Genomic DNA, 47,657 nt, shown 5'->3' on the forward strand with positions numbered 1-47,657 from the left:
ACACGAATGAGCGCGGGCACGTCGAGGTCCGCGAGGGTTGTCAAGACAGGGAATCGACCCACAAATTCCGGAATGAGCCCGAATTTCAGGAGGTCTTCAGATTGCACGCATCGGAGCACTTCGCTGTGTCCATTGAGTTCCCCGGCGGGAATGAGCGCGCCGAACCCCAACCGTTTGGGTGTCGTCCGCTGAGCGATCAGGGCATCTAATCCGACGAATGCCCCGCCGGCAATGAACAGAATGTTCGTCGTATCCACCCGAATATAATCTTGCTCCGGATGCTTGCGTCCGCCTTTGGGCGGCACATTACAGACCGTTCCTTCGACCAACTTCAAGAGCGCCTGCTGCACGCCTTCGCCGGAAACATCCCTGGTCAGCGATGGATTCTCGGACTTGCGGCTGATCTTATCGATCTCGTCGATATAGATGATGCCGGTTTCGGCGCGGGCCACGTCGTACTCGCAACTCTGGAGCAGCTTGAGCACAACGTTCTCAACATCTTCCCCCACATATCCGGCCTCGGTCAGCGCCGTCGCATCGGCAATGGTAAACGGCACGTGAAGGATACGCGCCAGCGTCTGAGACAGCAGCGTCTTTCCCGTCCCGGTCGATCCGATCATGAGGATGTTGCCCTTTTCGAGATCGACGTGTTTGAGCCGTTCCCGGTTCACAATCCGCTTGTAATGATTGTGGACGGCGACGGAGAGGACCTTCTTGGCGCGATCCTGCCCGATCACATACTCATCGAGCTGCGCTTTAATGTCCGTGGGCTTGGGGATGACCAGCGGGAGGGGCGAAGGCGCTTCCTGCGATCCATGCGGCTTGTTTTTGGCGAGGGACAGGGAGCAGCGCTGAATACATTCTTCGCAAATAGAGACTGCGGCCGGGTTTCGGCAAGAAGAACAGGTGAACGGCTCAGAGTTGGTGACAAGCGTCCGGCCCGCATCCTGAGGCTTGCCGCAAAACGAACAGCGCCGGTCTGGTTTCTGCGTAGAATGCCGCGTGTCCCAGAACACAGCTTTTCCTCCAGGTCAGGAGATGCGCGCGTTTGAGATACCTCATCTTATGCCTCTGTGATGCCGACCTGCAAGCAAGGATGGGCCACTATCTCAGCTCCTAAGCGCCGCGAACAGCTAGCCTGAGGAAGGCCGGTTGTAACAGTCCGCTAAAACGTCACGCCAAGACCGCCGGCGATGAGATGGGTGCGATAGTTCAACGTGAAGGATGGCCCACGGGACCCATTGGGAACTTCGCTCTCCCATTGGTAGTTCGCCACGAAATATTTGTACTCCGTGAAGAGAAAGACGCGGTCCGTGACATTGGCCCGGACTCCGCCCAGAAACTGATAGGCAAACGCGCCGTCAGCGGCATTTTCATGCACGGCGCCGATCGTGCTGTGCTGAAGATTCAAATCCCGGGCAAATCCTCCCGACAACCCGGCTCCGATGCCAACATATGGCTGAATCATTTCGCCGGGATACCGCAGCAAGAGGTTCGCCATCGCGTTAATCGATTGCAAACGGAAATTCGCCGATCTCGTCACGCCTCCACTCGTCGCCGCGGGCGCGTTTGCCTTTCCGTCAAGACCGGACAATTCGGCTTCCAGCCCCAGATACCGCCCGGCAAATGCCGGGAACAATCCGACTTTTAATCCGCCGCCCAACCCGCCCTGAACATCCGTATTCGTGAACGGGTCTTCCTGCAAACGGACCGGCCGATTCAAGGGCCGACTCCCCTGCATGTAGAGGCTGATGTACATTTCCGTCTTCGCTTCTTCCGGTTTGACCCCGGCCGATGCGGCCGGAGACTGTGCGGCATTCGATGCAGAATCGGCTGCCAGCGACAGAGCGGGATAGGCCTGCGCCACTACACCGATGACAAAGACGGCTGCCAGAGAGCAAGAGACTGCTTTCATGATTCACCCCTGTGAGTGTGTGTCAAGACGGGACCGGAACGGCCTACGATAGGCCACTCATATCATGAGGGGGGTGCAGGGCAAACTGATTCGACAGTTTTCGCAAGGCGGGACACTGCCGGCAAGCAGGATTCCCGGACGAGACGTGCAAGGATGATCGTTCTCTGCGCGCGTATCGAGGGCGGTGGTTACCCGCCGGTGAGAAAATGGGTGAGGGTTTCAGATGGAACCAGACCGACCAGCACCTGTTTGTCCGACCGTTGAAGCAGCGGCACGCCCTGATGTTCCGTCTCCTCCCACAGGTCGCTCCATCTGCTGAGCACCTGATCTACCGCCGGCGCGGCCGATCCGACAAGTTCTGTTCCGGCAAACCCATGGCGTTTCGCTTCCAGTTGCAACAATCCTTCATCGGAAAGGTCCAGCCCCTTCACCCAGAACAACCGATACAACGAGCGGATGAACTCACCGGCTCGCAGAGGATCCGTGCGCAGGGCGCGGGCCGCCGCAGTAATGGCCAATTTGGTATTCGGCTTTCCCGTCGGCACTGAGATCGCTAGTTCAGGCGCGAGCCGGCGGACCATCTCCACTTCCTGCTTCAATTCCGCGCTCAAATGTCCGGCCCATGCGGCCATGGGTTTGGGCAAATGCGGGGCGTGCTGCACCCCATGCCAGGAGATCCGTTCCATACAACCGAGCGCATACAGCCGTTCATGCATGGCATAACAGAACGGGCAGTTGAAGTCGCTATACAATCGGCACCGGGCGGTATCGTTCATCATTGACCATCCCGAGGCGGAAGGAGAGCGATAATGCGCACGGGTGCGCCTGTGCCCCCCGCGATTTTCATGGGTAACGCCACCAGGGTAGCGCCCGACGAGGGAACCTCCGCAAGGCCCGCGACGTTCTCAAGCCCGTAGAGTCCGGCAGCATTGACGATCCGATGCACAACAAAATCCTGGGACGGGCCGTAATCGATACTGGGCGTATCAATCCCAATTCCGGAAATGTGTCGCTCGGCGACGAGAAGCTCGGCGACTTCTTTTGAGAAGCCGGGAAAATGAAGCGTTGCGGGAGCCTCCGGCGTCGCGCTGCCGAAATATCGTTCGCGATCGTTCCAATATGCGCCCCAGCCGGTCAGCATCATGACGATGGCGCCTGTCGGGATGGTTCCATGGCTGGCCTCCCAACGCTGGATGTCCGTCATGGAAAGGCGATAGTCCCGATCATCAGCCGCCGCCGCGCGCACATCGATGACGACCGCAGGCCCTATCAAATGCCCGACCGGAATTCCGTCGATCCCCGCCTGGCCCTGCGCAAAATGAACGGGAGCATCCATGTGTGTTCCCGCATGTTCCGACAGCGCCACCTGCCCGGTGGCATACCAGGCTTCGTTGGCCGTGCCGCCCCGTTGCGTGGAATCGCGACGAAACGGAGGGTTGCTCGGCCACACGTGGGTCGTTTCATCGAACGGGTATGTCAGGTCAAGCACTCGTGGTCCCGGCTCGGCGGCATGCGACCAGCTCGCAACCGCCAGCTGCATCAACACACAGGCGCTCAGAGCCGTCCGCCTGAGCCGGCCAGGATGCCTTGCCCGTGGAACCAAGTCCCCCCCGCAACGTAAGTGATTGTATGCCGGCGCTTCCGTGCCGGGCGCGATTACGGTACTCTCTCACGCCCCGGAGTGCAACGGGCAAGGAACCGACATGTCTGATCACCACCTTCAATTTTCCGGAGAACGTTTCTCCGTGGACTATCACATTCACGGGTCGAGAGAAGAGGCGCGCCGGCGGGCCGACCTACTGTGCATCGAGCAGACCGTTGAAGCCGCGGACCATGTGATTCCGTCAGGCCTGATTCGCGATCAGCTTCTAGGCCGATTGGTTCGCGTTGAGGCGCTGAGAACCGGAGTCCAACGCGTGGTGCTGACATTTCCGGTTGAACTCCTCGATGGGACCATGAGCACCCTCCTGCATATGACGTTTGGCATGGCAGGATTACACGGCCGGATCCGCCTTGCGGATGTGTCGCTTCCGGATGAGGCTATCGCCCGTCTGGCCGGTCCGCGCCTCGGAGCACCGGGACTTCGCGCACTCCTGGAAGTGCCTGCGCGTCCCTTAGTCTGCGCCGTGCTGAAACCACTCGGCCTGTCTTCGCACGCGCTGGCTGAACTGGCTTACGAATTTGCACTCGGCGAAGTGGATCTCATCAAGGATGATCAAGGTCTGGGCGATCATTCCTTCTGTCCGTTCGGGGAGCGTGTACCCCGATGCGCCGAGGCGATTGCGAAAGCGTCCCGACAAACCGGCAAACGCTGTCTCTATGCCCCTCACGTGTCCGGTCCCTGGCCAACGCTCCTCGCTCGGGCTTCTCTGGCGCAGAACGTCGGCGCGGGCGCGCTTCTGCTGTGCCCTGGGCTGATAGGCTTTGACGCGTTAAGCTCTTTGGCCCGCCTTCCGTCCCTGTCACTCCCCCTGATCGCGCACCCGGACTTCCTCGGCAGTCACTTCGTCAATCCAGCCAGCGGCATCGCCCCTGCGGTTCTCTTCGGTCTTTTTCCCCGGTTGGCCGGCGCCGATGTGACGATCTATCCCACCTTCGGATTGGATTACCCGGTCTCGCAAGAAGATTGTCGCAACATTGCGGCCTCCTGCCGAAGCAGGCTCGGCGCCTGTGCCCCCATCTTTCCGACGGCCGCCGGGAGGATGGACGCATCACGAATCCGCGAGATGAGCGGACTGTACGGAAGGGATGTGGTCTTTGTCCTCGGCAGCGACCTCCGTCGTGACCCCACTCGCATTCGAGCGGCCTGCCGGGAGTTTATCCGACTTCTCAAGGAGCACGTCCTCCCATAATGGGTGACTTCAACAAACAGTCAATGTATTGATTATATGCAATTGCAATATAACGATAAATTAATAATCCGTACGCCCTGATAACCTTCGACACCTCCTTACGGCCCTCGTCGGCTGCGAGAGATCTCCGTGCGGTAAACCGACGATATTCCATCGTTTTGTCAAGTTTCCTCTGCCACCCGCCGATACAGGCCATAACCGAAAGTACGTAGGTACGTTTCGAATCTGTTTACGCCAACCCCATTATGGCTCCAGCCAACACCTCACACGATTCCAGGAAGCTCGATACGTCCGACTCGCTTGCGCTCAGCCCGGAGTACCTTCGTGTGGGGATGTATGTCGACCTGAATTGCTCCTGGTTCAAACACCCGTTTCCGAGACGATCGTTCAAACTGACGTCCGCAAGCCAGATCGTGACGATTAAGGGACTCGGTCTGAGCACCGTCCTGGTCTACCCGCGAGAGTCCGACCCGGACCCCAATGAAGGTGGAAGTCCCGCCGAAGCTGCTCCGACTTTGACAGCCGTTCCGGACCCGGAACCGGCGCCTCCGCTGGAAGCGTCCGGCACTGATGCGGAGGCTTCCCCCGTGGATCTCGAGCTTCCCACACATGGCGACTATCATCAGGCCGTAGAATTGGCATCCGAAGCCTACCGTCAGATGCTCGGAACCAGCACGCAAATGATGGACGATCTCACGAACGGATCCGAGGAGGGAATGCGCACGGCGGCAGCCATGATCGGCGGCATCAGCGCGCTCTTGACCAACACCGAGGCCGCCGGCACCGTGGCCAGCGCTTTCGACCCCGAAGATATCGGCAATACGAGCGTCCTCCATTCCCTCAACGTGGCGACCCTGTCCATGATGGTCGCCCAACAATTTGACATTGATCCGGAAGCGTTGCAGATGATCGGCATGGCGGGCCTCTTACTCGACATCGGCGAACGGCGCATCCCGCGCCATATTCTAGAGACGCGCGCGCGCCGCTCCGAGACGGAACATGTCAAGTACCAGCTCCACCCCTACCTCGGGGTGGAAATGCTGCGAAGATTTCCCGGAGTTCCCGAGGAGGTGTTGGACGTCATCCGAAGCCACCACGAACGCCTGGATGGTTCCGGATACCCGGAGAAACTTAAGGAAGACCAGATTTCATTGCCCACGAGAATCGTCAGCGCCGTCGATCATTACGATACCCTGGTCAACAGCCTCTATGCGGAAGAAGCGCTTTCTCCGGCCGAGGCGCTGGCCACCATGTACATACATCGGAAACAGCTGTTTTCAACCGAGGTCGTGGTGGCCTTGATCCAGACACTGGGCGTGTACCCTCCTGGAACCGTCGTCTCTCTGTCTGACGGCTCATTCGGCCTCGTGCTGAACATCAACTTCAAGAATCGCTTGAAGCCGCTGGTGTTGATTTACCAGATGGTGGCAGCCGAACAACCGCACACTGTCGATCTCCTGGCCGAGCCGGAGCTCACCATCCTCCGCGCCATGCCACGCGAAGAACTGCCTCGCCCGATCGTGGACTATTTCCGCCTGAAACGGTGGACAGGATATTTCATCCAATCCACCATGCGCACCGCCTGACGCCATGTCTCGCATGGCTGCCCGGTCACTGGCAGCGCTGCCCTGCAGTATGGTATCTCCCAGGGATGGCCCTGCCCCGTGTGCTCCTCATCATTCCCCCGCTCACGCAATTAAACACGCCCTATCCTGCGACGGCCTATCTCACAGGTTTCCTTCGATCCAGAGGGTATGAGACGGAACAGGCGGATCTCGGCCTCGACATGATTCTGCGTCTCTTCTCACGAGCCGGACTGCAGGAGGCGTTTCGCCGGATCAAAGCAACGGGGAGGCCCTGGCGCGGAGAAGTCCAGCAATTCCTGGCGCTCGAAGGCAGCTACCTGGCGACCATCGAACCGGTCATCGCCTTCCTTCAGGGGAAGGACCCCATGCTGGCCCCCCATCTCGCCCGCCCGGGATTTCTTCCGGAAGGCCCCCGCTTTGCCGCCGACGGGCGACCGGGACCAGGACCGTTCCCCACGTCCGCGACCGACAGCGCCCGTCACCGCGCCACGCTGTATATCGAAGATTTGACGGACCTCCTCCACGAAACCATTGCGCCCCACTTGTCCCTGAATCGGTATGCCGAACAGATCCTGCAGGCCGCCTCCTCCTTTGACCGGATTGAAAAGGCGTTGGCTAAGCCCCTCAGCTTCACCGACGAACTTCTCATCGAGGCGCTCGACCCTCTCCTCGCCAGCAGTGCGCCCGATGTCGTGGGTCTCACCGTGCCGTTTCCCGGTAATCTCTTTGGCGCCTTGCGCATTGCTCAAGCAGTCAAGGCACGACGCCCTGCTGCTGCCGTCGTTCTGGGCGGGGGGTATGTGAACACAGAACTTCGGCGTCTGAAGGATCCGCGCCTCTTCCGATATGTGGACTACGTCACGCTCGATGACGGCGAACGCCCCATTCTATGCCTGCTGGACGTCCTGGCCGGAAGCAGGCCGCAAGCCCAGCTCTCCCGGACGTTTCTGCTGGAGGATGAGCAGGTTGTCTATCGAGACGGCAGCACCGAGCAGGACTTCCCCATGCACGAACTCGGTACCCCGACTTACAGGGGCCTCCCGCTGGGCCGTTACCTCTCGATCCTCGACAGCTTCAACCCGATGCACCGGCTCTGGTCGGAGGGCCACTGGAACAAACTGACCGTGGCACACGGCTGCTATTGGAAACAATGCACCTTCTGCGATGTCGGGCTGAGCTACATTGCGCGATATGAGATGACGCCAACGGATGTCTTACTCGGTCAGATCGAGGCCCTCATCCATGAGACCGGCCAACGGGGGTTCCACTTCGTCGATGAAGCTGCCCCGCCCGCCGCGTTAAAAGCTCTGGCGCTTCGATTGCTGGAAACGGAACAGACCATTTCCTGGTGGGGAAATATCCGTTTCGAAGAGGCTTTTTCACCGGATCTGGCAAGGCTCCTGGCGGCATCAGGCTGCATTGCCCTCACGGCCGGACTTGAAGCGGCATCTGACCGGTTACTCAGGCAGATGAAGAAGGGAATTACCGTTAACCAAACCGCCAGAGTGGCCGCGGCGTTCCGCCATGCCGGCATTCTGGTCCATGCCTACCTCATGTACGGATTGCCGGGCGAGACCATCGCCGACACGGTGGATTCTCTGGAACGCGTGCGCCAATTGTTTGCGAGCAATCTGCTCCAGTCGGCATTCTGGCATCGCTTCACCGCCACCGCTCACAGTCCCGTGGGACTCAATCCCGCCGCGGAAGGCATTGCCATTCTCGGCCCTGGATTCGAGGGGTTTGCCGAAAACGACCTCCGTCATGTCGATCTCAACGCCACCTGCCCGCCCTGGCTTGGCGAAGGGCTCCGCACGGCAATCCTCAATTACATTGAACAGGCAGGACTCACGGTGCCGGTCCACCAATGGTTTTCGCAGCCGGTGCAACCCGCTCGCGTGGCAAAAACCTGGCTGACACGGGCTCTGGCCGACGCCGTCTCCGACCCGCTTACCGCCGAACGGCGGTGCGTGTGGATCGGTGGACGCCCGGTCGTGGCGGCCGAGAGCGCGATGCGCGCCAGGATCATCCTGCCGACCCGCATGGAGGATTTCTCGATCAACGTCTCTTCGACTCAAGCCGAATGGCTGATCGACCTGCTGCAGAACTCAACGCCCTCACCGCACCGGGCCGGTCGCGACTATCCACGCTTCGCCGAAGCTCGCGAGCGTTTTCCCCGCACCGGCACGCGCGGATTCGATCGATTTGCCAAAACCGCTGCCTGGCACAACGCCCGCCAAGCGGGGTTGCTGCTCGTCTGAGCGTTTCGCCTGCATGCCCCCGTACTCCCTCACGCCCGTAGCTGCCGCGCAGTCGGTTCGCGTCGGCCAGCCCCCAGACGACAAGAGGAGTCGACCCACCGGCCGACTCCTCTTGCTGTGCGTGAGCAGTGGCAGCTGCCGCTACTTATTGGGTTGCGGTGTCAGGCGCAGGTACGGCTTCACTGACTTAAACCCCTTCGGGAACAAGGTTTTGGCTTCGGCATCGTTCACCGCCGGGGTGATGATGCAATCCTGACCATCCTTCCAATTCACCGGGGTCGCTACTTTATACTTGGCGGTCAATTGCAGAGAATCCACCACCCGCAGCAGTTCGTCGAAATTTCTCCCGCAAGACGCCGGATAGGTGAGCATCAACTTGATCTTTTTGTCAGGTCCGATCACAAACACCGATCGCACTGTCATGCTGTCCAGCGAGTTCGGATGGATCATATCGTACAAGTTGGCGACCTTCTTCTCGGGGTCCGCGATGATCGGGTAGGTCACCGTGCAGTTCTGCGTCTCATTGATGTCCTTCATCCAGCCACGATGAGAATCCAGCGGATCTACACTGATGGCCAGAATTTTCACGCCGCGCTTGTCGAATTCGCCCTTGATTCTGGCCATGTAGCCCAATTCCGTCGTGCACACCGGGGTGTAGTCCTTAGGGTGTGAAAATAAAATCCCCCACCCGTTCCCCAGCCACTCATGGAAATGAATCGTCCCGTCGGTCGTGTCCGCTGTAAAGTTGGGGGCATCGTCGCCCAATCGTAATCCCATGATTTCCCTCCTTGAATATCCGGTGGAACGTGATGACATCTCTGGCACATGAGAGCCGACAATCGGGTAAGAGTACCGTGTCTGAGCAGCGGGGCGCAAGCAGGAAGGGGCCTTGGGCAAGCATGGGAAGAACAACCACCCTTCACTCAAGTTTTCATTCCTACATCCGATAAGATACACAGGCGCCAAAGGAGCTCGCATGGACAACCAGCGACAAACCGCAACCGGACTCAAGATCGCCAACGATCCCATGTACCGTTTACTCCGCGAGGGGTGCATCAAGGAATTTAATGTCAAACGTGCGGCAGGCGAACCGGTCAACCTCACGCGTTGCGATCTGCGCGGCTTGGATTTGCGCGGGTTGGAAGCCGATGGCTTAGATTTCAGCGACTGTTATTTCCGGCAGGCGGATCTTCGAGGCATCGATTTTCGCAAAGCCAAACTGGACGGCGCCAGCATCAATGCCGCAAAGATTTCCGGTGCGTACTTCCCGATCGAGTTAACCCCCAGTGAAATCGAACTGTCTCTTCTGCACGGCACACGAATGCGGTACCAGCCTACGCCCTAGCCTCCAAGAGGCTGGTTAGCTCCCGGTCAAATTCAAGCGGACTCGAATCTGCGGCTTGTCCGATGCCGCCAATTCGGCCTCGACCAGAAATACCCGCTCATCCGACAAGTGGCCCTGCTCGATCAAATGTTCACGAATAGTTTTCGCGCGCTCTTGCGCCAGTGACCGCAGTTCCGAGTCTTCCACGGTCATGGCCGGAAACAGTTGCTGCCGCAGCTCCTCGGCCGTCAAGACCCGCTCAACGGATTTCCCTCCGGGAAGGTCTTCCCGCTTCATCGGCTGCTTGCCCAACTTCTCCGCGTACAGGTCGCTCAGCAACTCGAATTCACGTGAAGGAGAGGGCGCGGCTTCCAGGTTTTTGGTCCCCCCCTGGGTAAACCGCCGCTGCACTTCGGCCGCAATTTTTCGCAGGGCGAGGGCCTGGCGATCCCGCGCCGGATCGGCAATTCCCGCCACCTCCACTCGTAGCGCCGGCCGCTCTTGTAATGCCTTGGCAATCGACTCCAGCTTGTGTTGCTCCGCCGGCTCAAGCCCCTCGCTTCCAGCCTGAAATTCCACGAACTGCAGTTCCTCCCCACCACCGCCAACGAGCCCCCCCAGGGCGGAGAATGGAGACGTGGCCACTTTGGTGAGCAGGTTCACCAGGGCATTCAGAACCACCCGGCCGTAGCGAAAATCCGGGTCGGCCAAATCTCCCCGTACCGGCATATCGATATCAATTCGACCGCGTCGGTCTTTCAGAAGGCCCACTGCCAGGCGAACCGGCAGAGTCGTGGCATCCGGACTGTCGGTCTTCTCTCCGAACATCAACTGATCGACCAGCACTTTGTTCTCCCCGACCAATCGATTTTTGGAGAGCTGATACGTGAGATCAAGCGATAGTTTTCCCTTGGTGATCGGATAGCCGACAAACTTGCCCGCATAGGGCGACACCGACGTCAAATCCACCCCCTGGAACAAAAACGTCAAGTGCGTAAAGGCCTCTTCACTCAACGGATTGATCTGGCCTTGAATCTTTAACGGCGCAACCTCATCCACCTTTCCGGTCAAGGCCACATCAGCCTTCGCCACTTGCCGGGAGGACAGTCCCTTGATGGTGCCGGTCAGATTGGTAATCCCGGTGCTGACGCTGGGTACGATCGATTCATCGACGAACGTCGCGGACAAATTCGTCAACTGGACGACCGCAACCTCAACGGGCGTGGGAGTTGTGGCCTTCCTGGACGCATCCTGCTCGACCCGCTTCGACGCAGGAGCCGACGCGGTATCAGGTGGATGCAGCACGCGCGAGAGATTCGTGATCCCGTCTTTGCCGGTCACCAGATGCACCGCCGGATCTCGCAATGCGATTTCGCCAATCTTCACTGTCGTGGGGGTCACATCCAGCGCCATCTTGTTCAGGCTTAGGGCTGTCCAGCCAAGAAACTCCTTGTTCGAACCTCGCTCGGCCAAGTGAAGATTATTGAGCCCTGCCTGGCCCCGATACTGCAACATCGGCTCCGATTCTGTGCGGCTTCGATAGGTGACCTCTCCATCCAGCGCCAGTTCGCCGTCCTTGATCGTGAGCTGAACCATGTGGTCGAGATAGGGCTGGAAGGGTCGGAGCCCGATATGATTCAGCTTGAGCGCGAGCTCAGTTTGGAGCGGATCGAGACGCAGCGTTCCCTTGGTCTCCAATGTGCCCTGCTGATTTAGATGGAACCTGGCCGTCACTGGGACGGGCCCCTTGAACGGCACGTTCACGTCGTTCAATGTCATATGCAGATCATCGAACGCCAGTTCGACCGGCGACCCGAGACGTCGGTCCTCAAATTCCACCTGAGTTTTGGCCACCTCAATCGCCTGGACGTCCACCTTCCAGGGCTCCTCCGGTTCTGAATCGGAAGGCTTCGGCCGTGTCGCGGTTTCCGGCGTTGCAGCAACCGGGGCAAAGAGCGGTGTAAAGTTGAGCACCCCGTCCTGCCCCAGCCAGGCGCGAATCTTTGCATCGGTTAAAGACACAGTGCCGATTCCAAGCTCACGCTTCGACAGGTGCATGCTGATTCCATCCATCCCGAAAGATGGCACCGTCAGCACCGGATCACGACTTCCCGCTTCCGACAGTCGGAAATCCGCCAACTGAACCTTCCCCTCTGTCACCCGCAGATTGAGCGGAGCACGATGCGTGTCGAAGTGATAGTGGGCCTCGGCCGACACCCTCCCGCTCAGGATGTCGAATCGGAACTGATCGCGGACGCTGGGCCAGAAGGTATTCAAACCGACATGCGACAATGACACATGGCCGTCGGATTCCAGGGGATCGAGGTCAAATGTGCCTTTCCATGACAAGACTTCTTTCTCCCCGAACTCCGCCGTGAACGCATAGGCGCTTTCGCCCCCTCCCCGGCTGCTGAAGTTGCGGACCGAAATTTCAATGGGGACCACATCGATCGTTACCGGTTTGTGCTTGGTATCGTCCCGATATTCGAGTACGCCGCGTTGGATGCTCAGAAGACGAATGTCCACAGCAGGCATCGATCTCTTGTCCGTTTTTTCTTCTGGCGGCGGCGCAGGCCGGTCCGCCTCGTCGGGAGCCCGAGGCATCAGGCCGAGTAGATTCAGCGTCCCGTCCGCCTGCAGATGCACGACTCCAAAGGGGAGAGTCAGACGGATCTCCTCGAAGAGGTATGCGGACCGCACCAGCGAGGTTGCGTCAAAATCTAGAAACAGCTCCTGGAACCCCAGCATAGGCGTGTGGTCAAGCTCTTGAATCTCAAACCGGGTGAGCTCCACGGAAAAGGTAAACGGATTCACCCGGATCTCTTCAAGCAGGACCGGATGCCCCAACCGGTCGGACAAGGCAGGAATGCCATAAGTCTTCACTGCGTAGGGAACGCCGACAAAACCTGAGAGCGCATACAACGCCACCAGGCCACCGAGCACTAAGAGGAGAATTCGATACCGGGAAAGAAACGTCATGTCAGGAACACATTGGGGAGGTGGTGCGCCAGGCTGGCATCGAACCAGCGACCTCAGCTTAGAAGACCCATCGGACAGCCTCGTGATGAAGAACCATCGAGTGCGAAGAATAGCTACTACCATCACCTAGAACAAGGAGAAAATGTCTCGCGGGTTACATCTCCCGGTGGATGACGTTCACTGGCCATCGATATCAGAAGTGGAAGTCAACCCGGAGTGAAATCGGGAGTTAAATAGGATTGCTTCATGGGAATGACCAGCTATGAGTGGAGCACCTGGTGCGGCTTGGAGCAGACGGCTTTAATGCGAGAAGGCTACTGTTCGGGAGAAGCACACTCATTGTTCCGCATGGCGTGCACCCTACCGATTTCAGGGCGGGGCAACGACTGATCGGTGATGGTTGGAGAGTAGAATAAATGAGAACTCGTAGGCGATTCTAGGTTTTTGTGTTCCCGGAGCCCATCAGTTGATACGAAGCCGACGCCACGGAGGCGGCGCGGGTTCCGCAAAGACGGTTCCCGATTCATCCGTTGTCGCGGCACAGACGGCATCGCGGGAATATCGCTCCGGCAAGAAAGGAGATGTGCTGCCGGCCGAGTTTCATGTGATGGGAATTCCCTGCCTCGAACTCAATGGTTGACAAGCCTTCCGAGCATAACCAGGCATTCTCATTACACTCGAGCGATTCCGCACAAGATGAACGTGCGAAATCGCTCTCTAACTTCCTGCCCACCAATTCGCTCCTAATAATTCCGGTCTTTTCTTCTCTGTCGCCTGGCAATTAATTTGCAGTCCTTTTTCGTCTCGTCAGAACAGTATTTGCCTGCATCAACTGGTGTCCCGATTCAATACAGGTGGGGTGTCTCGAGAGAACCCACTGGTTCACAGAACCGAATGGGCAAACTATGCGGACCTATTCGTTAGGTTGCCAACAGCGCACCCCCTCTGAATACCCGCTCGCACAACTGAGAAATAGATAGTTATCCGGCACAACCTCGTATTGTGCATTCGGGAACCTTGGGGAAGGATAGGCATGGAACGAACGATGACCTCGCTGAGCTATTGCCGGTCTTGCTTTGAACGTCTACTGGTCGCCGGATCATCATCGGATACGTTGCGCTTAAAGGAGCTGATAGGTTTGTGGAGCCCCGCGGGACCTGTCGGCTTTAAAAATGGCTTGTGCGCACGCTGTGGGCGCGAGGGCGAAGTCCTGCAATATGAAATCATCCCCTGACGGTCCGGTGCGCCAGGATAGTCATAGCCACGTAGTCTCCACACACGGAAGAGTTGAGTTATCGGCGGGCTCGTTGTGAACGGAGCGATCAGAGACTTCCGCGGCGGGAGTTGTTGCTGCTACCTTTACTTAGGCACAAAGCCTTCGTGCCGGCTGAGATCACCTGCGCGATGGCCGGCAAAGGTTGGCGAGTGTGCGAAATAGTCGCGGTACCATCGAACCGTCCGTTCGAGTCCCTGACTGAACCCCCGCGCAGGTTTCCAATCCAACCGCATACGTGCCTTCTCGGAACAGAGCTGCATATGGGGAATTTCAGGAGTGGAATTCTCATTCACGAGCGGGGAAAACGGCGAGTCCAACAGTCGAGAAATCCGATGCACAATATCCAAGACCTCTATCCGTTCACCATAGGAAAAGTTGAACGCTTCGCCATACAGTGTCGGATCCTCCGAGAGCCGCTGTGCCAAGAGGAGTTGTACGTCGACGGCGTCGTCAATATGTAGAAAGTCGCGGCTGAATCGTCCGTTGGAACGAAGAGTGGGCGCCTTACCCTGCATAATGCTGCGAACCACACCGGGTATGAGGCGCGTAAAATTAAAGTCGTAGCCGCCAAAATAATTCCCGCAACGTGTGACCGCGACAGGACACTTAAAAACTTTGCCATAGGTCTGTGCGGCAAAGTCCTGCGAGGCCTTCGCGGTTTCATACGGGTGCAATGGCTGGAGAGGCTTGTCTTCCCGATACGGGATCGGCTGTCGGCCATACACTTTATCGGTCGAACTAATGACCGAAATGCACTGTGGCCATGTTTTTCTGAGGTATTCAAGAATCTGCCAGGTGCTGAGGGCGGACGACCGGAAGCAATCCAATGGTTCTTCGAGAACCCGGTTGACATCAGCCCCATACGCAACGTGAAAAAAGACTTCAATGGGATGCCGTTGGAAGATGCGTTCAATCGCACCCTGATCGGCAATGTCCCCCCATTCAACGGTCGTACGCTTGTCCAATGATGTGAGGAAGTACTGGGATTCTGGCCTTGGGGAACGCACAAGCGTCACAACATGTGCGCCGTATTCGACAAGTCGGCGTACCAACCACCCGCCTAAGAAGCCTGTAGCTCCCGCGACAAAAACTGTTTTTTGAAACCAAAATGTTGTAGCCATACGTCAACCTAGGCTAACGTGCGGTTTAATTGCAACCATTTATTTCCTGAACCTTTCATGAGCAGAAATGATGTGTGAATCGGCGCTTCGGCCGTCGAGGACAGATTTACAACCAGTTGCGATGTCGTAAGGAGCCACAAGAGTGATGGAGTTGCACGCAAATCAACCTGACGCAAAAAGGGTCGCGGTGGTTGTGCCGGGATACCAGCGGGCGCAGTTTACTTCGGATGAAGAAATTTCATTCCGACATCTGGAACATTTTCTCGGTCGATATGACAAGTTTCTTGTCGTGCCGCAAAGTTTAGAGATCGAGCGACCTGGATTCCACGTACAACGGTTCGCCGACACATACTTTGGAAGTGCGGCCGCCAATAATAAGCTGATGTTGTCGAGCAGTTTTTATCGGACATTTCAGAACTATGACTATCTTCTTATCTATCACCTCGACGCATTGGTGTTTTCAGATCGCTTGCTAGAATGGTGCGCTGCGGATTGGGACTATATTGGCGCCCCTTGGCTGCAGAGTCCGGACAGTCCCTGGGTCGGCACGTCGCGCGTGGGAAATGGCGGGTTGTCGCTCAGGAAGGTCGAGAGCTTCTTGCGAGTGTTATCATCTGACAAGTATTGGATTGATCCTGAACACTACTGGCAACGCATATCTTCGGGTCAGCCCTGGTACACGGGCGGCGTCCGGCGCCTCAAAAAGTGGTTCAAACACATTCATCGATTCAATGGTGTACGGCGCGAGGTGGAGCTTTGGCCCCTGTGTCACGACGGAACCAAGAACGAGGACCATTTCTGGTCTGACCGGGCCATTCATTATGACCCTCAGTTCAAGGTGGCGCCGTTCGAGGTAGGACTGGGTTTCGCATTTGAAGTCGCACCCCGATACTGTTTTCAACTCAACAAGCAGAGTCTTCCATTCGGTTGTCATGCGTGGCCGCGGTACGACCGTTCTTTTTGGGAACCTTATCTTCTTAAACCTTTTGATGCAGCCAGGGCTTGAAGCAGGAATTGTAGCCGCCCCCCATAGATACTATCCATGCCGAGGGCATCAGGTATCACCAAAGTCCGTTGAATGGTGGCGGACCAATCGACGGAATGCATAGGTGGTCAGTATCATGAAGAGCAAGACGGCGGTGGCTGAAGCCGCTCGTCCGCATGACCCGCCCGTGGAGGCCTGGCAGGACAAGTTTCGATTCGGCGGGAGAAGGCGCTCCGGAGCCGACCGCGAGACGAAGAGGCCTTGAAGTACGTGGGGATCAGGTAGCTCAAACAAAAGATGGGCGACCTCGCGCTCGGCAACGATATGGTACGTGGGGCATCGAAGCCCCTACTCGTTGAACCAGAAGACATCCGACGCGTGAGACTAAGAAGCTTGATAAAGAGGGTTGAATGCGGGAAGAGAAAAAAAATGGTCCGGGATTTGCCCTAGACTGAACTGATTCGACACGGACCTTTTCTGGAAGCGCCTGAACTCTCACTGGATTGGTTGGTGGTGCGCCCGGCTGGAATCGAACCAGCGACCCTCAGCTTAGAAGGCTGATGCTCTATCCGACTGAGCTACGGGCGCGCGTTGTTTCACTCACGTATAGGATATGTGCTCAACAGCACTGGTGCCTAGCGTTCTCTGTGCATTTGACTCGAACGGCTGGCTAACACCTGGAGTGGTCGGCCCTTATACGTGAAAACTTGCCTCATGGCAAGATTACGTGCGCAACTACGCCATTGCAACGGCATTCTCACATTCGGAGTCAGAGGGAAGGCTCTCCGGCCACAAGGATGCGCCATTGTGAAAATGACAGCTCCAATAAACCTCAGAGCAGTATGTTGCGGTTTGGATAATTACAGGGGCCGATTGGAGAGCCTGTCTGTCCATTCGCCACCGAGTCGCACTCAAGACGATCATACGCCTCGACCGTCACCCGACATCCACACCCATAATGTACGCAGGCGCGGCCGATTAGACCGACTGCGTTCGTGGTGATCATGCTCCTGCCTCCTCAGAATGAACGGGCCACCACGGCTTGTTCGGCCAATCGTTCTCATGGAGGGTGCAATCATGGAGACAGATGCGGCAAGGAGAACGTGGGCCTGTAACGCCGTTGGCCAGCGATTTGAGCACCGCGCATCGACAAGTACAATGATCCAACCGGAGGCGAGGATCTTCTTCACCTGCAGACGTTGCATAGGTTATGGTACAGCATGGCTGTGCGGAATGTGTCTCTCTTCATTCTCTATACCTCCTCGGGACAACTGCTCCTTCAGCATCGAACCCACGATGCGTGGCGACTGCCCAATCACTGGGCGTTCTTCGGAGGCGGGATTGAACCGGGAGAAAGTCCGGCGGAAGCCCTGAAGCGCGAGGTGATAGAGGAATTGTCGTATCACGTACAAGACCCGCACTTTCTCATGACACAACTATTTAGAGAGGGAGAGGACGAGAATACGAAATATGTGTTCGTTGAACGGTACGAGGGCCAACCTCTTCAATTGGGAGAAGGACAGGCAATGGGCTGGTTCTCCCCTGATGAAACGCATGAGCTGAAAATGATCGATCACGACCGGGCCATTGTCGAGCGAATCCGGCAGTATTTGAATGGACGGTGAGCGCGGCTGCAAGGGAATTGCTCAAGGCTCATCCACTGAAGTTTGCCCTCTTGCCGTGAGCAACAAACCTCCTCTGCCCAACGCTTCTTTTGAACGCTGGCCCCTCCTAGCCGTGTGAGATTCCAAGCCTTCGCTCTTGAGGCAATGATCCCATCGAACCCGCACCAGATCGCCTCGAGTGCCGTATACTGCCCCTTCTCGAGAACTGGTCGCCATGTGTTCACCCTTGTGGCAATGAGCAATTCCTAGCCGGACCGTCACCCAGGAGACCATCATGTCACCACGCAAACGCGCCGCTGCCCCTGCCCGACAAACCCAAGCAAAAGACGCGGTTCTCGATTATCCCGGATACGCCCTCAAAGCCGGGGTCAAAGCCCCGTCAACCATTCGAGCCGTCCAACAGCGACTGAACCAGGTCGGATGCGGACCGATCGCCGTAAGCGGGATCTTTGATCGCGAGACACAGGAAGCCGTACGGCTCCTGCAGGCACGCTCCGTCGACGGGCAGGGGCAATCTCTCAAAATCGACGGCGTGATCGGGCCACTCACCTGGGCCGCGCTCTTCGGGGCGCACAGGGTACCTTCGATTGCAAACACCCCTATCTCAGCCTTGATGAAAGCCACGCTCAGCGTCGCATCTTCACAGGTCGGCGTGATGGAAGACCCGCCCGGATCAAACCGCGGTCTCCAAGTGGATCAGTATCTGAACTCGGTGGGAATCGATCCTTCGACCGGGAGTTACGCCTGGTGTGCCGCTTTCGTCTATTGGTCGTTCGGCCAGGCGGCGACTCGACTGGGAGCCGGTAATCCCGTTATCCGTACAGCAGGCGTGCTGGATCACTGGAAAAAAACCGGACGGGCTGGCATCACCCGTTTGCTGGCAGCAGAAATTTTAGACGATCTCTCGCTCCTGAAGCCGGGATTGGTCTTTGTCATCAACACCGGCGGGGGCCGGGGTCATATGGGTTTGGTGGAAGATTTTCGCGACGATCGCCTGATCACCATCGAAGGGAATACCAACCTCCCAGGCGACCGCGAAGGCGTCGGTGTCTTCCGTCGCAGCGGCCGCACCATATCGGAAATCAACCAGGGCTTCCTGAGTTACGAGTCGTAGTCCCCTGGCAAATCAGTATCAAGAATCGGTCTTGGCCAGAGGCCAGGTCCCTGTCATTCAGGTCCCATCGGCCCTACCATTCTCCGTACCAAGTTTGTACTATGCCCGAGCCTGGCGAGATGTTTATGTATTGCTGCAATGAACCCTTACCCATCTCGAAGGAGAGGTAGGCGCGGGTTTCCTCACTACCCGCCTACCACGACCGGCGCCTTCCCTCGCTCATGCAGGATGTTGCATCGAATTCATCGTTCACGCTGATTGATGTGCCCGGCGGTTTACCCTGGCTTGGCCACCTCCGCGCATTCAAGCATCACCCGCTAACCACGATGTCGGAATGGTGGCATCGGCACGGTGATGCGCTGCGCTTCCGGCTCGGCCCAAAGACAATCCATCTCTTCAGTCATCCCGCTTTGGCCGAAGAGGTGCTGCTGTTGCAATCCGAGCGGTTTGGGAAAGTATACGAGCAACGGCGTCCCACCGGCCTCGGGTTGGTCCTGGGCAACGGGTTGGTGACCGGTTCCGGCGAGGTGTGGAAGCGGCACCGTCGCATCATCCAGCCCGTGTTCCACCGCTCTCGTATGGCGGCGATGGCGGATCGAATGACCCAGATCGGAGAGCAACGGCTCGCCGGTTGGGCGGCTCATGGCGGACAGCCGGTGGACATCGCCGACGAAATGATGCAATTGACGCTGGAAGTCATTTCCCAAACGATGTTTCACACCAGCGTCGCCGAGCACATCGACCAGATCAGCCATTCGCTCCGCGTGAGCCTGAAGTATGCCTTCGACTCATTTCATAACCCGGTGCGCCTGCCCGCCTGGGTGCCGACCGCTCGCAACCGTGAGTTCAGCCGGGCCCTGCGATTCATGGATCGGCTGATCTACGAGTTGGTCGCGGCCCGGCGGCAGAGCGGAGCACAGTATGACGACCTCCTCAACCTGCTCCTCCAAGCTCGGGATGAGGAGACCGGCATGGGGTTGAGCGATCAAGAAGTCCGCGATGAAGCCCTGACCATCTTTGCGGCCGGACATGAAACCACCGCCAATGCGCTTGCCTGGACATGGTATTTGCTCGCCACCCACCAAGAGGTGAGGGCGCGGTTTCACGCGGAGGTGGACCGGATTCTCCAAGGTCGGATCCCGACTGCCGACGATCTGCACCACCTTCCCTACACCCGTGCCATCTTCGATGAATCACTTCGCCTGTATCCTCCGGTGCCGGCCATCCAGAGAAAAACCCTGACTCAGACGACCCTGGGAGGATTGACCCTTCCAGCCAATGCCATCGTCCTCGTCGGCCTGTACAACCTGCACCGGCACCCGGCATTTTGGCCAGATCCGGAACGGTTCCGGCCGGAGCGCTGGCTGGATGGTGAACGACCGCCTGCCCGCTGCGCGTATTTGCCGTTCGGCGCAGGACCGCGAGCCTGCGTCGGGACGCATTTCGCGACAGTGGAAGGGCCACTGCTTCTAGCACAGATCGGCCGGCGCTACGATCCGCAACTGGCGCAGGAACGCGTCGAGCCGGAAATCATGGTGACCTTGCGGCCGAAGCATGGCATCCGCATGAAGCTTCAACGGCGGCATCGGCCAGTCGGCTCTGGGTAAAGCCGGTGGACGTTTCTCGGAAGCTCGCTGAGTGGCAATGAAGTCTGGCGCAGATTGGAATCGGAAGAAACGGAAGGAATCCAAACCGAGAGAAGGGTTTTGGTCGGGGCGAGAGGATTTGAACCTCCGACATCCTGGTCCCAAACCAGGCGCGCTACCGAGCTGCGCTACGCCCCGACTGAATGCTGTTCCGCCATCGCTTGTTGCAGCAGCGTCTTCGCTTGCGCGAACGCGCGGGCACGATGACTGATTTGATTCTTCACCTCCGGCGGCAACTGTGCCAGGGTCTGATGATACTCCGGCAGCATAAACACCGGATCATACCCGAACCCATTGGAGCCGACGGCGGACTCGGCAATGACTCCTTCTAACACTCCTTTGGCCGACAGAGTCTTCCCGCCGGGAAACGCGATGGCGGCAACGGTCACAAACCTGGCTCCCCGCTTGGCCGGCGGAACCCCGCGAAGCTCGCGCAGCAACTTCCGGCAATTATCTTCGTAACTCGCATGCTCCCCGGCATAGCGTGCGGCAAAGGCGCCCGGTCGTCCGCCCAGGGCATCGACTTCCAGCCCGGTGTCATCTGCCACTGCCGGCAACCCCGTGTATCGGGCGATCTCGACAGCCTTTTTCATGGCATTGGCTTCGCAGGTCTCGCCGTCTTCCACCACCTCCGGCGCCTCAGGAAAATCATCGAGGGTCCGAATGGTGATACCTAACCCGCCGAGTAGCGCGACAAGTTCCTGCTTCTTATGCTGATTCCTGGTCGCCAGCACTACGTGCATCGTTAGCTCAACGAGCCGATCAGCGATTTCTGCACATCTACTAACTCGCGGATGGCGACCCACCCGAGATCGAGAAACTCATCCATATCTTTCTTATTAAACGGCGTCTTTTCAGCCGTCCCCTGCACCTCGACATACTGCCCGGCGCCCGTCATCACCAGATTCAAATCCACCTCGGCATGCGAATCTTCTTCGTAGGCCAGGTCCACCATAACCTGCCCCCCGACCTTGCCGATACTGATGGCCGCCAGGTAATCGGTCAACGGATTGACCTTGAGCAAGTCCTTTTTCTTCAGCACTCCCACGGCATCCGCGAGGGCGATAAAGGAGCCGGTAATGGACGCCGTGCGGGTTCCACCATCGGCTTGAATCACATCACAATCGATCCAGATGGTCCGTTCGCCCAAACGCGATGTATCGATAACCGCGCGGAGGGCACGTCCGACCAACCGCTGAATCTCCAGCGTGCGGCCACCCTGTTTGCCCTTGACCGATTCACGCGGCGAACGATCGTGGGTCGCCCTCGGCAGCATGGCATATTCGGCCGTGACCCATCCGGTTCCCTTGCCTTTGAGGAAAGGCGGCACTTTTTCTTCGACCGACGCGGTGCAGATGACCTTCGTGTCCCCCATTTCAATGAGGACGGAACCTTCGGCATGTTTCGTAAAATTGCGCGTCACCTTCACGGGGCGGATTTGATCCCGTCGCCGCCCATCAATTCGCCCCAACCCTGCCCCGCTCGTCATTCGGTCGCGCTCCTTCCTGCACAGCTAAGACAAAAAAGCGGATTATAGTGAACAGCCCATCAAAGAGCAAATACGCCAGATCCAACGGAACCGAAATCATCAAACTGCGTTTCAACTGGCGTTCAGCAGGTGCCCCTGTATAATTCAGCAGAATGGCTGGTGTGACCTCTGCGAACGACACATTCCCGGCACCAGCCACTGGGCACTGGCGTCAGACTTGACGGCTCCCCCCTTACCGCCAGCCGCGGCCGCCAGCAGGATTCTGTCCGGATGAGGGCCAGTCCTGCGCATTGTTGGACAATTCTCAGCCTGACGCCGTGCGAAGCAGAGGAGTTGCAGCGGCACAAAAGATGCAAAATCTTGCGCTATCACCGCTTCAGACTTACTTACGAGAAACCGATACTGAATCTATTCCTGGTTCAGCCTCATCTTGAACTTAACCCGCGAGCGAGCCTTATGAGCATCCCGAGCATCAGTGAAGTGACCACGCAACAATCGATTCTCGAAAACCGCAAGATCCTGATTGTGGACGACGAAGAACCCATTCGCCGCCTATTGGGCTATTTGCTCGAGCCCCATGGCTACCAGGTCACCCTGGCCGGCGAGGCTCGCGAAGCCCGTCAGAGGATGGAGGACGGGTATTACGCCATGGTGTTGTGCGATGTGAACATGCCCGGCGAATCGGGCATGGATCTCGTTCGTCACATTTTGACTCAATATCCCAACACGGCCGTCATCATGATCACCGGACTCGACAGCCCCGTCCTGGCCAATGCGGCGCTGGATATGGGAGCCTTCGGGTACATCATTAAGCCTTTTGAAGCCAACGAAGTCCTGATCAACGTGGCGAACGCGTTGCGGCGGCGCAAGTTGGAAATCGAAAATGCCATGCATCGGGAGAATCTTGAAGAGGTCGTCAGGACCAGGACGATTGCCCTGCAACAGGCGCTGGAATGGCTGGAACGAAGCGAAAAAGAACTGCGTCTCTCCCGCGAGGAAACCATTCAACGGCTCGCAATCGCCGCTGAATATCGCGACAGCTCGACCGCGCAACATATTCAACGGATGAGCCACTACTGCGAACTGCTGGCGCGCCGGTACGGATTATCCCCGGATCGATGCGACCTGATTCGCACGGCCAGCCCCATGCACGATATCGGCAAGATCGGCACCCCGGATCATGTGTTGCTCAAGCCCGGCAAATTCACCCCTGAAGAGTTCAAAGTCATCACGCAACATACGGAAATCGGCTATCGAATTCTGGCCGGTTCCGACTCGGATCTCTTGAAGGTCGCCGCGCTCATCGCCTGGACCCATCATGAACGGTACGACGGCACGGGGTATCCGCGCGGGATCAAGGGCAATGAGATTCCACTGGAAGGCAGGATCACGGCGATCGCGGATAACTTCGATGCCCTGACGACGCAACGGGTGTACAAGCCGGCCTATGATTTCGACCATGCGAAGGAACTCATGCTGAAGGAACGCGGCAAACATTTCGATCCTGACCTGCTCGATATCTTCTTTGACTCCATGGCTGACATCAAACGCATCTTCGATCAATTTGCAGATCCGTCCTGGCTGTCCTCCTCCCGGCATCGTGCCATCACTCAGGACCAGGGAGAGGCCGTATGACCCGCACTTCACGAAACTGGATCGCCCACCTCTGTGAAAACCTGGCCTCGTCCGGCATGATGCCGACATGGGAAGCCGCCACGTACTTGACCGACAACCTGTTCGGAGACAAGCCCAACCCGAGGCTCCTGCGCACAACCTGCCCGTATGAAGACACGACGCACTTGCTCCACCGGCTGTATCAGCCGCTCGTCGCGGCGGCCACTCGCGATCTGCCGCTGCCGCCGGCAGCCATGATCCATGTGTTCACGGATATCAGTCTCACCGGGAAATCGGCTGTGCTGGTGGTCTATTTCCCCGGACACAATCAGACGCATCACCTGTTGCTGTTGGATGCCGCCAAAGCCTGGGACCTGGTGTTTGAAAATTCAGACGAGTTTAATGCGTGGGCAGAAGAACGCTACCATTGGATCAAAGCGGCGCTCGCCGGTGTCACAGCTAGCGCACCCGTCTCCCCGACCTTGCCTGCAGCCCTCGAAGCCGTCAAAAACTGATCGTTCCCCGTCGTTCGTGAAACGTCACCTGCAAGGTGGCCCACAAGCCCGCCCAGCGAGGCCGCATCAGGGCCCTGGGCGCGATACATAATGAGCGTTCGGTGAGTGGCCGCCGGCGAGTTGGTGAGCCGGTGGTGTCTTGAGGACACGCGTACGCGGGCTGCAGGTTGATCCCCCGCGCAACGCGAGCACGAAGCCGGCGGTTGTTTTCATTCTCCGGCTATGCGTCGTAGTTCAGATTCGGCGCCAACCACCTCTCCACCTCGCTCACGGAAAGCTTCTTCCGCGCCGCATAGTCTTCCACCTGATCGCGGTTGATTTTCCCCACCGCAAAATACTTCGCCGCCGGGTGCGCAAAATAGAGGCCGCTGACGGCTGCCGCCGGCAACATGGCATACGACTCGGTCAGCGTCACGCCCGCTTGCGATTCCGCCTGCAGCAGATCGAACAGGATTCGCTTCTCCGTGTGGTCGGGACAAGCGGGGTACCCAGGCGCGGGACGAATGCCGCGATACCGCTCGCGAATCATATCTTCATTCGTCAGCGCTTCCGTTTTCCCGTACCCCCATTCGAGGCGAACCTGCTTGTGCAGCCATTCGGCGAACGCTTCCGCCAGTCGATCCGCAAGGGCCTTGACCATGATGGAATTGTAATCGTCATGGTCCTTCTCATACTTCGCACAGAGCGCTTCCACGCCAATCCCTGCCGTGACCACAAAGGCCCCCACATAATCGCCGCGTCCGGATTCCTTCGGCGCGACATAGTCGGCCAGGGCCAGGTTGAATTGATCGACCGGTTTCTCCGCCTGTTGCCGGAGCGTGTGGAGTGTGGTCAGAACATCCCGACGATCACCAGTCCGATACAGCTCAATATCGTCACCAATGCTATTGGCCGGGAAAAATCCATAGACGCCGCGAGCCGTCAGTAACTCGCCCCGAATAATCTCCTCCAGCAACGTCTGGGCATCGGCCAGCAGTTCCTTCGCCTTCGAGCCGACTATCGCATCTTCCAAAATGCCGGGATACCTGCCGCGCAACTCCCACGTGTGAAAGAACGGCGTCCAGTCGATGAAGGGCAGCAGTTCACGTAACGGCATACGATCGATCTGACGCAGGCCGGTAAACGAGGGGATGGGAATATCGACTGAAGCCCAATCGGTTGGCATCCGATGTGTTCGCGCAGACTCCAGACTGCGGAGTGCTTTCGACCCACGCTCCTGATGCGCCTGCCGGATACGATCGTAGTCGGCGCGAATGGAGGCAGAAAATTCCTGCTCTTGTTGCTTGTTGATCAAGCTTCCCACCACCCCAACGGCACGCGACGCGTCAAGTACGTGCACCGTGGCATGGGGATACGATGGAGCGATCTTCACGGCCGTATGGGCCTTGCTGGTTGTCGCGCCGCCAATGAGTAACGGCACCGTGAACCCCTGCCGCGTCATTTCCTTGGCGACGTGCACCATTTCGTCTAATGAAGGCGTGATCAATCCGCTCAGGCCCACCATATCCACGTGGTGCTCACGGGCCGTCGCCAGGATTTTTTCGCAGGAGACCATCACCCCGAGATCGATCACCTCGTAGTTGTTGCAGCCCAGGACGACCCCGACGATGTTTTTGCCGATGTCATGCACATCGCCCTTCACGGTCGCGAGCAGCACCTTGCCGTTCGCGCGGGACGTGCCCAACCGTTGTTTTTCCGCCTCCATAAACGGCATGAGGTAGGCGACGGCCTTCTTCATCACCCGGGCGCTTTTCACCACCTGCGGCAGAAACATCTTGCCTGATCCGAACAGATCGCCGACGATGTTCATGCCGGCCATCAACGGGCCTTCAATGACATCGAGCGGACGGGCGGATTGTTGTCGGGCCTCTTCCACGTCCTGATCGATATAATCCGTGAGACCCTTGACTAGCGCATGGGCCAACCGGTCTGCGACCGGCTTTGCCCGCCACTCGTCGTCTTTCACCGCCGCTTTGCCCTTCTGCTTGACCGTTTCGGCAAACGTTACCAATCGTTCGGTCGCATCGGGGCGGCGATTCAGCAGCACGTCCTCCACCAGGGTGAGTAGATCCTTGGGAATCTCTTCATACACGGCCAACTGCCCGGCGTTGACGATGCCCATATCGAGGCCGGCCTGAATCGCATGGTAGAGAAACGCGGCGTGCATCGCCTCGCGTACCACATTGTTGCCGCGAAACGAAAACGAGATATTGCTAACGCCGCCGCTGACCTTGGCCAGCGGGAGATGCTGCTTGATCCAGCGCGTCGCTTCAATGAAGTCGACGGCATAATTGTTATGCTCTTCCAGTCCCGTCGCGACGGTGAGGATGTTTGGATCGAAAATGATATCCTGCGGCGGGACACCGACCTGTTCGGTCAGCAGACGGTAGGAACGCTCGCAGATCTCAATACGCCGCGCGACCGAGTCGGCTTGCCCACGCTCGTCAAATGCCATGACGACGACCGCCGCGCCGTACCGCCGGATGAGCCGCGCCTGCTCCAAAAATTTAGCCTCGCCTTCTTTCAAACTAATAGAATTGACGATGCCCTTCCCCTGCATGTTGCGGAGGCCTTCTTCGATGACCTCCCACTTGGAACTGTCGACCATGATCGGCACTCGCGCGATGTCCGACTCGGCCGCCAGGAGACGCAAGAACTTCTGCATCGCCGCCTTGGAATCCAGCAGCCCTTCATCCATATTGATATCAATGATCTGCGCCCCGCCTTCCACCTGCTGACGCGCCACCGTCAAGGCCTTGTCGTAATCGCCGGCCAGGATCAGTTTGGAAAAGGCCGGTGAGCCGGTAATGTTGGTGCGCTCACCGACGTTCACAAAGTTGGATTCCGGTCGCACGGTCAGCGCTTCGAGGCCGCTGAGGCGCAAAAACGGCTCGACCTTTCCAGGCCGACGGGGTGTCAGCCCGCGCACGGCTTCCGCAATGGTGTGAATATGGTCAGGCGTAGTTCCGCAACAGCCGCCCACAATGTTGAGCCACCCGTTTTTCGCCCACTCGCGCAGCTGAGGCGCGAGCGACTCCGGGGTTTCGGGAAAGCCGGTGGGCAGCAAGGGATTGGGCAACCCGGCATTCGGATGACTGCTGACGTAAATCGGCGCCAGCTGAGACAACTCTTCGATCAGGGGCCGCATTTCTTTTGGGCCCAGGGCGCAGTTCATGCCCACACTGAGCAACGGCACATGGGAAATGGAATTCCAGAAGCCCTCGACCGTCTGCCCCGAGAAACCGCGATTGCTCCCGGCTTGAATAAACGTGACCGACGCCATGATCGGCACCTGCCTGGCGCCTTCCGCGAGCAGTTGCTGAATCGCAAAAAACGCGGCCTTGGCGTTTAGCGTGTCGAAGATCGTTTCGACCAGCAGCAAGTCGACGCCGCCGTCTAACAGACCACGCACCTGCTCGCCATAGGCCTGCACTAATTCCGGATAGGTGGTGCCGCGGGCTGCCGCATCATTGGAGTCAGTCGAAACCGACGAGGTTTTGGTGGTCGGTCCGATCGCGCCCGCCACGAAACACCGTCGCGCGGGCTGTGCCGCCACAACCTGTTCCACCGCCCGCCTTGCGCACTCGGCGCCGGCTTTGGACAATTCATAGCCCAAATCATCCATGCCGTAGTCGGCCAGCGACACCGATTGGGAATTAAACGTGTTGGTTTCAACGATGTCCGCCCCGGCTTCGAGATACTGCCGGTGGATCGCCTCAATAACGTCCGGCTGCGTGACGTTGAGCAGGTCGTTGTGTCCTTTGAGGTCCTTCTTCCAATCCTTGAAACGCTCTCCGCGAAATGCGGCTTCGTCCAACTTATGCCGCTGGATCATGGTCCCCATGGCACCGTCCAGGATCAGGATACGCTCTCGCAGAAGGTCTCGGATGTCGTGTGCCGGCATGACTACCTATGTCTTTCTGTCACCGAACGCCAGGCGTGGGGCGACTGCGTCGATGACTCGCGATGGAACGGGCATCATATCGGGAACGGACTTTTTTCAGCAAGCTATGACCGACGCTCCGCCTTGACAATGACTACCCCGGCCGATACGATGCCGGAGAGTCTGGGTCGAGCCTGAGTCGATTGTATGGCGCATCAGACAGTCACCCGCCTTATTGTTTGTTGTCTCCTTTGCATCAGCTTCGTCGGACCGGAATGCCCTTCCCTTTGGGCCGGACCCTATTTCGACGATGGCTATCTCGGGCTGACTCAAACTGAACTGCACGACAAACTCGGCCTGCCCCAGGCCGTGCGAGACCGTAAATCCGCCTTGCGCGTCTTCACCTATTACCCCATTAACGACTGGGATCAATACTTCAAGAAGGTCGCGTCTCCTGAAAACGGAGAAGATGTCTACACCTTCAAGCGTGACGGCGTCGACATCCGGTATTCCTTCAGCTTTACCTTCGACCCCAACGATCACAACGAGCAGCGGCCGCTGTTCGTTCGCCTGGTCGATATCGAGTTCTCACCCCCGGTGGCCCTGAACCGGATTCCCCAACTCGTCCCGGAATTCAAACCGCCCGAGGACGCTGCTGCGCCGGTCTTCCGCTCGAACATCATGCTGTTGTTTTTTTCGGGGAACCCGTCGGCGGATGCGCGGTTCATTGTGCGGGAGAAGGGAAAGGATGCACTTGACTGGTCGCTCGCGTTCCAGATGTTTGCCCTGCAGGGTCTGCCTGATCCGCTGACGCCGAAAGCTCCGATCGACCGCCTGGAAATCGGCACCCAAAGTCTACCGCTGGTCAAACTGCGCCAGCGCATGACCCATGAACCGGTCCTCAATCCCTACTCCAAAGCCTTCACTCAGCAGCCACCGCCCGCGCCTGCCGTAAGAAAAATTCCAGTGCCGGCCTACGCCGACTAGGCACACTCAGGGAGCTGGTTGTTCGGCTGGCTCCAACTGGCGGGCCGTGCGTTCCTCTTGTGCGCGATAACCTTTCTCGGTCTGGCTCCGCATCCGCCCCACCATATTGTCCACCGGCTGGCTCGACCCCTGTTGCGAGGGTCCGGCAAGCGCCTCAAACGACGGGCGTTCGATCGCGATCACCTGGTAGGCGGCAGAGAAGGCCACCAGCACCAGCAGGAACTTGCAGAGAATCCGGATGGCGGGATTGCCGCTGAGAAACATCATGGTCAGTAGGACCAGGGAAGAAAACCCCGCCACGATCACGACAGCAGTCTGATAGGCCGTCAGCCCCTTGATCGTTCGCGAACCGACTCTCGCCGCCACGGCGCTCAGAATATCGCCGATCACCCCCGGAGAAGAAGACGGCTTCCTGTCGGCGACGGCCGGGGCAGGCACAGGCATGAAAGTGTCCGGGGAGTCCGTACCGGTCATGGTTCGCACCCGCCCCCGATAGGCGGCCGGGACCTGGTCGAGATTATCGGTCAGGACGGCTTGGCCCCGGGCATCCGTGTAGACATACAGAGACCCAGCCTCGGCCTCAATCCCGCCATAACCCACGAGACAGCACCCCATGACGGTCAACCAGACCAATCCCCGGTTATATCTCCAGCCCCTACGTCTCATCCTCAGCCCTCCCGCCGTACTCCAGTAAGCTTAGCAGGTCAAAACGCCTCCCTTGACGGACTGAAAACCTATTGTTTAGCATGCAGCAGGAACTCGCCACTCGCACGTTCGTTGATGGAAGGATATTTGTGACCGATCAGACGACTTCGGCAAGCCCCGCTTCCTCCCTGCCTCCGACGGCCGAGCCAACGCCTTTTATCCGCCAACGGCCGGTCAGGATCATTATCAACTCCTTCCTCGTCCTGTTCGTGGTCTCCCTGATCGCGTTCCGGTTCGTGCCAGGCTGGCTGGACCCGGATTTTTCCAAACATATCGAAAGCCACCGTGTGATGGTGGGGATGGATCGTAAGCAAGTCCTGGATTCCTGGGGCTCGCCGAATACGATGAACGTGACCCATACCAGTGACGGGCTACGGCGAGAAGAATGGATCTTTGAAGACTGGGAAAGCCCGGCGGTCGTCAAACACCGGTATCTCTACTTTGAAGAAGGCAAGTTGATCGGCGGTCATTTCTCAGGGTCCGACGTACGTCTGCCGCTGCCGACCGCCCCGGAACCGGTCAAACCGAAAGGCCACCCCTAGTCGGCGGATGCATGGGCGTCCGGCCTCACCACTCTCTTCTCCTCGACTCAATCAGCCTCGCCGGTTGCCTCCCGGACTTGCAGAGCCAGACGGCTCAGGAGAATTTTCGCCCTGGGCCTGTCACGTTCTTCAACCATGACTCGACTACCCAGGAGCGCCACTCCGGGATACAGCGCGCCGATATGTTCATGCTGGACGGCATAGGAGATGCCGTTGCCGTCGAGTAGGCTCCGGATCAGCGCCAGCTCGCCGACATCCGCCGGCTCGCACAGCGTGACCAGAGGCTGAACACGTTCAGGATGATGCGGTAACGCCACAATCCCCCCTTCCCGCCAGGCTGCTATGCGCAGTCACCAAACAGGGCCTGCCAGGAACCGGCATCCCGAAGCTGCAAACAGCGCGTGATTCGTTGCAATTCACTCGGATGGCCAATACACTCACGGAGGAGCACACACATGTCCCGGATACAGAAGGTAGCCTCGGACAAGGGGCACATGACTCTACGGGGGATCGGCGTTGGCGCCATTGCCATCGGAATACAACGGACAGCTTATGGGGTCTCGGTGATCTGTACGCGCCGGTCCTTCCCGGGCCCGCCGGACACAGTCAGAACGCGTTTCCATTCGCGAACTTGGTAGATGGCCCAGGCCTGCGGCTGATTCTTGTAAAACGCGTCCGGGTCTTCGCCGGACGCATTGAGGTAGATCGGCTCCGTAAACCCTTCTTCCAGCACATAGTCCAGCAAACAGTCGGTGGTAAACCCTTTCCCGTGCAGGGCCACCTCGGCAAGGAAGTTGAGAATCTCGTCGGAATCTTGAATGGTGATAGGCTTCATCTGACCAGTGGCTGATTGTAGCCAGTAGGAATGAAGGAAGGCAAGGCATGGCACAGAAGAGATTGACCCGTCTGCAATTTCTCGAGCGACTGTTATCCCTGATGGATCAGAAGCACCATTGGGCCTGGCCGATTATCATGGGACCGGGAATCACCAAGGCCCAGTTGAAGCTCCACTACCAACAGGAGTGCCTGGTCTACGTTCGGGATTTTCCCGTCCTGCTGGCCCGGGTGCACGGGCAAAACCCGCCTCCGGACGTGCGGCGCATGTTGGCCGAGAATATTTACGAGGAAGATACCGGCGGTCTCTCCTTCGGGCGGTCTCATCCAGAACTCTTTCATGAGATGATGCGGGGGTTGGGATTCGACAGCCGGGTGTTTCTCAGAGCCACGCTCCTCCCGGCCAGCGCCCGCTACCGACGATGGCTAGAAAAAGTTACGGCCAGCCGTGATTGGGTGGTTGGCGCGGCCGCCCTCGCGGTGTTTGTCGAGGGCAGCAGAAAAGACCGTCAGGAAATTCAGGAACCCTCCAAGCCAAAAACCGAGGCCGAAATCGAAGCCTATATCGACGCCCATCCTCTCATTCGTCATCACAAGATCGAGCGGCAGCATATGGATCTCATACGCGCGCACCAGAAGGTAGAGGCAGGACATAGACAGGACGCGTATACGATGGTCGTCACCTATGCGGACAGCAGAAACCGCCAAAATGCCGTGCTGGCCTGCGTGAAGCAAGGGCTGACGCTGTGGAAGGCCTACCGCGACGGCATCGCCAAAGCGTGTAAATTGACCAAGTCATGAGGATGCCAGACGTCTGCTGCCGGTTGCTGCCACTCTGCCTCGTCATCATCTTGGGTCTGCATGAGGCTGCTCGGGCATCTTTCTCACCCGACAACATGGTGCTGATTCCAGCCGGTGAATTCACCATGGGGGCCTCACCTGACAACGGCGGCCTTCCGGATGAACAACCGATACGCCTGGTCTACCTGGGGGCGTTCTGGATCGACCGGTACGAAGTCACCAATGCCGCCTATTTGCAATTCGTTCAAGCCACGAGCTATCAAGCCCCAGCGAATACGGCTGCGAACCTAACTTTATGGGAACACAACCGGCCACGTCCGGGTATCGAGCACCATCCGGTCGTGAATGTGAGCTGGCTTGATGCCGTCGCATTCTGTCACTGGGCGGACAAACGGCTGCCGACGGAAGCGGAATGGGAAAAGGCCGCGCGAGGAACCGACGGGCGGGTTTACCCCTGGGGCAATGCTTGGGACTTCGCCAACGGAAACAGCGCAAGCTACTGGGCCGGGAAAACCGTGCAGTTTGCGGACAGTACGGAATGGGACGCGTTCTGGATCAAAGGCCTCGGCGCGGAAATCTCCAAGGCGAAGGGGCTCAACGGTGAAATCCTCACGCTGCCTGTCGGCAGTTTTCCCGCCGGCGCCAGCCCCTATGGGGTTCTGGACATGGCAGGCAATGCCGCCGAATGGGTGCAAGACTGGTACAACCCCAACCACTACCGCTCAGCGCCGCTCACGAACCCTCAGGGCCCCGAGCGGGGCGCGATTAAGGCCATGCGCGGAGGATCCTGGCTCAAACCGGCGATCAGCTTACGCACCTCCGATCGTGATTGGGGCACAATGGATAGCCACCCTTCCGGGACCGGATTCCGTTGCGCCAGGGACAGCTACTAGCTCAAGCCATTCCACCATCTGCGCCGTCTCTGGGACCACAAGCCCTCCGCCCCTTCCCTTGCCGAATTTCAGGAGATTCTAGGTCGCCCGGCCTTCAACCGCTATACTGAGCTTACGAGCGGTATCTTCATACTGCGCAAACTTGATCGGTCAAACGCCGTTATGGCATCCCAGGTCTCTCACGCTGCTGACGCCCGCTTGGAACCGACTTTCCGGGTCCTGCTGGCCGACGATTCGCCTGAATCCCAAGCCTTGGTCCGATGCTATCTTCAAGCACCTCTTTATCACGTTGAGGTCGTCGGAAACGGAGAAGAAGCGGCCGCCCTGTTCCAGTCTAAGCCGTTTGACCTTGTCCTCATCGATCAACAGATGCCGGTCATGGACGGCTTCGCCGCGACACGCTTGATTCGCACCTGGGAATCTTCTCATCAGCATACTCCGGCGACTATTCTGGCCTTGACCGCGGATGCATCCCTTGAAGCGCAGGAACAGGGTCAGGCGGCAGGATGCACGGGGTTCTTAGCCAAGCCGATTTCCAAAGAACGGCTTTTCGATGCGTTGAGGACCCATTGCGCACCCTCCCCGAGAAGACGCATCACGGCTCAGGACAATCCTTCCGCCGGCATCGCGGCCCTCATCGACGAAGAAGTCGCGCGGCGCCGTCCCCTCTTTCTCGACAATCGCCGTCAAGACGTGGACCGGATGCAGGACGCCATCGAACGTGGAGACTACGAGACCATCCGGAGCATGGGACATCGCATCAAAGGCTTGGCCGGATCCTACGGATTTCCCGACATCGGTCAGGCAGGGGCACAGTTGGAGCAAGCAGGGAAAGACCACGACCGTGCCTTAATCCGCCGGACGATCGATCAGTTGGCCGCGATCCTTGCCCGGGCCAAGCAGGCCGTATGAACGGATTTCAAGAAAGACAGTAGAGGAAAACTTCGACCATGAGCATTCTCATCATCGACGACTTTCAGGAGGAACGGGACCTGCTCCACGCCATCCTTCACCGTGCAGGATTCGGCCCGCTCCTTCCGGTTGCCACCGCGCAGGAGGGACTGACCCTCCTCGGGATCGGCAAACGTGGAAAGCCCGGGAACGGCATCGATCTCGTGCTCATGGATCTCGAAATGCCCGGGATCGATGGACTAGACGCCTGCCAGAGAATCCGGATGGAGGAACAGCTCCAGGGCCTGCCCATCATCATCATTACGGCCCATACGTCAGAGCAAGATATTCAGGCGGCCTATACGGCCGGTGCCACGGACTATATTCGTAAACCCGTCATTCCAGTCGAACTGCTGGCGCGAGCCGCCACGGCACTGAGCCTGAAACAAGAAATCGACGCGCGAAAATTGCGGGAACAGGAACTGCTTGAACGGACCAAAGAACTCGACCATGCGTTCGAACACATCACCACACTCCATGGCACCGTGCAGATTTGCGCCAAGTGCAAACGTGTGAAGACTGATGGATCATATTGGCAGCGTATTGAAGACTACTTACGCCGGCTGGCTCGTTCGAAGGTGACGGAAGGGATCTGCGACTCCTGCATGCATCAAGCCTACCCCCATCTGAACCGGATGCCCTAGCAGGCTGTTGACAAAGGCCGCCTGCGGCGTTCTCGCGGCGCTCAGAGGCTCACCGTACGGCACGAGTACGATTCGCCTCTTCACTTGCTGCGGCCTTGCCGGACCGCCTTTCTCAACAGCCTGCGGCGCATTCTGCGAGCGTCTGTAGTTTGTCAACGCACTGCTACCCGCTCAGATCCAACCACTTTGTGAGGACTCGGCAGTCACTTCGCGCCGGCCGACAAGACAAACGCCACCGCCTCGATGCGCACGACCGGCATGATCAGGCCAAGCCCTTCGACGTCGTGGGAAAAATCGTAGACAAGGGATTCCTCCTGGATCAGCCTGCCGCACATGACCACATCAATCTCGATCCGATCCCCCCGTTGAAGCCTGGCCTTGAGATCGGCAGTCGCTTCACCTGCCGAAACGATCAGTGTCGCCGGCAGATCTTCATGTTTGAATCGCACCTCACCCCATGCCGTGCGGTGGAACTTCGGACCCAACGCGACACGAAATCCTCCTTCGTCTTCGTCAAACCGCGACAGTTCGCCAAGCCAGGCCACGGTCACCACCCATTGCAACGGTTCCTTTCCTTCGCGCCGGGCATCACGGTCACGGTTCAAGGCAAACAGTCGCTCGTCGAGGCCCGGATCATGATGCCCATGACCATGGATCTGAGCCCAGTCGGGAGGCGATCCATCCAGCGCTGCAAGAAACTGTTCGATGGGTTCACGATCGAGAAGGAGATGGCTGTCAGAAGGAAGGGTCGCCAGCGCTGCGGACAGGGTCGTATGTAACGGACGCAGCGGAGAGGGTATTTCGGCCGAAACGGTAGCTGGCATCAACCCGGCCAGCACCAGCAAGGCCATGGCAAGAGGCGTCCACACGTGGAAGCAACTCCTCGTCTCAGGCGGCGGTGAGCGGCAGGCTGCGAAATAACTCCCCGAGCTCGCGGGTCGCGGGTTGGTCCCAGGACAACACACCTGCCTCTACCAACACTTGCAGCCGGGGCGCAGGATCCAATCGAAGCAACAACTCGGCATTCAGAGACTGGGACTGTAACACCTGCGCGTACACCCCGATCCAGGACTCAACGACCGCCCGCAGTCCGGGATCAGTCGCTTTCATCCGGCCCAGCCGGACTTCCTGCAACAATTTGATCAACGGGTCTGATTGGAGAAGCGTGCCGATTGCACGACGCAGTTGCTCTTCGTGATCATCCATCATCAATGACTCGAATTCCCCGGTGTCGTGATTAATTCATGGAGCAGGCGCCCGGACCCCGCGGATCTCCACAGGAGCCGCATCCGCCGCCGGAATTCGAGACCACCGGCCATCCGCCGGTTGCCCCGACCCCGAATGCGGAAAACTGTTTATTCAACGTCGTCCCCTTGCACGAAGGACAAGCCGGCACAGTCTGTCCCTGCACGATGAGTTCGAAGCGGTGGTTGCATTCCTGGCAGACGTATTCGAAGATGGGCATGGGGCTGTACTCCTTAGAATTTGAAATATTATAAGTAAGGCCAATTCACTTTCGCAATCCTCAGCCGACAGGAGTCCACACATGTGGTCAGAAGATAAATCGTTCGTGTTTCGCATCAGTCTGGAAGCGCAATTCCCCGACGATTACGAGGGGCCCCACGATGAGCAGGCCTGGCTAAGGGAGTGGGAACTGCAAATCAAGCCGGTCCTTATCAAGAACCTGTTTGACACGTTGCGGGAATATCCCGCCTGGAAATCACACGTCAGGAACCGCGGCAAATCGCCGACTGAGGAAATTGAAGTCGCCATGGTCCGTGATTTTTCGCCAGCCCCGTAGGCGCGTTGAGTCAGGTATGCCACAGGCCACCCCTCAGGGTCTCTACATTCACATTCCCTTCTGTCATCAGCGCTGTCATTTTTGCGCCTTCTACCTGGAAATTCACCAGGCGCGCGCCGCGGAAGAGTTTGTGGCCTCGCTATTGACGGAACTGCGCTTGCATGGCGAACGCGGCCTATTGGGACCGGCCCCGCTGGATTCGATCTATTTCGGGGGCGGAACGCCGACCACACTTTCGTCCCGGCAACTCACGACGATCCTGGCAACAAGCGTGCAGGCCTTCGGCCTGGCGCCCGATGCCGAGGTCACCGTGGAAGCCCATCCGGGATCGGTCACGCGGGACAGCCTGGCGTATCTCAATGAAGCCGGATTCACCCGCGTCAGCTTCGGCGCCGAATCGATGGAGCAAACTGAATTGGATCGCATCGGACGCCCGGGGTCTCCCATCAACACGGTCCACATCATGGCTGTTGCGCGCGAAGCCGGCTTCACCAACATCAATCTCGATCTCATGTACGGGCTGCCGGGCCAGACGATGGAGAGTTGGGCCTCTTCGTTGCGGCGGATCATTGACCTGACTCCCGCTCACCTGTCTTGTTATGCCTTGACCATTGAGGAAGGCACTCACCTCCAGACCGCCATTCAACGCGGCCTCGTCCCCGCCCCTGATGAAGAACTGCAAAACCGGATGGAAGACCTGGCGGAAGAGATCCTCTGCCGGGCAGGCTACGACCGCTACGAAGTTTCAAACTATTGCCGACCCGGATTCGCCAGCCGGCATAACCGGCTCCACTGGACCGGCGGGAATTACCTTGGCGTCGGTCCCAGCGCGCAATCCTATATCCGAGGGCGGCGATTCGGAAATGTGAGCGATCTGGCAGCTTACAAGGCAGCGCTGAAGAATGGCCGACTCCCGCTTTCGGAATCCGAACACCTCACACCGGCGCATGATAGTTGTGAACAGCTGGTCTTTGGGCTACGCCTCATCAACGGCATTTCACTGAAGCAGACGGGAGCCCTGTCATTCCCTGAACTCCTGCAGGAAGTGGACACATTGCTGGCGGAGGACCTGCTCGTACGCACCGGCGATGTGGTTCGACTCACCACGAGAGGAAGGCGGTATGCCGATACGGTGGCAGTCGCCCTCTTGGCGAGCCTGAATGAATAGCTGCATATCCTTGTCCCATTGACTTCCATCCCCGGCAGAGGAGAGACTGAAGTGTTGAAAGGAGACTTCTTCCCATGCCCGTGAATATGGATCCCGGCAAACGTCGCCGTCGCCAACCGGTCGAGCCCGCCGCGCCCCCATCCGATCAAGAGACGGCTCACGTCAAGCGATTCGGAGAGGATACGGAAGCAGATCGTGAAAAGGCGATCGCGGAAGCCGAGTTAAAGAATTTGTGGGATGCGACTGAAGTCATCGACATGGATAGCTGGTAACCCCGTCCGGCACGTATACGCGGCGCCATCTCCGTTTCGCAGAATCCCTCTCCCGGCAGGTATTCCACTCACTGAACACGACGCAGCGATGACCTCCTTGCCCATTCGCAATGCCCTGTTCTACCCCTTTCATCTGTGCACCCCGGACACGTTGGACTATCTGCTCGCGCACTATGGATCAATTCATTTCCGTGACTACATGGCGCTTCGCCTCACGCCGTTTATGGGAACCACGGCCTACCAGGACCGCATGGGAGACGAGCACCCCGGCCTCGTCGTCAATGGCCGCATCGTGCAAGGACACGCGGTCAGCGGCCCGCTCGATGCCCCCGCTGCGGCCGAGATCGATCGTGATTGTGCCGATCCCCATTGGAGACAGCTGTTCCACGCCGGATTGCAGGAGGATCGACGGTTTCAGCGCGGTCTTTTTGATCTGACCCATGCCATGCGCATGGGATCGGCGCTCGTGCCGGGCCCGGCCGCCTTGCTTCGCCTTCTCGAACCCCAGCGCGCCATCGAAGCGTGTACCGTCGCGCTGGTGCAACAACTGGCCCGTTCGTCAGCGACGTTGGAGGAAGCTTACCGATTCGAATATAGCCTCGCCCTTTTGAAAACCGCCGCTGCCCAGGTCTATACCTTCCGCCTGGCGCGCGCGCACGAGTTGGTGCCTGTCACCGATTCCAGAACTCACCATGCATTGTTGAGCCGAACCATGGCGCGGGAAGGCGTCAACCTGGCCAATGATTATGTCGTCACATCACCAGGACGATTGTCCGGATGATTTCTTCACGCCGCCAGAGCGACATGCGGGTCACTCTCTTCAAAGCCGCGCTGCGGCATGTCACCGGAGAAGACGAGGGCCGGTTGCACTCAACCCCATGTCACCTGCTACACTCGGCGCCGAGCGAAACGACCGCATGAGTACCCTCACCCCTGTCATGACCCCAGACGCCCTCGATACCACCGATGTGGGAACCGGCGACGATCTGGAAGCCCGCGTGATCGTGTTTAATTGCGAATGCCACACCTATCAGCAGGTGATAGCACTCTTCTGTAAATGTATTCCGGGAATGAACTCATCCCGGGCCTTCGAGCTGGCCTGGCGCATCGACCATGAAGGCCAGGCGACAGTCTATTCGGGAGCGAGAAAGTTGGCTGAAGAAATCGGAAGCAAACTCGCGGCCGGGGGATTACGGGTGGGTGTTCAGTAACAAGAGGTGGAAGGAGAACCGGCGGTCTGCGCCGACCATCTCGACGCAGACCCGGGTTACTTGGCTCGTTTTTTCGGTGCAGCGGCCTTCGTGGATTTCGCTTTGGTTGCCGGAACAGCCAGCGCGGCAGGCTTCTTGGAACTCCCCTTCGCGCTGCCGTGGGTCGCTTGTGAACCTTTTGACGACTTGGCGGGAGTCTGTGCCGCCTTTTGCTCCTGCGCAGCCGCCGCCTTGTAGTAGGATTTGTTGAGCTTGCTCAACATGTCGCCGTTCAACACGCGCACTTGATACAATTCGAACAACTTGCTGATGGCTTTCGGATCGCCCTTGCGAGCCAGACCCAAAAGCCGCCGCCGCTGGTTCATTTCTTCTTCTTCAGTATGAGACGCCGCTCGCCGCTCCATAGCGCTCCTTTCAAGGCATGCCGACACGTATGCACACAGTCGTCAAATAATCGGATGAAATGCCCCGTAGTATAACAGATTCGGCCTAGCCAGTACTACACAAACCTTCGTCCCATGAGAGACATTGTACCCCGGGTGCCATGTCCAACTCGCCGGAGACTGAAATCCCCGGTTGTAGATGCACAAGCAAGGTCATTATAATTATCAGTTCCAAGCCACTACGAGACAAAGGAGTCCCCGATGGAACATGCCCCCGCTCCCGATACACAACCAACCGTCGCCGATAATCCCCAGGCACGTGCCCTTCTCCAACGAGCCTTTGAAAACACGGCCCGCTGGCAACCGGATTTCCGAGGTTTTTCAGCCGACCTGAGCGTCAACACCAATGGGCAGGTGGTGAGCGGAACCGTCGTGGTCAAGGGACCGCGGGAGGTGACCGTGCAACTGCCCGATGAGGCGATTCAAAAGTGGGCACAGGAGCAGATCGGCATGATCGCCGTGCACCGCGCCCCGCGCAAGTTCGAGGAATCAGACGGAAAACACCGTCTCACGATGGAAGCGGGCGATGACCATCCGCTGGGCCGCCGCCTCGACATCCATGGCGACGGCATGCAGTCCTTCTATCGCATCAAAGATAACCGCATCACCCAGATCAACCGGAAGATGCCGCATGTGGCATTCACGATCAACGTGGAAGAGAGCAGCACGACGCAGGATCAGAAACAGCTGACCACAAGATATACCGTCTATTATTTCTCGCCCAAGGACGGCGCACTTCGCAATGCCGAGAGCTTCACGGATATGCATGTGCGTGTCGGAGCCTCCGATCTTCCGGCGACACGGCGCATCATCTCCTTTGAAAACGGCGCGGTGCTCGTACGGACGCTCACCTTCACCAACCACAAACTATTGGCGTGATGGATCTACGCACGACGTTCCCGCGCAGCATGAAGACGAGGCTGGCTGGTTATGCCCATTTGGCACGGATGATCGATAAGTGCCGCGCGGTGCTGGCAGGGACCGAGGGTGAATATATCTATCCCTGCCCGATGGATGAACGACTGCTGGACTATGCCGGCATCACGGCAGACCAATTCACGGCAGCAGTGCAAGCCAATGTGACCGATGACGGAGTGGCGGAGTGGGTACGACGCACCGCCACACCTCATGACCAGGTGGAACTCGAAGCATGGAACAGCACGTTGCTTGAACGGGGCCCGAGTTCGCCGGAGAGTGCCGAAAAATTCAAGACGTATCGTGATGCGGTGGACCCCACCCGCACGGACATCACGGCCTGGTCGGATCTGCAAGATCTGGAAGAGGGCAGGTCGGTTCCGCGAAGAGGAGAGTATTGACGAGCCCCTTCCTAGATGCCGCCCTCATATCGCTCGTCTAACCGTATCCGAATAGATCCCAACCGTATCTCTCTCGATACACTCCTTATTTAGAGGCGACGCCTCATCATAGGAATTCACCCTTGGTGCATCATCTACGTGTTTACGCTCAATTCGTGCGAATGACCGTTCCAGCTGTTTCACTCATGTGCTGCCTCAGACAAATCCGGCTTGGCACGTGAACGGCATAAGCGTAAGATGCTCATCAATCGTACCGGACGTACCGTGGCAACCACTCATTACGCAAACGTCCCAGAAGGAGCGTGCATGGCACTCATTCAACAGGATCTGCTTCCTGGCACAGGCGACCACTTGATCACGTTTGACACGGAGACCAACCTCGAATGGTTGAGCCTCACGAGAACCCTGAATTTTTCCATTTCGGACGTGAAGAAAGGTGCAGGGAACTATATCCCCACACACAAGTTCCGTTACGCCACCACCAGCGAACTCGCTGTGTTGTGGAACCATGCCGGAATCACGAGTTTTGGCCCCGGGCAGTCTGTATCTGATTCGAAGAATTCCGAAGGAATCAAGACACTCATCGGCTTGATGGGCGGCGCAACCACATACCCTAATATGACCCAAACTCGTGGAATCGTTATGATTTCTGATCGACCAGGTTTCCCGGAGGAGGGACAACTCTGGTTCTTCACCAACAATCCTGGTGGTTCCTACGCAACCACGAATATATTCCCCAATACTGGAGGAGCACCGGCGGAAGACTACCGGAGTTCTGCGCTGGCATCGTATTTGGTACGCGGCCCCATGCCCCCTGGAGGAGACACCACGCCCCCTGCAACACCCAGCGGCCTTCGTGTGCTCCGAAAATAACGCGCACTCTAGGCGCCTTGCTCATCCGGCTCAAAGCCCGGAACGCAGAGAAGACCAACTCATCCACGGCACCCGTGCCAGCTCCATGAGGCCGAAGTGAATCGGCTTCATGGAGCGCCGGCATCCCGGCGGAACAATTCACCACAGCAGTGAAAAGAGCCGGCAGGGCACAGCCGTCGTTCGATAGGTTGCTCGAACAGCCATGCCCACAACTCACTGACACCGGTGCCGGAACGGAATCGTCTCCAAACAGATTCCCGCCGTATCTCTCTCGGCACGTGTCGTTCACGATTATCCCTACTCAAGTGAGAAAATGCTGGCATTGAGACGCACTGGCATATGTCTCGCATAGACCCTGACGATAGACCTCGCGCAATCGCCCACTCAACCACCACCGGCAGGAGGTACCGACATGGCTCTTGTTCAACAGAATCTTGTTCCCGGAACCGGCGACCACTTGGTGACCCTCGATACCGACACGAACCTCGAATGGCTCAGTCTGAACGCGACGGCCAATCTCTCCTATCTGGACGTCCTGGGCGGCGCCGGTGGGTACACCACCACCTACGGCTTTCGCTATGCCACCGGGCAGGAGATCGGCCTGCTGCACCAGCACGCGGGAATTACCAGGTATGGCCTGTCGCACGTCGTGCCCTTTCCCCAGAGCAATCATGTCGCGATGGAAACCCTCATCGAGTTGATGGGAGGCGCCGCACTGAATTCCTCGACCAGCAGCGGCTCAGTTCTGGTCCAGACACAAGGCATGATGAAGTTTCGAGGCACCGGAGTTCCCACGCCGGCCACGCCCATGAACGTCGTGCAACTCTGGCTGTTCAAAAACAATCCCGCCAGCTCCTATGCGGATAGCAATCCGGCGCGACAGGCCGGTACCCGGGTCCCTGAAATTGCATCCTATCTCGTGCGCAATCGAGTCCTGCCAGCCGACACCGTCACTCGCGGAAAGTCTGCCAAGGCCATGAAAGCCCGGAGCACGAAGAAACACGCCTGATCCATCCCAACCGTACCAGCTCCATGAAGCCGGATATCACCGGCTCCATGGAGCCCCCAGATCAGCCCTCTCCAACAGAGTCTGATCTGCGGCCCCCCCCACATTGATTTCTCCTCCGGAGAAGCATAGGCTAACTGCTGTTTCGTCGCGGCGGATCGTAGCCCATGATGGAACAGACTCGTTCCGCAACGCTCACGATCACCTGCACCACAACAAGAGGGGTCGTTATGCAAGACCTCACTCCACCGGATCACTGTCACACCAGAGTCATCTAACCTGAGCCTCTCGTAGACACCCTGAGGCAGCCCAATTTCGTTCGCGCATGGTGACACTATGACGACTAGCACGACAGGCGACCAACCCCTTTTCGCTCCGGAACAGACGTTCAGAAGCCGCGCCTCAGCTAAAAATATCCTCATCGCCGTCGATGACTCGGACGAGTCCACCAGAACCCTGCACTATGTCGGAGAGCTGCTCCGGGACATTCCTGAGGTGAAGGTGACCTTGTTTCATGTGCTGAACCCCATGCCCCGTGAACTGATGGAGCACGGGGGGTCGGAAAATCCTGAGACGGAAGACTATCTCGGCCAACAACTCCGCAAGGAACAGGAAGAATGGGTGCGCGCGGAAGGGGCCTTGGAATATCCAATCCTGATGAACGCGTTGGCGCAACTTGGGCAGACGGGATTTCCTCTCGATCATGTCACCCTCAAGTTGGGATATGAACGCGATATCGCCGACAGCATCATGGATGAAGCCAGGGCCGGAGGGTTCGGCACCGTCGTGGTGACCCGCTACGGGCCGACAGGAACGAAGCGACTCTTCAGCAACCGCATCACTGACCGCCTGGTGCGGGACCTGTCCGGAGTCGCGCTCTGGGTCCTGGGGTAACCTCGACGGCAGGCGCAACGCTCGTCCTGCAGAATGTGCGTGAGGCGCGCGTCGGAGGATATTATGAACTGCGCAACGTGTGACGCCCCACTCCCGTTACGGGCCCTCTTTTGCCCCTCCTGCGGTGTGCAACTGACATCGCCGGTGGACCCGGCATTCGATCAACCGGCCGGGCAGGGAGACGAGTGGAACCAACCCCTTGCCCCCGCACCCAGCGACCATGAAGCCTTGGAGGCACGGTTGATCGATGGTTATGTGACGTTTTCCATGTCCAGGGAACTATCCGGATGGCTGCAAGCGCTCGGGCTTCCAACAACCGGAACGATGCGGGAACAACTCACCCGCTTGCGGCAACAAGCGGATTCGCTGGTGCTGCCAGCCGAAAGCCTTCCTCGCCAGACCATCTGGTACCTGAACGGGTATGACGAGAAGATCCTCACGGAGATTTGCGAAGCGCTTGGTATCGACAACACGGGACCAACGGAGCGGCAGATCAGCAGGATCTATCATGCCGTGGGCCTGCGTGAGGGCTGGCTCCAACCGCTGTCGGAAGAGGCGCGAACCATCATCACCGGGACATTCCTGCCCATCCTGAGGGCGGTCGATCACAGGAATTATGCCGATCTCGATCAGTGGGGTGAGCTCGGCGACCTGTTCGGCGGCGAACGCAGGAATCGGCTCGAGCCTCAAGGGCATGGGAGCGCCTTCATGGCTGTCCTGATTCCCAGCTTACTTCAAGAGGCGCATCGGGATCTGCTTCAACATGAACTCGATGAAAGAGCCGGACAATCATTCTGACAGCACACAGGCTCCCGGGTCTCTGACAGCGGAGGCCCGGAAGCCGTTCTTTTGTGGAACCGACCGCCCAGGCGTTCATGAACTGATGTATTGGTGAAGATAGGCGATCAGCGCCTCCTTTTCCTCCATCAACAGGGTAACCATATCCCGCAGTGAGACGATTCCGATAAATTCCTCGCCGTCGAAGACCAATAAATGGCGACAGCGATGCTCCTTCATCAGATTCAAGCAATAACTCGCCGTATCCTTCGGACTCACCGTGATCATGTTTTTCGTCATCACATCCTTGATCTGCACCGACTCAGGATCCCGCTTCTTCCCGACCACGCGCATCATCAAATCCCGCTCCGTGAACACGCCGGTGATTTTGGAGGAACTGGTAATGAGCACCGATCCGACGAACTCTTCGGCCATCAGGGTCGCGGCATCAATCACCGGGTGATTCTCGTCGATCGTCACCACCCTGCGAACAATTTTCGAGGCAATATTCCACGCCATCGCCGCCTCCTTTCTGCTGGATACCGGTGGACGATACCTGCCCTATCTCCCCGCACGGGGACCAGGGGACAACCGACGCCCCTCAGACGGCCGAGGTTGCCTCGATCGAGGCAGCCGGCAGAGCCTCCTTTCATCGAACGACCAGAACGGGACAGGTCACCTTGTGCAAGACCGCATGTGACACGCTGCCGAGCAGGAAGTGCTCGAGGCCTCTCCACCCATGCGATCCTACAATCACAAGGTCAGCATGACCTGCCGCCTTGGCAATGCAATGAGCCGGATCACCATGCTCGACGTGCACGCTCACAGAAAGATAGATGGTCCGCAAGGTCGTAGCCGTTTCGTCCACAAGCTGCCAGGCATACTGATCCATTTCATTCGTCCATTTGTCATACTGGCCTTCCATCGTCGAATCGCCGAAAGGAATAGTCGGTACGACGGTCAAGAGGGATAGCTCTACCGGCTGACTGAACCGATGGGCCCTCAGCCACGCGCACAGCCTAACCGAATCCTCATGTCCTTCCACGGTCAGCAATACCCGTTGAACGCGTCCCGGATCATCTCTGACCAGCAGAGCCGCGCAGGGGGCATGCAGCACCACTCGATGCGAGACGCTGCCCAGGACCAACTCCGCGAACCGTCCACGCCCCTGTGATCCGACCGCGACCAACTCAGCACGAGCGGAATGAATCGCCTCCAGCACCACCGGCGCCGGGTTCCCGATTGCATAGATCCGTTGGATGGAAGGAATCGTGACAGGCGCCAATGCGCCGGTTTGATCAAGCAGGCGCTCTCCTGCGGCAACCATCCCCTCGCGCAATGCTCCGGCACTTTTGCGTCCGAGCGGTTGCGCAAAAAGCGGGTTTTCGAACGGCCGAAGATCCACCGCGTGGATGAGAGTCAATGATTCGTGAGTGAAGAGACGGCAGGCGACCGTGACGGCATTGAAAGACGGCTCGGACCAGTCGACGGCAACGACCGTGCGCATCGCAGCCTCCCTGGGAGGAGACGACATGCTGGAAATCGCGCCATCAGGAGGGAGAGCCTCTTTGCCCGGTCGCGCGACTTCCGCAGACCGCAGGATCAGTCATCATACTCCCGATGGGACAATCTGGGTCAAGTCCGGAGAATATATTGGGCTGGTCGGGCTCGGGGCGGAGCTCGCCCCTGGCTCGTACTTATTTATTCTGTTGGCGACAGCCCGCTAGCTTGCGTAACGCACATCGCGGACATCGGCGAGTGACAGATACGCTTCTCCCCATTGATGTGCACTCTGGAGACTCCAAGGCTCATCGACTTGGATTGGTCTGAACCGAAGACCATAGAGCCCTCCATACACGAGGTACGCCAAACCCGACCCCGAGTCTTCAATCAACCGAGCATAGGCCGGACAGGCTGGCGACTGTTCATTTTCGCTCCAGCCCGTCACCCAGCACCACTCACCGGCAGGGTTTCGGTCATACAGCCGGACTTGAACCACCGGTCTGGCCGGGCCGACCTCCTTGAATCGCGCAAACAAGCTGGTTTCGCAATTGTCGTTCGATTCAACTTCCACGATCATGGGGCCTCTCCCAATGGCCGCCACCGAGGGGGCGCATGAGCAATTCAATCATAGGTTGATCTGTTGCCACCAGCATGGTCATTATCTTACAGACCACAGTTGAGGAGACTCCTCACGCTAGGTCATGGTTGTATCCGCGAGAAACTTTCCCGAGACGAGCAATCCAAATGCGGCCGCGTCTCCGTAATTCATTTGAAGGCCAGGGGTTTCGACAAGCTTCTTCACACCACGTTCCATTCGATACAAAGGAGCACTACGCATGACCTCCGAGAATGTTCCGGCAGTGGTGGCCCGGTATTTTACCGCAATCGGCGAGATGGACCCGGACGCATGGGTCGCCTGCTTCGCGGAACGGGGAACCAGTTACGAACCGGGGGCCCCCTCACCGCTACAGGGCCATGAGGCATTGCGCCAATTTCTAGTGCCGGTCCTAGGGGCCTTTGAAACCATCTCCATGACCGCAGACCACGTCTTCCAGTCCGGGAACCGCATCGCCGTTAAATTCACGGGGCGGGGTACAGGCAAGAATGGCAGACAGGTGATTTTCGAAGGCATCGACGTGTTCGAGATCAATCAGGCAGGAACAATCCAAACGATGTGGGGCTACTGGAATCCAGCCGCCATGATGGCGCAACTGCAGGGGTGAACGTCCCGCGCATGAGCTGCCTCTGTCAAAGCTGACTTCCTCTACGGCACAACTCAAATGGCCGCAACATCTTCAGTACTTGCGCCAATTGGGACTGCTGCGCACAATGCTTTTTTACATAGAAATAGCTCTAGGAGCTCACGATGCAGAACGTGCTCAAGCAAAAAGTAACGATACAACCCGGCGGCATCGTGCACTGTGAATCGTTGGAATTGATTCCGGGATGCATCGCGGACGTCATCATCATTCCCGAAACTCCCGCCGAGCCTACAGCGGCACTCACCAGCCACATTGGTGCGGCAGCAGGGGGATTCACCACGCCGCAGGAGGCCGATGCGTTCATTCGTGAAGAACGAAACACATGGCACGCGTAATAACACTCAGCGGGCTGACTCTACTTCGATACCAATATCTTTATTTACACATCGGAAGGATGAGGTCGCGCGGCCCTTCCCTGCGCGCATGGGACGAGCACTTTCCTTCAATGCTCCTTCAAAACTTGTTTGGTTCCTCTCCCCAGGAGGCGCCGTCGGGGTGGTTCCAATTGCGCACGTCCAACGAGGGCCTTCCGAGGCCGCGCGTTGCGCGAGCAAGGAACCACCCCGACGGACCCTCCCTCTCACTTCCACCC

At 58.2% G+C, this 47,657-nt stretch carries 49 protein-coding genes and 2 tRNA genes (1 of these 51 cut by a window edge); 29 read left to right on the plus strand and 22 right to left on the minus strand.

All coding sequences use genetic code 11. From position 1 onward, the window contains the following. The 4 genes from clpX to GDA65_11495 form a co-directional block, all read right to left on the minus strand. A protein-coding gene (clpX, locus tag GDA65_11480) for an ATP-dependent Clp protease ATP-binding subunit ClpX (protein MBA5863316.1) crosses the window boundary here: on the minus strand, positions 1-1,016 show its 5' portion. Its footprint begins 268 nt before the window's first position; 1,016 of the gene's 1,284 nt are visible here — the first part of the coding sequence; it begins with the start codon at positions 1,014-1,016; the stop codon falls past the left edge of the window. Between the two features lie 149 nt (positions 1,017-1,165). Further along, complete coding sequence (locus GDA65_11485; protein MBA5863317.1) at positions 1,166-1,915, minus strand: outer membrane beta-barrel protein; 750 nt, start codon at positions 1,913-1,915, stop codon at positions 1,166-1,168. Between the two features lie 188 nt (positions 1,916-2,103). Further along, positions 2,104-2,694, minus strand: coding sequence for a hypothetical protein (locus GDA65_11490; GenBank protein ID MBA5863318.1), 591 nt, complete (start codon positions 2,692-2,694; stop codon positions 2,104-2,106). After that, positions 2,691-3,455 (minus strand): cyclase family protein, encoded by a 765-nt coding sequence (locus GDA65_11495; GenBank protein MBA5863319.1) that lies wholly within the window; start codon positions 3,453-3,455, stop codon positions 2,691-2,693. The genes GDA65_11490 and GDA65_11495 overlap by 4 nt, the downstream gene beginning before the upstream one ends. Positions 3,456-3,618: 163 nt before the next feature. Here GDA65_11495 and GDA65_11500 point away from each other — a divergent pair, with 163 nt between their 5' ends. From GDA65_11500 to GDA65_11510, 3 genes are all read left to right on the plus strand, one after another. After that, on the plus strand, positions 3,619-4,767 hold the full coding sequence (locus GDA65_11500; protein ID MBA5863320.1) for a ribulose 1,5-bisphosphate carboxylase large subunit: 1,149 nt from the start codon (positions 3,619-3,621) through the stop codon (positions 4,765-4,767). A 245-nt stretch (positions 4,768-5,012) separates the two neighbouring features. Continuing rightward, entirely contained in the window at positions 5,013-6,353 is a 1,341-nt protein-coding gene (locus GDA65_11505) for a DUF3391 domain-containing protein (protein MBA5863321.1), read from the plus strand. Positions 6,354-6,418: 65 nt separating this feature from the next. Further along, positions 6,419-8,611: a radical SAM protein gene (locus GDA65_11510; protein MBA5863322.1), complete on the plus strand. Its 2,193-nt coding sequence runs from the start codon at positions 6,419-6,421 to the stop codon at positions 8,609-8,611. Positions 8,612-8,752: 141 nt separating this feature from the next. Here GDA65_11510 and GDA65_11515 read toward each other — a convergent pair whose 3' ends face one another. Next, entirely contained in the window at positions 8,753-9,388 is a 636-nt protein-coding gene (locus GDA65_11515; protein ID MBA5863323.1) for a redoxin domain-containing protein, read from the minus strand. A gap of 199 nt (positions 9,389-9,587) precedes the next feature. Here GDA65_11515 and GDA65_11520 point away from each other — a divergent pair, with 199 nt between their 5' ends. Beyond that, positions 9,588-9,956, plus strand: coding sequence for a hypothetical protein (locus tag GDA65_11520; protein ID MBA5863324.1), 369 nt, complete (start codon positions 9,588-9,590; stop codon positions 9,954-9,956). 15 nt (positions 9,957-9,971) lie between these two features. Here the strand turns inward: GDA65_11520 and GDA65_11525 are convergent, their stop codons facing one another. Both GDA65_11525 and GDA65_11530 read right to left on the minus strand, forming a co-directional pair. Continuing rightward, positions 9,972-13,037: a DUF748 domain-containing protein gene (locus GDA65_11525; protein ID MBA5863325.1), complete on the minus strand. Its 3,066-nt coding sequence runs from the start codon at positions 13,035-13,037 to the stop codon at positions 9,972-9,974. A gap of 1,236 nt (positions 13,038-14,273) precedes the next feature. Further along, positions 14,274-15,311, minus strand: coding sequence for an NAD-dependent epimerase/dehydratase family protein (locus tag GDA65_11530; GenBank protein MBA5863326.1), 1,038 nt, complete (start codon positions 15,309-15,311; stop codon positions 14,274-14,276). Between the two features lie 145 nt (positions 15,312-15,456). Here GDA65_11530 and GDA65_11535 point away from each other — a divergent pair, with 145 nt between their 5' ends. Next, positions 15,457-16,317, plus strand: coding sequence for a hypothetical protein (locus tag GDA65_11535; GenBank protein ID MBA5863327.1), 861 nt, complete (start codon positions 15,457-15,459; stop codon positions 16,315-16,317). Positions 16,318-16,807: 490 nt separating this feature from the next. On the opposite strand, the gene GDA65_11540 is transcribed toward GDA65_11535, so the two are convergent. Then, positions 16,808-16,884, minus strand: a tRNA-Arg gene (locus tag GDA65_11540). 632 nt (positions 16,885-17,516) lie between these two features. Here GDA65_11540 and GDA65_11545 point away from each other — a divergent pair. From GDA65_11545 to GDA65_11555, 3 genes are all read left to right on the plus strand, one after another. Continuing rightward, positions 17,517-17,921, plus strand: a complete 405-nt coding sequence (locus GDA65_11545) for an NUDIX domain-containing protein (protein MBA5863328.1) — start codon at positions 17,517-17,519, stop codon at positions 17,919-17,921. Between the two features lie 274 nt (positions 17,922-18,195). Continuing rightward, positions 18,196-19,035: a CHAP domain-containing protein gene (locus GDA65_11550; GenBank protein MBA5863329.1), complete on the plus strand. Its 840-nt coding sequence runs from the start codon at positions 18,196-18,198 to the stop codon at positions 19,033-19,035. A 221-nt stretch (positions 19,036-19,256) separates the two neighbouring features. Then, on the plus strand, positions 19,257-20,642 hold the full coding sequence (locus GDA65_11555) for a cytochrome P450 (protein MBA5863330.1): 1,386 nt from the start codon (positions 19,257-19,259) through the stop codon (positions 20,640-20,642). A gap of 100 nt (positions 20,643-20,742) precedes the next feature. Here the strand turns inward: GDA65_11555 and GDA65_11560 are convergent. The 3 genes from GDA65_11560 to GDA65_11570 form a co-directional block, all read right to left on the minus strand. Beyond that, a tRNA-Pro gene (locus tag GDA65_11560) sits at positions 20,743-20,819 on the minus strand. After that, positions 20,810-21,424, minus strand: a complete 615-nt coding sequence (locus tag GDA65_11565; GenBank protein MBA5863331.1) for an XTP/dITP diphosphatase — start codon at positions 21,422-21,424, stop codon at positions 20,810-20,812. The genes GDA65_11560 and GDA65_11565 overlap by 10 nt, the downstream gene beginning before the upstream one ends. A 2-nt stretch (positions 21,425-21,426) precedes the next feature. Further along, complete coding sequence (locus GDA65_11570; GenBank protein MBA5863332.1) at positions 21,427-22,152, minus strand: ribonuclease PH; 726 nt, start codon at positions 22,150-22,152, stop codon at positions 21,427-21,429. Positions 22,153-22,440: 288 nt separating this feature from the next. Between GDA65_11570 and GDA65_11575 the strand changes: the two genes are divergently transcribed. Together GDA65_11575 and GDA65_11580 are read left to right on the plus strand one after the other, a co-directional pair. Beyond that, positions 22,441-23,805: a response regulator gene (locus GDA65_11575; GenBank protein MBA5863333.1), complete on the plus strand. Its 1,365-nt coding sequence runs from the start codon at positions 22,441-22,443 to the stop codon at positions 23,803-23,805. Next, on the plus strand, positions 23,802-24,299 hold the full coding sequence (locus GDA65_11580; GenBank protein MBA5863334.1) for a hypothetical protein: 498 nt from the start codon (positions 23,802-23,804) through the stop codon (positions 24,297-24,299). Before GDA65_11575 ends, GDA65_11580 begins: the two co-directional genes overlap by 4 nt. Before the next feature lie 220 nt (positions 24,300-24,519). On the opposite strand, the gene metH is transcribed toward GDA65_11580, so the two are convergent. Then, positions 24,520-28,203 carry a methionine synthase gene (metH, locus tag GDA65_11585; GenBank protein ID MBA5863335.1) on the minus strand — a complete coding sequence of 1,228 codons (3,684 nt, stop codon included), beginning with the start codon at positions 28,201-28,203 and terminating at the stop codon, positions 24,520-24,522. Positions 28,204-28,389: 186 nt separating this feature from the next. On the opposite strand from metH, the gene GDA65_11590 reads away from it, so the two are divergent. Further along, positions 28,390-29,169 carry a hypothetical protein gene (locus GDA65_11590; GenBank protein ID MBA5863336.1) on the plus strand — a complete coding sequence of 260 codons (780 nt, stop codon included), beginning with the start codon at positions 28,390-28,392 and terminating at the stop codon, positions 29,167-29,169. 6 nt (positions 29,170-29,175) lie between these two features. Here the strand turns inward: GDA65_11590 and GDA65_11595 are convergent, their stop codons facing one another. Beyond that, the gene (locus tag GDA65_11595; protein ID MBA5863337.1) at positions 29,176-29,835 is read right to left on the minus strand and encodes a hypothetical protein; all 660 of its coding nucleotides are present in this window, start codon (positions 29,833-29,835) and stop codon (positions 29,176-29,178) included. Positions 29,836-29,963: 128 nt separating this feature from the next. Here GDA65_11595 and GDA65_11600 point away from each other — a divergent pair, with 128 nt between their 5' ends. Beyond that, the gene (locus tag GDA65_11600) at positions 29,964-30,416 is read left to right on the plus strand and encodes a hypothetical protein (protein ID MBA5863338.1); all 453 of its coding nucleotides are present in this window, start codon (positions 29,964-29,966) and stop codon (positions 30,414-30,416) included. Between the two features lie 47 nt (positions 30,417-30,463). Here the strand turns inward: GDA65_11600 and GDA65_11605 are convergent, their stop codons facing one another. Then, complete coding sequence (locus GDA65_11605; protein ID MBA5863339.1) at positions 30,464-30,766, minus strand: hypothetical protein; 303 nt, start codon at positions 30,764-30,766, stop codon at positions 30,464-30,466. A gap of 200 nt (positions 30,767-30,966) precedes the next feature. Next, positions 30,967-31,251 carry a hypothetical protein gene (locus GDA65_11610; GenBank protein ID MBA5863340.1) on the minus strand — a complete coding sequence of 95 codons (285 nt, stop codon included), beginning with the start codon at positions 31,249-31,251 and terminating at the stop codon, positions 30,967-30,969. Positions 31,252-31,298: 47 nt separating this feature from the next. On the opposite strand from GDA65_11610, the gene GDA65_11615 reads away from it, so the two are divergent. The 4 genes from GDA65_11615 to GDA65_11630 all read left to right on the plus strand — a co-directional run bounded on the left by GDA65_11615 (position 31,299) and on the right by GDA65_11630 (position 34,539). Next, on the plus strand, positions 31,299-32,051 hold the full coding sequence (locus tag GDA65_11615; GenBank protein ID MBA5863341.1) for a hypothetical protein: 753 nt from the start codon (positions 31,299-31,301) through the stop codon (positions 32,049-32,051). Further along, a complete protein-coding gene (locus tag GDA65_11620; protein ID MBA5863342.1) occupies positions 32,048-32,944 on the plus strand; it encodes an SUMF1/EgtB/PvdO family nonheme iron enzyme in 897 nt (298 codons plus the stop codon). The genes GDA65_11615 and GDA65_11620 overlap by 4 nt, the downstream gene beginning before the upstream one ends. 162 nt (positions 32,945-33,106) lie before the next feature. Then, positions 33,107-33,856, plus strand: coding sequence for a response regulator (locus GDA65_11625; protein ID MBA5863343.1), 750 nt, complete (start codon positions 33,107-33,109; stop codon positions 33,854-33,856). A gap of 38 nt (positions 33,857-33,894) precedes the next feature. Beyond that, positions 33,895-34,539 (plus strand): response regulator, encoded by a 645-nt coding sequence (locus tag GDA65_11630; GenBank protein MBA5863344.1) that lies wholly within the window; start codon positions 33,895-33,897, stop codon positions 34,537-34,539. Between the two features lie 203 nt (positions 34,540-34,742). Here the strand turns inward: GDA65_11630 and GDA65_11635 are convergent, their stop codons facing one another. The 3 genes from GDA65_11635 to GDA65_11645 are packed head-to-tail and all read right to left on the minus strand — an operon-like array spanning position 34,743 to position 36,004. Beyond that, positions 34,743-35,408: a hypothetical protein gene (locus GDA65_11635; GenBank protein ID MBA5863345.1), complete on the minus strand. Its 666-nt coding sequence runs from the start codon at positions 35,406-35,408 to the stop codon at positions 34,743-34,745. A gap of 19 nt (positions 35,409-35,427) precedes the next feature. Continuing rightward, positions 35,428-35,748: a hypothetical protein gene (locus GDA65_11640; GenBank protein MBA5863346.1), complete on the minus strand. Its 321-nt coding sequence runs from the start codon at positions 35,746-35,748 to the stop codon at positions 35,428-35,430. A 28-nt stretch (positions 35,749-35,776) separates the two neighbouring features. After that, entirely contained in the window at positions 35,777-36,004 is a 228-nt protein-coding gene (locus GDA65_11645; protein ID MBA5863347.1) for a zinc ribbon domain-containing protein, read from the minus strand. 81 nt (positions 36,005-36,085) lie between these two features. On the opposite strand from GDA65_11645, the gene GDA65_11650 reads away from it, so the two are divergent. The 5 genes from GDA65_11650 to GDA65_11670 all read left to right on the plus strand — a co-directional run bounded on the left by GDA65_11650 (position 36,086) and on the right by GDA65_11670 (position 38,991). Beyond that, positions 36,086-36,340, plus strand: a complete 255-nt coding sequence (locus tag GDA65_11650) for a hypothetical protein (protein ID MBA5863348.1) — start codon at positions 36,086-36,088, stop codon at positions 36,338-36,340. 16 nt (positions 36,341-36,356) lie between these two features. Beyond that, entirely contained in the window at positions 36,357-37,508 is a 1,152-nt protein-coding gene (gene hemW / locus GDA65_11655; GenBank protein ID MBA5863349.1) for a radical SAM family heme chaperone HemW, read from the plus strand. Between the two features lie 74 nt (positions 37,509-37,582). Further along, a complete protein-coding gene (locus tag GDA65_11660; protein MBA5863350.1) occupies positions 37,583-37,780 on the plus strand; it encodes a hypothetical protein in 198 nt (65 codons plus the stop codon). Between the two features lie 88 nt (positions 37,781-37,868). Beyond that, the gene (locus GDA65_11665) at positions 37,869-38,561 is read left to right on the plus strand and encodes a hypothetical protein (GenBank protein ID MBA5863351.1); all 693 of its coding nucleotides are present in this window, start codon (positions 37,869-37,871) and stop codon (positions 38,559-38,561) included. A 136-nt stretch (positions 38,562-38,697) separates the two neighbouring features. Beyond that, positions 38,698-38,991 carry an adaptor protein gene (locus tag GDA65_11670; protein MBA5863352.1) on the plus strand — a complete coding sequence of 98 codons (294 nt, stop codon included), beginning with the start codon at positions 38,698-38,700 and terminating at the stop codon, positions 38,989-38,991. Between the two features lie 56 nt (positions 38,992-39,047). Here the strand turns inward: GDA65_11670 and GDA65_11675 are convergent, their stop codons facing one another. Further along, positions 39,048-39,395, minus strand: coding sequence for a hypothetical protein (locus GDA65_11675; GenBank protein MBA5863353.1), 348 nt, complete (start codon positions 39,393-39,395; stop codon positions 39,048-39,050). Positions 39,396-39,635: 240 nt separating this feature from the next. Here GDA65_11675 and GDA65_11680 point away from each other — a divergent pair, with 240 nt between their 5' ends. The 6 genes from GDA65_11680 to GDA65_11705 all read left to right on the plus strand — a co-directional run bounded on the left by GDA65_11680 (position 39,636) and on the right by GDA65_11705 (position 44,321). After that, positions 39,636-40,313 carry a DUF3386 family protein gene (locus GDA65_11680; GenBank protein MBA5863354.1) on the plus strand — a complete coding sequence of 226 codons (678 nt, stop codon included), beginning with the start codon at positions 39,636-39,638 and terminating at the stop codon, positions 40,311-40,313. After that, entirely contained in the window at positions 40,313-40,750 is a 438-nt protein-coding gene (locus GDA65_11685; GenBank protein MBA5863355.1) for a DUF5069 domain-containing protein, read from the plus strand. Before GDA65_11680 ends, GDA65_11685 begins: the two co-directional genes overlap by 1 nt. Before the next feature lie 306 nt (positions 40,751-41,056). Beyond that, positions 41,057-41,623, plus strand: a complete 567-nt coding sequence (locus GDA65_11690) for a hypothetical protein (protein ID MBA5863356.1) — start codon at positions 41,057-41,059, stop codon at positions 41,621-41,623. A gap of 412 nt (positions 41,624-42,035) precedes the next feature. Continuing rightward, entirely contained in the window at positions 42,036-42,632 is a 597-nt protein-coding gene (locus GDA65_11695) for a hypothetical protein (GenBank protein MBA5863357.1), read from the plus strand. A 333-nt stretch (positions 42,633-42,965) separates the two neighbouring features. Continuing rightward, positions 42,966-43,523, plus strand: a complete 558-nt coding sequence (locus tag GDA65_11700) for a hypothetical protein (GenBank protein MBA5863358.1) — start codon at positions 42,966-42,968, stop codon at positions 43,521-43,523. 63 nt (positions 43,524-43,586) lie between these two features. Next, positions 43,587-44,321: a hypothetical protein gene (locus GDA65_11705; protein MBA5863359.1), complete on the plus strand. Its 735-nt coding sequence runs from the start codon at positions 43,587-43,589 to the stop codon at positions 44,319-44,321. A 75-nt stretch (positions 44,322-44,396) separates the two neighbouring features. Here the strand turns inward: GDA65_11705 and GDA65_11710 are convergent, their stop codons facing one another. From GDA65_11710 to GDA65_11720, 3 genes are all read right to left on the minus strand, one after another. After that, entirely contained in the window at positions 44,397-44,819 is a 423-nt protein-coding gene (locus GDA65_11710) for a CBS domain-containing protein (GenBank protein MBA5863360.1), read from the minus strand. Positions 44,820-44,949: 130 nt separating this feature from the next. Continuing rightward, the gene (locus GDA65_11715; GenBank protein ID MBA5863361.1) at positions 44,950-45,834 is read right to left on the minus strand and encodes a hypothetical protein; all 885 of its coding nucleotides are present in this window, start codon (positions 45,832-45,834) and stop codon (positions 44,950-44,952) included. A gap of 189 nt (positions 45,835-46,023) precedes the next feature. Next, a complete protein-coding gene (locus GDA65_11720) occupies positions 46,024-46,380 on the minus strand; it encodes a hypothetical protein (GenBank protein MBA5863362.1) in 357 nt (118 codons plus the stop codon). Between the two features lie 259 nt (positions 46,381-46,639). On the opposite strand from GDA65_11720, the gene GDA65_11725 reads away from it, so the two are divergent. Both GDA65_11725 and GDA65_11730 read left to right on the plus strand, forming a co-directional pair. Further along, positions 46,640-47,026, plus strand: coding sequence for a ketosteroid isomerase (locus GDA65_11725; protein MBA5863363.1), 387 nt, complete (start codon positions 46,640-46,642; stop codon positions 47,024-47,026). A 143-nt stretch (positions 47,027-47,169) separates the two neighbouring features. Then, positions 47,170-47,400, plus strand: coding sequence for a hypothetical protein (locus GDA65_11730; GenBank protein ID MBA5863364.1), 231 nt, complete (start codon positions 47,170-47,172; stop codon positions 47,398-47,400). Positions 47,401-47,657: the final 257 nt, after the last annotated feature.

This window comes from Nitrospira sp. CR1.1 (assembly GCA_014055465.1).
In the GTDB taxonomy this organism is placed as follows: domain Bacteria; phylum Nitrospirota; class Nitrospiria; order Nitrospirales; family Nitrospiraceae; genus Nitrospira_A.

Coding starts and splice junctions, on each gene's coding strand:
- GDA65_11525 (MBA5863325.1), bottom strand. CDS start 13,037: ATGGTAGTAGCTATTCTTCGCACTCGATGGTTCTTCATCACGAGGCTG.
- GDA65_11665 (MBA5863351.1), top strand. CDS start 37,869: ATGACCTCCTTGCCCATTCGCAATGCCCTGTTCTACCCCTTTCATCTG.
- GDA65_11505 (MBA5863321.1), top strand. CDS start 5,013: ATGGCTCCAGCCAACACCTCACACGATTCCAGGAAGCTCGATACGTCC.
- GDA65_11535 (MBA5863327.1), top strand. CDS start 15,457: ATGGAGTTGCACGCAAATCAACCTGACGCAAAAAGGGTCGCGGTGGTT.
- GDA65_11725 (MBA5863363.1), top strand. CDS start 46,640: ATGACCTCCGAGAATGTTCCGGCAGTGGTGGCCCGGTATTTTACCGCA.
- GDA65_11690 (MBA5863356.1), top strand. CDS start 41,057: ATGGCACTCATTCAACAGGATCTGCTTCCTGGCACAGGCGACCACTTG.
- GDA65_11520 (MBA5863324.1), top strand. CDS start 9,588: ATGGACAACCAGCGACAAACCGCAACCGGACTCAAGATCGCCAACGAT.
- GDA65_11485 (MBA5863317.1), bottom strand. CDS start 1,915: ATGAAAGCAGTCTCTTGCTCTCTGGCAGCCGTCTTTGTCATCGGTGTA.
- GDA65_11625 (MBA5863343.1), top strand. CDS start 33,107: ATGGCATCCCAGGTCTCTCACGCTGCTGACGCCCGCTTGGAACCGACT.
- GDA65_11580 (MBA5863334.1), top strand. CDS start 23,802: ATGACCCGCACTTCACGAAACTGGATCGCCCACCTCTGTGAAAACCTG.
- GDA65_11670 (MBA5863352.1), top strand. CDS start 38,698: ATGAGTACCCTCACCCCTGTCATGACCCCAGACGCCCTCGATACCACC.
- GDA65_11675 (MBA5863353.1), bottom strand. CDS start 39,395: ATGGAGCGGCGAGCGGCGTCTCATACTGAAGAAGAAGAAATGAACCAG.
- GDA65_11640 (MBA5863346.1), bottom strand. CDS start 35,748: ATGATGGATGATCACGAAGAGCAACTGCGTCGTGCAATCGGCACGCTT.
- GDA65_11495 (MBA5863319.1), bottom strand. CDS start 3,455: ATGCAGCTGGCGGTTGCGAGCTGGTCGCATGCCGCCGAGCCGGGACCA.
- GDA65_11705 (MBA5863359.1), top strand. CDS start 43,587: ATGAACTGCGCAACGTGTGACGCCCCACTCCCGTTACGGGCCCTCTTT.
- GDA65_11680 (MBA5863354.1), top strand. CDS start 39,636: ATGGAACATGCCCCCGCTCCCGATACACAACCAACCGTCGCCGATAAT.
- GDA65_11730 (MBA5863364.1), top strand. CDS start 47,170: ATGCAGAACGTGCTCAAGCAAAAAGTAACGATACAACCCGGCGGCATC.
- GDA65_11500 (MBA5863320.1), top strand. CDS start 3,619: ATGTCTGATCACCACCTTCAATTTTCCGGAGAACGTTTCTCCGTGGAC.
- GDA65_11715 (MBA5863361.1), bottom strand. CDS start 45,834: ATGTCGTCTCCTCCCAGGGAGGCTGCGATGCGCACGGTCGTTGCCGTC.
- GDA65_11590 (MBA5863336.1), top strand. CDS start 28,390: ATGGCGCATCAGACAGTCACCCGCCTTATTGTTTGTTGTCTCCTTTGC.
- GDA65_11620 (MBA5863342.1), top strand. CDS start 32,048: ATGAGGATGCCAGACGTCTGCTGCCGGTTGCTGCCACTCTGCCTCGTC.
- GDA65_11555 (MBA5863330.1), top strand. CDS start 19,257: ATGCAGGATGTTGCATCGAATTCATCGTTCACGCTGATTGATGTGCCC.
- GDA65_11630 (MBA5863344.1), top strand. CDS start 33,895: ATGAGCATTCTCATCATCGACGACTTTCAGGAGGAACGGGACCTGCTC.
- GDA65_11685 (MBA5863355.1), top strand. CDS start 40,313: ATGGATCTACGCACGACGTTCCCGCGCAGCATGAAGACGAGGCTGGCT.
- GDA65_11595 (MBA5863337.1), bottom strand. CDS start 29,835: ATGAGACGTAGGGGCTGGAGATATAACCGGGGATTGGTCTGGTTGACC.
- hemW (MBA5863349.1), top strand. CDS start 36,357: ATGCCACAGGCCACCCCTCAGGGTCTCTACATTCACATTCCCTTCTGT.
- GDA65_11660 (MBA5863350.1), top strand. CDS start 37,583: ATGCCCGTGAATATGGATCCCGGCAAACGTCGCCGTCGCCAACCGGTC.
- GDA65_11575 (MBA5863333.1), top strand. CDS start 22,441: ATGAGGGCCAGTCCTGCGCATTGTTGGACAATTCTCAGCCTGACGCCG.
- GDA65_11530 (MBA5863326.1), bottom strand. CDS start 15,311: ATGGCTACAACATTTTGGTTTCAAAAAACAGTTTTTGTCGCGGGAGCT.
- metH (MBA5863335.1), bottom strand. CDS start 28,203: ATGCCGGCACACGACATCCGAGACCTTCTGCGAGAGCGTATCCTGATC.
- GDA65_11615 (MBA5863341.1), top strand. CDS start 31,299: ATGGCACAGAAGAGATTGACCCGTCTGCAATTTCTCGAGCGACTGTTA.
- GDA65_11550 (MBA5863329.1), top strand. CDS start 18,196: ATGTCACCACGCAAACGCGCCGCTGCCCCTGCCCGACAAACCCAAGCA.
- GDA65_11565 (MBA5863331.1), bottom strand. CDS start 21,424: ATGCACGTAGTGCTGGCGACCAGGAATCAGCATAAGAAGCAGGAACTT.
- GDA65_11610 (MBA5863340.1), bottom strand. CDS start 31,251: ATGAAGCCTATCACCATTCAAGATTCCGACGAGATTCTCAACTTCCTT.
- GDA65_11700 (MBA5863358.1), top strand. CDS start 42,966: ATGACGACTAGCACGACAGGCGACCAACCCCTTTTCGCTCCGGAACAG.
- GDA65_11510 (MBA5863322.1), top strand. CDS start 6,419: ATGGCCCTGCCCCGTGTGCTCCTCATCATTCCCCCGCTCACGCAATTA.
- GDA65_11490 (MBA5863318.1), bottom strand. CDS start 2,694: ATGATGAACGATACCGCCCGGTGCCGATTGTATAGCGACTTCAACTGC.
- GDA65_11695 (MBA5863357.1), top strand. CDS start 42,036: ATGGCTCTTGTTCAACAGAATCTTGTTCCCGGAACCGGCGACCACTTG.
- GDA65_11545 (MBA5863328.1), top strand. CDS start 17,517: ATGGCTGTGCGGAATGTGTCTCTCTTCATTCTCTATACCTCCTCGGGA.
- GDA65_11645 (MBA5863347.1), bottom strand. CDS start 36,004: ATGCCCATCTTCGAATACGTCTGCCAGGAATGCAACCACCGCTTCGAA.
- GDA65_11710 (MBA5863360.1), bottom strand. CDS start 44,819: ATGGCGTGGAATATTGCCTCGAAAATTGTTCGCAGGGTGGTGACGATC.
- GDA65_11515 (MBA5863323.1), bottom strand. CDS start 9,388: ATGGGATTACGATTGGGCGACGATGCCCCCAACTTTACAGCGGACACG.
- GDA65_11720 (MBA5863362.1), bottom strand. CDS start 46,380: ATGATCGTGGAAGTTGAATCGAACGACAATTGCGAAACCAGCTTGTTT.
- GDA65_11650 (MBA5863348.1), top strand. CDS start 36,086: ATGTGGTCAGAAGATAAATCGTTCGTGTTTCGCATCAGTCTGGAAGCG.